This is a genomic window from Clostridium sp. UBA5712, assembly GCF_002419845.1.
Lineage (GTDB): Bacteria > Bacillota > Clostridia > Clostridiales > Clostridiaceae > Clostridium_J > Clostridium_J sulfidigenes.
The window spans coordinates 173,015-230,685 of the sequence record NZ_DIGW01000012.1; the positions used below are offsets into that span (position 1 = coordinate 173,015).

Here is a 57,671-nt window from a genome sequence, read left to right on the forward strand (position 1 = left end):
CCCAAATATAATTTTTATAATGAGAAAAAATTATCTGCTGGTACTATAGAATTAAGTATTGATGTTGAAAAGGGTATAATGAAGCACATAAGAATTTTTGGAGATTTCTTTGGAGAAGGAAATATTGAAGATATTGAAAAAGCTCTTATAGGTAAAAAGCATAATACTGAAGAAATTCACAGAGTAATAGATAATATTAATATAAAGAGTTATTTTGGAAATGTAAGTAAACAAGAGCTTTTAAGCTTGTTTTTTGTATAAGATTATTTAAATTAGGCGATAGATTTTAATTACAGTATATAAAAAGGAAATATAGGGAGACAAAAACACATTTAAGGTAAGATAAACTATATAAAAATATTTACTAATATTTGTTATTTAGGGTATAATTAAATTAATTTTATAAAGGGAGTGATGGTAATGGGATTATTTAGTAGTGTAATAGGAAATGCGTCAGAGGTGGATATCAATAAAATCAAGGAAGACTATATGAAATTATTAGGTTCTAATGAACAAATAGAAAAAGCATACAAGCTAGTAAGAGATATGATTATATTTACAAACAAAAGATTAATTATTATTGATAAGCAAGGGGTTACTGGTAAAAAGGTAGAGTATCATTCAGTACCATATAGAGCAATTACTAATTTCAAAGTGGAAACATCAGGACATTTTGATTTAGATGCAGAACTTAAAATATTTGTTTCAGGAATGAGCATGCCTATAGAAAAGACCTTTAGTAGCAGTTGTAACATTTATGAAGTACAATCAATATTAGCAGAATATTGTAGTAGATAGTATAAACTAAAGAGTGCATGATAATGAGTATTAGAAGCTAAGATTAAAATTAAAGAAAAAATAATTTGCATATGTAAAAGTGGATTCTTGGTGAATCCACTTTTGCATCCATTGTTAAGATAAATATATAAACTTTATATTGTTAGCTGTGAAATAATATTACCTATTTTTAAACTATATTCTTAAGTTCCATAAGATTAGTAATCTCATATGTAGGTTTTATAGAACCTTTGTTTATAATCTTATTTGAATTAAACCAGCAGGTATCTATACCAAAACGTATTCCACCTTGTATATCTGAAGTTAAGCTATCTCCTACCATTAATACTTTAGTTTTATCAGTATGATTTATATTTTTTAAAGCGTGCTGGAATATTTTCGGATCAGGCTTAGATACTTCAATCTCATCAGATATTACTACATCCTCAAAGTATTTTCCTATAACAGATTTTCTTATTCTATTATCTTGGACATCTTTAAGACCATTAGTAATTATAATAAGTCTATAATATTTATGTAGACTTTCTATAAGAGCCATACTATCATCATATAAAAATGATGCACAGGATAAATGTTTTACATATGATTTTGCAAATTTAACTTCATCAAATTTAGCATTTAATTTATATAATAGTCTTCTAAATCTTTCAATATTCAAATCACTCTGAATGATAAGTCCATCTTCAAACTCTTTCCATATAATTGTATTTATATCCTTATATACTTTTAAATGATAATTTTCATCATAATCTATGCCAAACTCAATCATAGTATTTTTAAGAGCGTATCTCTCAGATTTTTTAAAATCAAATAAAGTTTCATCTGCATCAAAAATTATAACTTCGTAATTCATAATAAACCTCCATCTATACTTTACATCCTCTATTGCATAAGTTACCATATTGATGTATATATCTATAGGATATATGTCATGATAAGGAGAATTTATGAAAAAAATATTGAATCAGCAACTCTTAAACAAGTATTTTACTAAGTATAATATAGAAAATCTATTTGATGAGGATATAGTAAACTATGCTCAACTCCATTTTTATGAAAAAGATGAAGTTATATTAGAAGCGGAGGATGAACTTGAATATTACTATTTGCTTGTAGATGGGAAAGTTAAAATATCATATCTTTTTGAAAATGGTAAATCAATGCTATTAAAGTTTTATAAAGACTTTAATACTATAGGAGATTTAGAGTTTTTAAAAAATAAGTCCATACAATGTAATGTTGAAGCTATAGAAAATACTTTTTTAATTGCCATACCATCAACTATACTTAGAGCAAATTATATTGATAATGTGAACTTTTTACATCATTTAGTAGGTTCTTTAAGTGAAAAACTTCATGAAACCATTAATAATAGTTCATATAACTTTGTATATCCTCTTGTAAATAGGCTAGCTAGCTACCTAGTTGAGCATTTAGAAGATGATAGAAATTATATTCTTTTAAACTCATCATTTAAAGAGATTGCTGAATTTTTAGGAACAACTTATAGGCATTTAGTGAGAACATTTAAAGAGTTTGAATCAAAATCAATTATAAAATGTGATAATAAAAAAATATATATATTAGATGAGGATAGACTTAATGAGTTATCTAAAAATGTGTATATGAAATCCCTTTAGATATAGAAGCAATACGTCTAAATGTAGAAGAAGCATTCATAAGATAAAATTATTTATAATATATATAACATAGATAAATAATTAAGGGGGCTATTATGAGTTATACTACTGAAAGACAACCACAAGGTATTGCCAAAAGTGCAGAAGGATTTTTAAGAGAAGGGCTTGTTGCAGAAGTTGTAGCAATAAATGATTATAGTCATTTTATAACAATTACAGAAAATAAAGAACTTAAGGAACTATTTCATCATATTATGGAAGATGAAAAGAGACATTATGCAATGTTTTTAAATGCTCTAAGATGTATTGATCCAGAGCAAGCTGCTTTAGAAGAAGAAGCTAGGGAACATGTAAATATATCATCTAAGGAAAAGTATAAAGACTACACTAATAAATATGATAAGGATGTTAATCTACTTGTAACTATTAGAGAGGGAATAAAGGGAGAGTTAGAGGCTATTTTGCTTTATGAACAATTTGTTAGAAACTTAGATAACAGTACTTTAGTTAAAATAATAAATGAAATAACTAGAGATGAAAAGGAACATGTGGAAGAATTAACTAGAGCTTTAGTTATTTTAGATAAATATAATTATGGAACATTATAAGAAAGTATAAAATAATCTGTGTAAACCCAATAAGAAGAATATGATTATTCTTATATAATTTGGGGAGCACAGATTATATTTTTAATGTAATAGAGACTTTAAGTGTACTGAGTTAATTCCTCAAAAATATCAATACCTCTGTCGTCATATAAGAAAAACACAGTTCCTGTTTCAAGGTCTATGATGTAAACAGAACAATCAAGCTCTGTGTTATCCCCTAAATCAGAGGTAATTATTTTACGAAAAAGTGTTTCAATATCAATTTTATTGGTTTTCCATATATATCTTATACCATGAAAGGTTTCTTCTTCGTCAGTCCAATGAAAGGGAATGGTTTGGTTTTCGGCCGCTGCAAGGCATGACTCAACAAATTCTTTTTCGTTCTTTACCGCACGATTGTATTTATCTTCATAAATAACGGCTAAATTATTAGTAAAATGTTTCTGTATATAGAGCTTTATGGCAAGCTGAGAGCAAGTATCAATATATTCCGTTCTTGCATTTAGAGCATCATCATAGGGATTATCACACTCTAATGGAAACTCTTTACAGAAGTGGGTAGTTAATAATGATTGGTTTAACAATTGGTTTCTAAACATTCCAATTGCTTCATACGTATGATGTGACCATTCGCTCCAAAAGGCAAAATATCCATCTCTTTCATAAGGTTCGTCTGGTAAAATTTTAGGTGACACTGGTTATAAAACTTCTCAACAGCCCTAGAAAATCGTAAAACCTCATTTCGATATTTTAGCAATGAAACCGTGTAGGTGGTTCCTTCTTCCGTTTGGATAACAACCACATCTGTCTTGTGCGTAACAGAATAATCAATACCATTATCGCATCCAATTATTGTTACTTCACTCAAAGTGTCAGATGCAAATAAACTGTTACCACAACAAGGAAGCATCTGTTCATAAGGAGTAATCGCATGATCATGTGTTAAGGTTCTAAGCATCTGTAGTGCAGAAGCACTTGTACAGCATGAGTAATTTAACCGTGTATCTCCGATTGTGACTGTAACATCTCCGTGTAGGCATAAATCTTTTGGAGCGTCTTCAGAATCATCAATCCAGCAGAGATTTGACCAAGAAATTACAAATGGTGTGTCTTTCATTATCATAAGCCATCCTCCTAAAAAAGAGTTTCTAATGTAGTGTCATGGAATATATGCATAAACTGTTGATTGCAGAACACAGCATTTTCAATTAGGGATTCTATGCTATCAAATGCCTGCTCATCCTCGGATATCCACAAAGAAACCGTCTTGGCAGAGCCGTTTTTTGAAATAAAGCATTTTATCTCCTTGTATGAAAACTCAAGCTCACGCCCTGCATTTATCAAATATAACAATGCAGCTAAGGAATGATACTGAAACAACTCATTTGCTAGGTTATCATACAAGTTTTCGGACATATCCTCAAGTACATATTTTCCTTTTGTGCCATCAGCATTAATATAAAATCCATCAATGATTTCATTGATACCTCCACCAAATGACCAGTTGTTGGATTCAATAAAACCAATAAATTTATTGAAAAATTCATCTTCAGATAGATTCATTGGCACTTCTACGCAGCCTTGTATCTCAAACTCTTTGCTCAAAATAATCACCACCTATCATATAAATTCAATTTATAAGCGTAAATCTCATCAACTACCTTTTAGTAAATATTTGCATGGTTGTATTTTTTATCATTTTACCATGACCAGACAAATACATCAACGGCTTAAATATGAGCAGCAAAGAAGAAGAAATTGTAAAGAAACAAGAATAATGCTATGCTTATATAAAACCTTAAAAATTGATAAATATAAGAATGAATAATTAACATGAAAGAACATAATTGGGAGCGATATTATGAATATAAAAATAGAAAAAAACTGTGATAATGTAGATTGGAGCTTGATTCCAGAAATATTAAAGCTGGGAGGTATGGGGTATTTTGATGAAGCAACCCATAAGAAAGCCTTTGAAAACAGCTATATTGCTATATTTGTATATGATAATGATAATCTTATTGGATTTGGAAGAGCATTATCAGATGGAGTTTATCAAGGTGCAATTTATGATGTAGCCATATTGCCACAGTATCAAGGTAAAGGAATAGGAAAGTTAATTGTAAGCACTATACTTGAGTCATTGCCAGGATGCAATGTGATTTTATATGCTGCTATGGGAAAAGAAGGATTCTATAATAGCTTTAATTTTAGAAAGATGAAAACTGGTATGGCTTTATTTAATAATGCTGAAGATATGAAAGAAAAGGGATTTATTGAATAGAAAACTTTATAAAAAATATTATTATAAACCCTTTAATAATTTATAGATGAATATTATAATATTTAGAGAGACTAAATTATATGACTATTATAATTATTTAGATATTTTAAAAATTAATTACTTTTATATCTAAGATTAAAGAATAATAGGAATATAAAATTTATATTATCGGGAGGGCGAAAAATGATAACAGTAAACAAAGAAAAGGTTCTAAATACAGCAAAAGAAATATTGCTTATTGATAGCCCAAGTGGATTTTGTTATGACGTTATGGACAAAATCCAATCAATGACAGAAGAACTAGGTTATGCTTTTGAAAAGACTGTTAAAGGCTGTGGAGTTATAACTGTTCCAGGAAAAAGTAGTGATAAAGTAATAGGGTTATCTGCACATGTAGATACATTAGGAGCTATGGTAAGATCTATTTCTAGCGAAGGTACTTTAAAGTTTACTTTAATTGGAGGACCAATAGTTCCTACTTTAGATGCTGAATATTGTAAGGTTAGAACTAGAGAAGGAAAAATATATAATGGAACATTCCTAAGTACAAGTCCAGCAGCTCACGTATTTGAAGATGCAAAATCTAAAGCTCGTGATCCAAAGAATATGGAAGTAAGACTTGATGAAGTTGTAAAATCTAAAGAAGATGTAGAAAAACTAGGAATATGCCCTGGAGATTTTATATTTATAGATCCTAAAACTACTATAACAGAAAGTGGATTTTTGAAATCTAGATTTATAGATGATAAAGGTAGCGTTGCATGTTTAATGAATCTTCTTCATATATTAAGTAGCGAAAAGATAGTTCCTACCTATACTACTAAAGTATTTATATCTGTTTATGAAGAAGTTGGACATGGTTCAGCTTATATACCATCAGATATAACAGAAATGATAGCTGTAGATATGGGATGTATTGGAGAAGATTTATCTTGTACAGAATATGATGTTTCTATCTGTGCTAAGGATTCTAATGGGCCATATGATTTTAATATGACTACAGACCTAGTAAATCTTGCTAAAAGCAACGAAATAAAATATGCTGTAGACATTTATCCAATGTATGGTTCAGATGTTGGAGCAGCACTTAGTGGTGGAAATAATATTAAAGGTGCACTAATAGGACCTGGAGTTCATGCTTCCCATGGAATGGAAAGAACTCACTACACAGCTTTAGAAGGAACAATAAAATTATTATATGCTTACTTAACAAGATAGTTATTAAGACTCAATTTATCATTAGATATGGTAAGTTGAGTCTTATTTCTACAAGAAATTTTCCCCATGATTAAAGATATTGAAAAATCTATAACAACATATAAGCAAAGTATAATTAGGTTTACATATAATTCAATATTAAGTATAATTTAGATATATTATGGATATGAATTTTACGATAAAAAGGGGGAGACATATTGAATTATAAAATAAAAAAAGAAATTATTATTACCCTTGCCTTTGTGATAGGATTTATCCTTTTAATAGGAGGAATGTACATATCATTGCCAGCTAATGAGAAAAGCTATATAGGCAAAAATTCTTCTAATATAGATTTCACTAATTATGAGGATTATTCTGCATTAGAAATTTTTGATGATAGTGTAAAGGATAAAAAGATAGTTTTGACTAATGAAGAAATTGGAATAAAGGAGAATGCGCAAATTCAATATAAATTTATATCTTACTTAATGGATACATGGAAGTTAAAATATTTTTTAGTTGATGTAGGGTATGCAGAAGCTGCAATTATAAATGAATACTTACAGACTGGAGATGAATCCTTATTAGAATCATATAATAATAGTTCTATGGGATATGCATTTATTGGAGATTCAAAGCAGGAAATGCTAAAAAAATTATACCTAAAAAATAGCCAACTTCCCGATAATAAAAAATTAAATATAATGGGAATAGGAATAAATGAGTCCGTTCAATCTGTTGACTTATATTTTAAAAGGATAATTAGTAGAAATCCTGATTTAACAGATAAGCAGATAGAAAATATAAATAATATTTTGGAAAACTTAAAAAGTGAAGAGATTATAACAAATATAAGTAATGATGAGGAATTAGAAAAAAGAAATGAAATAATTTTAAAGCATATTGATAATTTTTATAGTGATATTAATGCCAATGAAGAAGAATATAAAGAAGCTTTAAATGATGATTTAAATAACATAAAAATTGTTTTAGATAATATAAGAAATTTGCAAGAAATTATGAAAACATATCATCAAGATGATTCAAATAATACAAATGGAAATGAAAAGTATTCTCAATATTTATATGATAATTTGAATAGTTTCTATAAAGATATGAATATGAAAAGATGTTATATCCATGTATACCAGATATATAGCTATCAACATAAAATTTTAGATGTAGATTTTTTAGGAGCAAAAATTGCAAAGGATAAGAAATTTAAGGATAAGGTTTTAGGGATTAATGTTATATACCAAAAAGGTAAATTTAATTTTGATAATACACATATGCAAATAAATGCAGCAAGAGAAGATTTAAATACGCTCATCGAAGAAATAAAGTTAGATAAAGAGGATATGGTAATAGATTTAAACAACTCAAGAAGTCCATATAAAAGAAAATTTACTCCTATATATTTTCCATTTCCAGATGATATCTTATATTCACAAGAAGATGTAGCTGGGGAAGAAGTTGGAGGAATTATAGGGAAAAAACCAGGGGTAACTACTGATTATTTTCAAGGAGTAATTATTATAAAGAATCCTTCTATAGACGAAACTTATTATAATAGATTATATAATAATCAATAAATAATTGGTTTATTCAAGTCACTGCAATAAATGGCTTGAATTTATTATAATAAAGTATTATTCTAAAGATGGAATACTAAATTTAAATTTTCATAAAAATAAATGTAAAGGTTTAAAAATCTAACGGAAAAGATAAAACAATCTAATCTGAAAGAAAACTATAAAACCAGAACCATAGTTATTGTTATATATTATGGGTCTAGCTTTCTTTCTATATTAAGATGGCTAGACTTTTATTTTAGGTTAAGTATATTATAAAATTATATTGTAAAGGGGAAAATTATGATAAGAGATTTAATAGATAAGTTAGCTTTAACTAATAATTTATCTTCAGAGGAGTTATTGTACATATTAGATAATTTGAATGAAGAAAGTAAAAAATATTTAATAGAAAAAGCTCATGAAACTAGGATGAAAGTATATGGAGATAAAGTATATATAAGAGGTCTCATTGAATTCACTAATTACTGTAGCATGAATTGTGTTTATTGTGGAATTAGAGCAGAAAATAAAAATGCTGATAGATATAGACTTACTCTAGAAGAGATATTAGAATGTGCAGACCTAGGAGATGAACTAGGATATAAAACTTTTGTATTACAAGGAGGGGAAGATCCATATTATACAGATGAAAGATTAGTACAGGTTATTAAAGCTATAAAACAAAGATATCCTGAAAATGCTATAACAATTTCTTTAGGAGAGAGAAGTTATGAATCCTATAAGAAACTTTATGATGCAGGTGCAGATAGATACTTATTAAGACACGAAACTGCTACAAAAGAACTTTATGATAGATTTCATCCAGGTGCTACCTTTGAGAATAGAAGACAATGCCTATACAACCTAAAGGAAATAGGATATCAAATAGGGGCAGGATTTATGGTGGGGTTACCTGGACAAGAAAATAAGGATTTAGTTAATGACTTAAGATTTATAAAAGAACTATCTCCTCATATGTGTGGATTGGGTCCTTTTATACCCCATAAGGACACAGTATTAAAGGATTGTAAATCAGGAACTTTAGAAAAAACTATTACTATGCTAGCTTTAGTAAGACTTTTAGTCCCAAATATTTTATTACCTGCTACTACAGCACTAGGTAGTATTAATCCTTTGGGAAGGGAGATGGGAATTAAAGCTGGAGCAAATGTTGTTATGCCTAACCTATCACCAAGAAGTGTGAGAGAGAAATATTCTCTTTATGATGGAAAGATATGCACTGGAGATGAAGCAGCAGAATGTAGATATTGTATTGAAAATAGAATAAAAAGTGCAGGATTCCAGTTAGATATTACTAGAGGAGATAATTTAGACTGGATACGTAAGCAATAGATTAGAAGGAGAGAGAGAATGAATACTACACCTAATTCTAATAGAACGCATATAGCTATATATGGTAAAACTAATGTAGGAAAATCATCATTATTAAATAAAATTCTTAAACAAGAAATTTCTATAGTTTCAGATGTAAGAGGAACTACTACAGACCCAGTTTCAAAGGCAATGGAGTTAATTCCAATTGGTCCAGTTCTATTTATTGATACAGCAGGACTTTGGGATGATACCAAGCTTGGAGCTGTAAGGAGTGAGAAAACTCTTGAAATAGTTAAGAGGACAGATTTAGCTCTATATGTTATGGATTCTGATGATATAGACATAAAAGCTTACGAAGAAGTAAAGTTAAATTTTAAAAAGTATAATGTGCCACATATCCTTGTCATTAATAAGATAGATGTTTTAAATAATAATAAAATAATAGATTTGAAAAATGAGTTTTCTGAAGGTGTATTTGTATCTTCCATAACTGGTGAAGGAATTGAAACTTTAAAGGGAAAAATTATAGCTATGGTACAAGAGAATCAAGAGGAACTTCCCATAATAGGTGATTTATTACCTTATAATAGTAAGGTTGTTCTTGTAGTACCTATAGATTCAGAAGCACCGAAAGGAAGGTTAATATTACCTCAGGTTCAATGCATAAGAGATTGTTTAGATTATGGAATAAAAAGTTATGTAGTAAGAGATACAGAATTGGAATCTGCTCTGGTAGATATTAAGGATATAGACTTAGTAATAACAGATTCCCAAGCTTTTAAGAAGGTAGATAAAATAGTTCCATCTAATATTAAATTAACTAGTTTCTCTATGCTCTTTGCAAGACATAAAGGAGACCTATCTGTATTTGTAGAGGGGGCTAATAAAATCAAAGACCTTAATGAAAATTCACGAATACTTATATCAGAAAGCTGCTCTCATAATGTGTCTCATGAAGATATAGGAAAAGTTAAGATTCCAAAGCTTTTAAATAAGCATGTAGGATTTGATCTTAATTATGAATATAGAGTTGGTCATGATTTCCCAGAGGACATTGAAAAATATGATTTGATAATTCATTGTGGAGCATGTATGATAAATAGAAAAACTGTTATTAACAGAATAAATCAGTGCAAAGATAAGAAGGTTTCTATAACTAACTATGGAGTTATACTTGCATATTTAACAGGTATTTTAGATCGAACCTTATCAATTTATAAAATGTAAATTATTCCATATAGAATATAAATTTGACAATTCAAATAGCAAGGTATAAAATATCTATGGGTGTAAAGCTTATTTTGCACCCATAAATAATAGCATAAGCATTAGGCTTCAGAGGACGATAATCTTCCCCTGAGGCTATGTTCGTTGCCACGATACTCTACTTTAGTACTTAGTGGTAGAAATAAGTATTAAAATAGAATATTGTTGAGTGACTAAAGCTAAAGTAAAGGATGGAGAAAAGATGTCACCAAAGATTTTTACTCTTATTAAAGAGAAAAAGATTACTAAAGAGCAAGTAATGAAGGATGTTATGGCTGGAATTATAGTAGCTATAATAGCATTACCACTTTCAATTGCACTAGGTATATCTTCTGGAGTATCTCCGGAAAAAGGCCTCATCACTGCTATAGTTGCTGGATTTATAATTTCTTTTTTAGGTGGAAGTAGAGTGCAAATAGGAGGTCCCACCGGAGCTTTTGTAGTTATAGTTTATACTATAGTACAAATGTATGGTATTAATGGTCTTATAATAGCAACCCTTATGGCTGGAATTATGCTTGTTATAATGGGAGTATTAAAATTAGGAGATCTTATAAAGTATGTTCCACATACTATAACTGTAGGTTTTACTAGTGGGATAGCCATAACTTTATTATCTACACAAGTTAAAGATTTTTTAGGACTTAATATTAAAAATGTACCAGCAGAGTTTATACCTAAGTGGCAAAGCTACTTTTCTAATATGGGCACTTTAAATATTACTGCACTTTTAGTTGGAATTGGATGTATACTGATAATGGTGTTTTGGCCAAAGGTAAATAAAACTATTCCGGGTTCCGTTATAGCACTTATTGTATCTACTCTAGCAGTTCAGTTATTTAATTTACCAGTAGAAACAATAGGTAGTAGATATGCACAAATATCATCTAGTATACCAGTGCCTTCAATTCCCATGTTTGAAATAGAAACAATAAAAGTTTTATTTAAGCCAGCTATGACTATTGCAATATTAGCAGCTATAGAATCATTACTATCAGCAGTTGTAGCTGATGGAATGATAGATGATAGTCATGATTCAAATATGGAGCTCATTGCTCAAGGTATTGGAAATATAGGTTCAGCTTTATTTGGAGGAATTCCAGCTACAGGAGCCATTGCAAGAACAGCAGCTAATGTTAAAAATGGTGGTAGAAGTCCAATTTCAGGAATGGTACATGCTATAACCTTATTATTAATAATGCTATTATTTATGCCTTTAGCTAAAATGATACCTATGACAACTTTGGCAGCAGTATTAATTGTAGTTTCTTATAATATGGGTGAGTGGTCAACCTTTAAATCCCTTCTTAAAGCACCAAAAAGTGATATTATAATTTTACTTTTAACTTTTATATTTACTATAGTATTTGATTTAGTAGTAGCTATAGAGATAGGAATGATTCTAGCTATGTTCTTATGGATAAGAAGATTAGCTGAAACTACAGATATTAAAAAAGTTCAAGGAATAAAAAGCAAAAGAAATAAAGATGGAGAAGTAATACAGATTGATAATAATAAAATTTTAATATATGAAGTAAACGGACCTTTCTTCTTTGGAGTAGTTCAAGATTTTATTAAGATGATAAGTAAAATTGAGACTGCAGCAGAAGTATTATTATTAGACATGAGGCATACTCAAGCATTAGATGCCAGTGCAATTTCAGCGCTAGAAAGGTTACACAATCATTGTAATAAGCACAATATAAAACTGATAATATCCAATCTACAACTACAACCTAAAAAAGCACTTACTAAAATGGAGTTTGTAAAATCCTTAGGTGAAGAAGCGGTGTTTAATACGAGAGAAGAAGGATTAAAGGCTGCACATGAGTATATAAATATAGAAGGAAAGCTTTTGGGATAAAATTAAAGGTTCTGTATAAATAGTTTACTATTTGCATACAGAACCTATTTTTCTTATATAAGAGGACTTATATAAGAGGTTCTTTTACCTTTATTTATAAGCATTGATAGGCAGTCAGCAATTATACTCATGCCAACTTGAATTTCTTCTAAATTAGTGGCAGCATAACTAAGTCTTAAAGTGTTATCTATATTTTTATCTTTATTTACATAGAATACATTGCAAGGAACAATTAATACATCTTTTTTTGAACATTGAACATATAGCTCACTAGCAGAAACGCCCTTAGGAAGTTTTACCCAAAAGTTAAGACCACCTTTAGGATCTATAAAATCTATGCCATATATTTTAAGCTTTTTTAGTTCTGATTTCATGGCATCATATTTTATTTTATACATCTCTATCATATATTTTAGATGTTTTTCCCAGTAACCATTTTTAAAATAAAGTTGCAGTGCTCTTTGAATTAATCCAGAAGAAGAAATGTCAGTAGTATGTTTTGCTGCTAAAAGTTCATCTTTTATAGCTTTAGGAGAAATTATAAATCCTATTCTAAGTCCAGGCATTAAAAGCTTTGAGAAGCTTTTGATATAGATAACCCTATTTTTACTATCCATAGATTTAAGGGTTTTGCTCTTAAAAGAACTATCATAGGAAAGTCCAGATAAAGAATCATCCTCCACCAAATATAAATCGTATTTATCAGCTAAAGCTAATAGCTGATTAAGTTTTTCTTCAGAATAAGAGGCTGTAGTAGGATTTTGAAATTGAGTCATTACATATATTAATTTAGGTTTATATATTTTAATATTTGCTTCTAATAACTTTAAGTTTATGCCATCAGCTTCCATGGGTACACCGATGATATTAGCTCCTCTAGATTTAAATACAGCAACAGCTCCTGTATAAGTAGGATTTTCTGTAATAACATAATCACCAGGACTTAGTAGAGCTTTACCAATTATATCGATACCCTGTTGAGCACCAGAAACTATTTGAATGCTATCTGAAGTAGCATTTATTCCATACTCTTGAAGAAAATAATCACATAAAGAAGACCTAAGAGGTTCATAACCATTGCTTTCTTGGTATCCAAATGCGTAACCTTTATCTCTATCTAGGACTTCATTTAAAGCAGATTTAAAGGCTTCAAAAGGGAAGATACCTGGATCAGGAGTAGCACTAGCAAAGTTAATAGTAGTTGAAGACATAGCAATTTGACCATTAGACATAAGCTTAAAGTCTTCCTGGTAGTTAGGAGAAGCTACATAGGTATTATGTGAATCTAGATTTTCAGAATTTATACCTCTACTATTGGATGGGGAGGATGAAATATCATAACTCATATAGATATTATCTTGCTCTGCTACATAATATCCACTTCCCTTTATAGCGTTAACGTATCCGTTTATCTCAAGTTGTTTATATGCATTAACTATAGTTACATTATTAACTTCTAATTCATTAGCTAATTTACGAATAGGGGGAAGCTTATCACCAATTTTTAAAGTGTTAGATTTTATTAATGCTTCAACTTTATTAGCTACTTGAAGGTACATAGGTATTGTAGATGATTTATCTAATTCTATTGAAATAGAGTTCATTATTAATACTCCTTTCATTATTCTAAATATAATTATTGTAACGATACAATAATTATATATTTAAGTAATGACATTGTAAAGAAAAGATTGAAGATAATTATAAGAAAAGAGCATTAATACTGCTTACAAATGTATTAATACTCCTTTTCTTGCTTATTATATTTTAGGAAGAATGCATTTTGAAAATATTTTAAGAGCATCTTTAAAGTAATATATTTTATAATCTACTGGAATAGTTGAAATTCATAGCCTTGTGCTTTGGCTTCTTTTAGTATAGAATCAAGGATTTCTGTGTTGGTCTTAGAAACTGCATGAACAAGAAGAATTGCGCCATTGTGTAAGCCGTTCATTATAGTATCTTTTGCTCTAACTGGATCAGGTTGTTTGTTTATATCCCAATCATGATATGCAAAACTCCAAAATAATGTTTTATAACCTAGATTTTTTGTCATAGCTAAAGATTTCTCGGAGTATTCACCCATTGGTGGTCTGAAATAAAGTGGCATATTTTCACCAGTAATTTCTTTAAACTTTGATTCTACATCTGAAAATTCATTATTAAATTTCTCCTCTGATCTAGTAACATCTGGCATAGAAGGATGATGATTTGTGTGATTACCAACAATATGACCTTCTTCTACCATTCTTTTTATAATATCTGGATTATCTTTTACATAAGGTGAAGTTACAAAGAATATAGCCTTAACATCATTTTCTTTTAGTATATCTAAAATTTTAGGGGTATATCCATTTTCATAACCTTCATCAAAGGTTAAATAAAGTACCTTTTTACTAGTATCTCCTACGTAATGAGCATCATATCTATTTAAATCAAACTTTAAATTTAAATTTACTTCTGGTGTCACATGTTGTTTATTTGGTTTAAACCACCATGCTATTTTTTGATTGCTAAGATTAGTAGTATCTATTTTTGAAGCTATTGGAGCAGGATCTTCATTAGATGGGTTATTAGAGCTATCATTGGATATATTTTCATCTACCTCTGACGGCTTAACTGCTAAATCATCTTTTGAGGATGAAGGATTTCTCTGATCATTTTGAGAAGCTCCCTTAATTATTTCATCATCAATTTCTTTCACAGTATTAAATACACTTTTATTTTCATCCTTGTCTGTAGTTGAGTTTGAGGTAGACCCTGTGTTAGAAGTACATCCAACAAACATAAAAGAACTTATAATTACAAGGACTAAACTTAAATTACATATAAATTTTTTACTCATTTTAATCCTCCTTTTTAGAATATCATTAGTGACTTTAGTAATTAATATACGAATAGCATGTGTTTATAGTTAATAAAAAATACAAAAAGTTTTTCTACTATAGTAATAAAAATATGTTTAACCTTTAGTAAGATTATCTTATAATGAAATGTAGAATATCGTACTATTTCCATAGTTCACTATTTAGATAGGTAAATAGCCAAATAGCTAAATAGCTATATAGGAAACTATTTAACTATTTGTTCTATTCATGCGGGTTTCAAGGTTTTTTCATTTAAATAGTAAGATTGGAAATATATTTAATATGAATATTAATAATTGCTTTGTTAATGAAAAATAAAGATTTAAGGGGCAGTGGGAATGATAAAGGTATTAACAGATACAACAATATATATTAAAGATGGAAAAATTGCAGACCATGGAGAGTCTTTAGTTATAGAAAAAGGATGTTATGCAGTACCTGGCTTTATAGATGAGCATACCCATGGTGGATACGGAATAGATGTCATGGACACTGATTATGAAGGTTTAAGAAATCTAACTAATAAATTGCCAGGAGAAGGAGTTACAGCTTTTCTTCCAACCACCATGACTGCAAGTTTGAAAAAAATAAGAGAAGCTATTGATAATACTTTAAAGGTTAAAAACCATAATGATAATAATGAAGTAGATGGAGCAGAAATAATTGGACTTCATTTGGAAGGTCCCTTTATAAATAAAAAGTATAAGGGAGCTCAGGTTGAGAATTATATTTTAACCCCAGATAGTGAGATAATGAAGGAGCTTATAAAACATTCTCACAATAACATTAAAAAGGTTACTTATGCTCCTGAATTAGACAATAAGTTCGAATTTATAAAATGTCTTACAAATAATAACATTATTCCATCAGTAGGGCATAGTGATGGAACTTTTTCTCAAATAGAAATAGCAGTAGAAAAGGGTCTTTCCAGTGTTACACATTTTCACAATGGACAAAGCTCTCATCATCATAGAGAACCTGGAGTAGTTACTGCTGGTTTTACTTTTGATGAATTAGGTGTAGAAATAATATGTGATGGAATACATCTTCACAAAGACACTATAAAAGCTGTTTATAAAATAAAGGGAAGGGAAAAAATAATATTAATAACAGATTCTATGGAAGCTAAAGGGTTAAAAGATGGTGAGTACAAACTTGGTGGACAAAAGGTTATTAAAGTTGGAAATGAAGCTAGACTTAAAGATACAACCTTAGCTGGAAGTTGTTTAACTATGATAGATGCTGTAAAGAATATAATAAAATTCACTGGATGTACCTTAGAAGACGCTGTCACTATGGCAAGTACAAATCCAGCTAGAAATTTAAATATACTTCATAGGAAGGGTAGTTTAGATAAAGGCAAGGACTGTGATATAGTAATATTAGATAATAAGTATAATATTGTAAAGACTCTATGTAAAGGAAAAGTTGTGTTTGAAAATAGATAAAAATTTTAGGATTAAGAAGGGAGAAATTATATTATGGCAAAGAAAAATAGTAAAAATAATGACTTTTTAAATACTCATAGAAATAGCTCATCCCCTAAGATATATTCTCTTTTATTGGATTTAGTAAATGATGATAGAGAAGACTTAGCCAAAATTTTATTAAAAGTAGATTATTTGCTTCAATATACCAGTAATGCTATAAAACAAAGGGATTATGCAGAAGCAAAAGAGGCTATAGAAAAGGCTAGAGAAAGAATTGATAGTTTAAAGGCTGAAAATGTGGATGTAGAGCATTTAGAATACCTCTACCAAGGGATAATTAAAAATTGCAAGACAGTTAAATAATATAACTACATAATTTTATAGCTTTATTTTATAGCTTTATTTTAGTAAAGAGTATATACTTAATTGGAATGAGCTAAGAGTTAGAACTCTGTTTATTCTATAGAGAATTTAACTAGTAGAGATAATAAAGGAGATTTTATGAGAAATTTAAAAATGGTAATAGAATATGATGGAACTAGATATAAAGGATGGCAAAAGCAAAAGGATAATGTTGCTACTATACAAGATAAAATTGAAAATGTATTAAGTAAGATGACTAATGAAGATATTCAAGTTATAGGTTGTGGTAGAACAGACACAGGAGTACATGCTAAAAACTATATAGCTAATTTTCATACTAAATCTACCCTTACCAATGAAGATATTTTGAACTATCTTTATGAATTTTTACCAGAGGATATAGTTGTAAAATCAGTAACTGATGTTCACGAAAGATTTCACTCTAGATATAATGCAAAGGCAAAAACCTATGAGTATACTATAAACAATGGAAAATATAGAAATGTATTTAATAGAAAATTTACATACCACATTGAAGAAGAAATAAATTTAAATGCTATGATGGCAGCTGCAGATATTTTGGTTGGTACCCATGATTTTAAGAGTTTCACAAGCTTAAAATCAGATAATAAATCCACTGTTAGAACTATAAATTATATTGATATAACAAAGGATGATGAGATTATTAAAATAGAAGTCAATGGAGATGGATTCCTTTTAAATATGGTTAGAATAATAGTTGGAACTCTTTTAGAAGTTGGGAAAAATCAGTTAAAGCCAAGTGATGTTGCTAAAATTTTAGAGGCAAAAGAGAGAGCACAAGCTGGACCAATGGCTCAGGCTAAAGGATTATGCTTAAAAGAAGTTGAATATAATTAATTTTAAGAGAGCAATAATGCTCTCTTTTTGTATAAGTATTGAAATTTTGTTTACCCTAAATAGAGAATGATTATTTAAGGTGGACATAAAATGGGTAAATTAAAGACGTTACAAATAATAAAGACATTTCCTAGAAATATACATATAATGGTAGCGAGTGAAGCTCTATGTGCTCTGGGCATGGGAATGTTTTTCTTTTTGCAAATTTTATATTATGATTTTATAGGTTTATCAGCTGAAGCTATAGGAACAATATTTTCTCTAGGCTCTCTATTTACTTTGACAGGCTTTTTTGTAGGACCATTTATTAAAATACTTGGAAGAAAGAGAATTTTATGTATAGGATTATTAATTTGTGCCATAGGAGTTGGGTTTCATATGGGGTTTAGAGCAATGATAATTCTTATGTTTGGTCAAATTCTTATAAATATAGGTACGTGTCTTATAAATGTTACAGAGTTACAATTGTTGTATTCATATACTATAGGTAAAAAGGAATGTTGTGCCTATAGCTATAAGTATTCCGTAAATTTAATAGCCGGAGCTGTAGGAGCACTAATAGCTGGAAATATAACAGGAATAGAATATTTTGCGAGAATAGGGTATAAAAAGTTATTTCTACTAGCAGCTATAATTCTAATAGTGACTTCAACTATTAGATGCTTATTGCTACCTAAGGATATAACTAATGTAGCAGAGAATGAAGAAATAAAGAAAAGTATGAGGAAAACAATAGAATGCTTAAAGTCTGATAAGCAAATTAGACTTTTTTCTATGCTTTTATTTATTAACGCCATAGGATTTAGTGGTGTAGCACCTTATAATAACTTAATATTAAAGAATTATTTTGGTTTAGGAAATAATATAATATCTTATATAACTTTTTCATTAACTATTTTAAGTATGTTTGGGCTTATTTTAATGCCAGGGATTATAGAACGGATGGGGGTAAAGAAATTTAACCTGACTGTATTTATAATTGCAATTATCAGTTGTTTTATGTTAGCAGTGGTTTCTAGCAGTGAATTGTTTATACTTTTCTTAGTTGTTAGAGGTATATCTGTTGGTCTTATAATTTACTCTTTAGATAGTCTGATGATGAGTAATATAGCCATAGAGCATCGAGATATATTTGCATCATTAAAGATGCTAGCTAATGGATTCTCATTAGCTATAGGGAATTTTCTTGGTGGAACTATTTTGAATAACTTGGGATATAGATATAATTATTTATACGGTTTTATTATACTTATTTGTGCTACTATATTTTTCTATCTTAAGGTTAGAAGATATATGACAAGTACTACAATAAATAGATCTTGTTCCTGTAATTTTAAGGCTAGACATATTGAATATAAGAAATAGTAGAAGTTGATAAAATAATTAACATAGACCATGTGCTTACTTGATAAATGTGGGGGAGCATATGGTCTATTGTAGTTTAATAGAGTATCATATATAATATATTTATAGCTTAATAAATGACATAAAGTAGGAGGAATCTGTATGGGGGTTACAATAAAGGACATTGCGAAGATTGCCCAAGTGTCGGCAACTACGGTTTCTAATGTTATTAATGGAAAGACAGCAAAAACTACAGAGGAGACAAAACAGAGAATACTAAATTTAATTAAGGAGCTTGACTATAAACCGAATGCCATGGCTAGGAGTTTGGTTAATGGAGAAACTAAGCTTATTGGGGTTATTTTGCCGGATATTTCTAGTTTTTATTTTTCACGAATAATTAAGGGTATTGAGGAAACGGCAGAGGAGCATGGATACAGCATATTAGTTTGCAGTACATATAATGATGCAGAAAATGAACATAAGTATATTAACCTAATGAGAGAGCACTGTGTAGATGGCATTATAATTGCGCCTAGTTTAATAAAGGAGAGTTGGCAATTTGAAGATTTATTAAGAATTAAGTATCCTATGGTGGCTATTCATCGTAGCATTAGTAGTAGTGAAGACGTTTGCAATGTATATCTAGATAGTTATAGGGATGGTTATGAAGCAACTAAATATCTTATTGAATTAGGACATAAAAATATAGGGTGTATTAATGGAACACCTTGGTTAGCAAATTGTGGAGATGGCATGGAAGGGTATAGACAAGCTATGAAAGATCATAGCTTAGAAATAGATGATGAATGGACACACTCTTCTATGCATGATGTAGAAACTGGTATTAAGGGAGCGGAAAAACTTTTAAATTGTAAAAGTAAGGTTACAGCTATAGTAGCTTGTTCTGATGTTATTGCTTATGGAGTTTATAAAGTTGCTAATAAGGTTAAGATATCTATACCATATGATTTATCTGTTATAGGTATTGATGATTTGGTTTTTTCTGAAATTATAACGCCAGCACTTACAACGTTTAAACAACCTATAAAAGAAATGGCTAGAAAAGCCACTGAAGAGTTAATATCTATAATTTTACGACAACCAAGAGAACAATCAGAGTATAGGTATACATCTGAATTAGTTATAAGAGAAAGTGTAGAAAGAATATAGTTTTAATCCCTATCTAATATAGATGGGGATTTTTTATTTGAGACAGTTACTTCATATATTTGCCATATATAATATGAAGCTGTATATTATAATTAGTGGATAATTTTTAATTTGGGAGAGAGATATGGGTATAAAGATTTTAATAGTAGAAGATGAAATATCTATAAGTGATATATTATATACTGCATTAAAAAGTGAAGGATATAATGTAAGATGTGGATTTACGGCTAAAGAAGGCAGAGAATTAGTAAAAAATTATAAACCTGATTTAGCTTTGTTAGATTTAAATTTACCAGATGAAAGTGGCTTCGAGTTATGTAAAGAAATTAATAGTAAGTATTTAATTCCAATTGTAATATTAACTGCAAGAAATGATATAGTAGATAAAATTTTAGGATTAGAGCTAGGAGCTGATGATTATATAACTAAGCCATTTCATATAAAGGAAGTCCTTGCAAGGGTTAAAACTGCTCTTAGATGTGTAGAAAAGTACAAAGTGAAGAGCCAAAGTGAATTTTTAGAAGTTTCAAATCATATAAAAATAAATATAGATAGTAGAATTGTATTAAAGGATGAAGAAGAAGTCAGATTGAAACCACAGGAATATGATTTGTTTGAATTCTTAGTGAAGAATAGGAATAGAGTATTTTCAAGAGAAGAACTTCTTAATAAAGTTTGGGGATATGATTATGATGGAGATATTAGAACTGTAGATGTTCATGTAAGAAGAATTCGAAGTAAATTAGATAATGAAAATGAGAGATATCTTATAGATACAGTATTTGGGGTAGGATATGTGATGAGGTAATAATATGAAAATAAGAGTAAAATTTATATTTTCTATACTATCTATAATTATAACTTTTGGAGTAATATTGAATTTATCCATAAGGAATATATTAATTATTAGAATGGAGACATCCATAGGTAATTCACTAAATGAAATTATGTATAGTACTAGAGAAGCTATAAAATATAGACTGCTAGCTACAGAGTTAGAGTATGAAAAAGATAGCTTAGTTAAAGAAAGCAATTACTTAAATAGATATATATCATCTAATTTCCAATGCACTGTAGAAATAAGTGATACAGATGGCAAGATATTAAGTGAGAACGTAGATGAATCTTTTAGGGAAATATTAAATAGTGGAAATAAAAATGCTGGATCTGGAACTGCTATTGTTAATCTTAAATATGAAGATAAAAAACTCTATGGAATTCTGTCCTATCCTATTTTTGTGAATGAAGATAATCTAGGGGTTCTTAGTATTATAAAAGATTATAGTGAGGTTTATGGTGAAAATAATAGGATGCTTTTATTTATAACTGTTGTAGAAGGTATTATATTATTCTTTATATTTAGCTTATGCTTTTTTATAATAACTAAAGTTACTAAGCCTATAATAACATTGACAGAAGGCGTAAAAAAAGTTGGACGAGGAGACTATAGTTTTTATATAGATGCTCATGGAAATGATGAAATAGCTATATTGTCAAGAGAATTTAATAGTATGAAAGAAAAAATAAAAGAACAAATAAATACAATAAAAGAAGAAAAACAAAAGGTAGAGAAATTAGAGAAAAGTAGAAAAGCTTTTTTTGATAATGTGACTCATGAAATGAAGACACCGTTAACTGCTATTTCTGGATATGCAGAGATGATAAATGATGGGATGGTAAAGGATGAGGCTTTTAAGAAAAGAGCTATAGAAAGAATATATCTAGAGAGTGAAAGATTACATCACTTAATTATAGAGTTAATAGAAATATCCAAGGGATTATCTTATACTACAGAAGAATTTAAGGATATTAGAATAGATAAACTTATAGATGAGATAAGTGATGACATGAGTATAAAAGCTAAAAAATACTCTATGAAAATTATAAGAAATTTAGAAAGTGGTATAGTATCAGCACAGTGTAACAGGATTAGGGAACTTATTATAAATTTAATTGATAATGGTATAAAATATTCTAAATCACAAGAGTATCTTTATATAAATGGGAAAATAGAAGGGAAGAAATATATTATAGAAGTAGAGAGTATGTCAGGAGTTATTCCTAAGGAAATATATGATCATATTTTTGAAGCTTTTATAAAATCTAATAAGTATTCAGAATCTGAAAGTAGAGGACTCGGATTATACCTATGCAGTGAAATTATAAAAGATCATGGAGGTTCTATAGATATTATAAATGGAGAAAAGGTTACTGTAAGAGTAGATATGCCATTAAGTATAAAATAACCTTGTTAATAACTTGGAAATAACTTTACTATAGTTGTTAAAATTTTCATCATATACTTATATTAAAGTTATTAAGTAAGGGGTGCTTGAAAATGAAAATAAATAAATTTCTATTGTGTTCTGTAGCTTTTGTTATGGTCACTGGTACAGTTATAATGGGAGGATGCAAAAATAAAGATAAAGAGATTGTTTTATCTGAAAATGTAGCCAAAGATATTCAAGTTGAGGAAAATGAAATAGAAAAGTATATAAAGGAGGGCAATAAGTTTCTAGAAGAAAAAAAATATGCAGAGGCTAGAAAGTCCTATGAAGCTGCAATAACAAAAGGAAAGAATGATAAGCAGATATATACAGATATAAAGGATGAGTATATAAAGAAAAAGAGGTACGATGATGCTTACTATATTATAAAATTAGCTATTGATAATAAGGTTGATACAGAAAATATGGAAAAGATTCTTACTAGTATAAGGGTAAAAATGGAAGGAGTTGAGTTATCTTATGATATATATGAAGATGACCTTTCATTTGTTTTACCAGAAGAGGTAGAAGTAATTGTAGATAACAATAAGATAAAGGATTATGTTCTTTGGGAAAAATCAAAGATAGATATATTAAATCAACCTGGACAATATTCATACAATGGGGTGACAAAGGAATATGGAAGAAATGTTCATGCTACCTTAAATATAAAAGAGAATATGTATGATAGTAGAATTGGATATGTAAAAGATATTTACACAGATAATAATGTTATTTATATATCCTTCGATGAAGTAGAATTTTATACTGGAGAAGATGCCTTAGTAGAAGCTAAAAAGGATAATAAAGCTATAAAAGAAGAGGATGGAACTTATATAGTTTATGATGACTATTATATTAGAAATTCTGTAGTTGAAACAAAGGTTTATGAAGTATCTAAGGATGTAGCTATGAACTTATTAGCCTATGAAGTAAACCCAGATAATAATAAGATTGATTTTCAAACAGTTAATTATGATACTTTTAAAAAGCATATAGATAAGTATAAGAAGGACATCTCTGCAGAAAGAGCTTTACTATGTAAAGTGGATATGAAAAATAGTATAGTTGCATCAATTAGTAGACAATTTACTCCATAGTAGTGTAAATAAATATATACTATATGTTACAATAATTAGTAAGGTAATAGAATCACATTAAACTTATAGTGATAAGCTATAGCTAATAATAAAATAAGTTTTAAGTTATAAGTTATTATAACTTAAAATTTATTTTGGAAATGAGGTAGTATATATGAAGTTGATTTCGTGGAATGTTAATGGCATTAGAGCTTGCGTTCAAAAAGGATTTTTAGATTTCTTTAAAGAAGTAGATGCAGATATGTTTTGTATTCAAGAAAGTAAAGTTCAAGGTGGGCAGATAGAACTTGCTTTAGAAGGATATCATCAATACTGGAATTATGCTGAAAAAAAAGGATATTCAGGAACTGCTATATTTACAAAGATAGAACCTATGAATGTATCCTATGGTATTGGAATAGAAGAACATGATAAAGAAGGTAGAGTAATTACTTTAGAGTTTGAAAAGTTTTATCTTGTAACAGTATATACTCCAAACTCTAAGTCGGAGTTAGAAAGACTTGATTATAGAATGGTTTGGGAAGATGAATTTAGAAAACATCTTAAAAATTTAGATGAAAATAAACCAGTGATAGTCTGTGGAGATTTAAATGTAGCTCATAAGGAGATAGATCTTAAAAATCCTAAAAATAATAGAAGAAATGCAGGATTTACTGATGAAGAAAGAAATAAATTCACTGAATTATTAGATTCTGGATTTATAGATACCTTTAGAAATTTCTATCCTGATTTAGAAGGAACATATTCTTGGTGGTCTTATAGATTTAAAGCTAGAGAGAAAAATGCAGGATGGAGAATTGATTATTTCTGTACCTCAGAAAGATTAAAGGAAAATTTAATTTCAGCTAAGATACATACAGAGATATTAGGTTCAGACCATTGTCCAGTAGAAGTTGAAATTAATATTTAACATTTAAAGTAATATTATTCCATAAACTTAAATATAATATATAAAATTATACTTAAGTAAATATGGAGGGGTTACTATGATAATAGATGCTAGTTTAAGAGATTTAAAAATTAAGGGAAGAAAATTTAGAAATGAAGGAAGAACTGTGGGAATGATAATTAGAAGTAATGGAGATACTTTGCCAATTAGTATTAAACGTTCAGATATGGATAAATTTCTAAAAAGATATGGAGACCATAGTGATGTAACTTTAAGGGTTCATGGAGAAAATATTAATACATCCATAATAGAAGTACAAAGAGATCTACTACTTCATTATGCACATAATGTGCAGTTTAAAGAAATTTAAATTATAGTTTGAAAAATCCCCAGTTAAATTGATAATTCTCAATTTAACTGGGGATTTTTCTTATTTTAGTATCATTTATAGACTAAAGTGGTATTCTTGCAAGAACCATATGTTTATTTTTCATATTATATAACTGTTCCTTAGTGATTTCTTGAATAGTTGTAATCTTAGTTACATTGTGGATCATACCAACTCTAATTTTTGCATCTTCTAAGTCTCTTGCTAATAATGTTCCACAGTATCTAGCATCTTCAGTATCCACATTAAATAAGAATACATTTAATTTCTCTATTGGTACAACATCTTTCTTTAAAAATTCATCATCAAATTCAACTTCACTATCAAGAGAGATTAAACCTTCTCTAACTATAAGTTTATCCCACCCTTTATATTCACAAAGTCTACCCCATAGTCCTAAATTCATAATGCTTCTTACAGTAAGTTTTACCATCATAAAAATTCACTCCCTCTCAATTTTAACTCTCATATATTTTAATTATTATTGTACCATTATTTTGAAGATTATTCAATTAATTTACTGAATATTTAAATTATTTATAGTTTGTATACAATATTTATTGATTATACATTAATAAATATATTAAATTTATCAATAATTATGATTACCAATTTAAAAAGATTTATGTTATTAGATCTTTGTATATTTATTCTAAGGTTTGTAATGAATATTTTATAATAAGATTTTTATATATTATCAATAAACGAGTATAATTAATTATATTAATATTAAAATTAATTATATTAATATAATACTTATTCAAAATTAATTTTTTGAATAATAATATTAATTATTTTCAATGTATATATTTACAATTAAAAGAATATGCCGTATAATTTTATTTAGGAGGTGGCAAGAATGTATAAGGCATTAACAAGATGTCCTGTTTGTTCAGGAAAATTGAATATAAAAAGGCTACAGTGTGATGAATGTAATACTGTAATTGAAAATAATTTTACTTTTTCAAAGTTTGAGAAGTTAAATCATGATCAATTAAGGTTTGTAGAAACCTTTTTACAATATAGAGGAAATATAAAAGATGTAGAGAAGGCATTAGGAATTTCTTATCCAACAGTAAGGGGTAAGTTAGATGAAATAAATGAAGTATTAGGGCTATCTAGTAAAAAACAGCATGAAATTGATAGAAAACATGTAATTACAAAGTTAGAAAATGGTGAGATAACTTCAGATGAAGCTATCGAACTTTTAAATAAAATATAAATTAGGGGGAGTAATCATGGAAGATAAGTTAAGAATTTTAAAAATGGTAGAGGAAGGAAAGCTTACAGGGGAGCAAGCAAGTAAACTTCTAGAAACCTTAGAAAAGAACGATGGAGATAAAGTAAAAGGCGAAGATGATGATGAATTCTTTAAAATACCAAAATCAACTAACGGGACTAGAATGCTTTATATAAGGATTAAATCTCACGATGGAGAAAATGTTAAAGTTACAATACCACTAGAGGTTATAAAAATAATGGCTTCTGCTGGTAGTAATGTAATTGAAAGTATGGACAAATATGATATCAAAATTGATATGATATTAGAAGCTATTGATAAAGGTGTTGTAGGACCAATTGTACAAGTAGATACAGATGAGGGAGATAAAATATTGATAGAAATAGCTTAAAATAATATATTAAGGGGATTTGAGTAAATGATTATCAATATAAAAGAACCAGGGGAAAATAAGAGTAAAAATATATGTATACCAAGGGTTTGTATTTCGCTAGGAATATTTGTACTACCTTTAGCATTAAAATCTATGTATAGGAAAAAAAATAATAGTAAAACCAAGGTAGCAATTAACAATAAAGAAATGAAGAACTTAAAAAAAGTAATTAAGTATCTTAATAAAAAATATAAAGGCTTAGTTCTTGTAGATATAAAAACCAATGAAGGAGAAAGTGTAAAAATAGTTATATAGATAATATATGTATGTATTTTAAAGAGATGATCAGTTTGATTAAAGTCATTATGTAAAACTACATAATGACTTTAATACCTTTAGATTCAGCCTGTTTTATGAAATCCTCTAAATTTACAATATAACAATTTTTTAAACTAATAGTTTTCAGGGTAGGTATATCAAAAAGTTTAGAATAATCTGATATGTAAGCGTAGGATAGATTCAAGGTTTTTAGATTATTTATAACTTCTATTCCATCTACAATTAAAGGACCTTCTAAACATAGAGAGAATTCCTCTACATTAGGAAAATTTTTCAAAGTTGAAAGCTGAAAATCACTGCTAAAGCTAATGGTTAAGTTTTTTACCTTTGGGAATAATGGCAGACTATTTATAGAATCAGTTTTAGGATATATAAGTTTAAAAGTATCTATTTTATCAAATAAGGCTACTTCACTTAAGACATTTAAGTTGCATCTGTGTATACTTAAAGTCTTTAAATTATACAACTTAGTAATAGGTAAATAATCTAAAATTAATCCATCATCATTAATATCCAAGGTGTTTAAATTTTCAATGTATTCTAAGCCTTTTAGATTAGATACATTTTTTATTTTAAGTATATTTACATTTGAAAGTTCAGTTTTATTCAAAGAATTTAAAGAATATGAATTCATACCTATGGCTTTTTTTACAGTAGTATTAAGGTTAGAATCTTTTATAATTCTCTTAGAATATATGTAATAATTAATTGAAAAGAAAGTACATATAGATAAAATCACCATAATAATTTTTAGATATTTTTTACTATGGAATTCTTTTGTAACTCTGTAGATTATAGATATACCTAAAGATAATATAAGAATTATATGACTAGGTATGTATATGTATAATTTAAACAATAAATAATTTAAAATCATTGGAATGGTTATAATATAACTGATAATAATAAAATTAGAAGAGTGAAATTCATTAAAATTAGTGATGGTTATAATTACAGTTATACATAATAATACAATCCATGGCAAAGGAAATTTACCATCTAGGACTAATAGATTTGAAAAGAATATATTAAATATCATAAAAACAATGAGAAAACTTATAGAAATAATATACCAAACATTACATTTAGATTCTTTAGGATATAAAGTAATAATATTATTTTTTACATTAGTTTTATAAAAAAAGTTTTTCATTCCGTCCTCCTAGTATTAAGGGTTATAATGTTATACAAATATTATATTTTAAAAATAGTCATATGTAAACGTATAATAGACTCGAGAAAATGTAATATTTAACGGCAAATTTAGAGGATTTTATCATAAAAAATATTTAAAACAGAAAAATTTTTTAATATTTATTAATATAAATAAAAATACTGTAGAAAATAGTAGTTTAAGAGATAAATATTATAGTATAAATATAATATTCAATTAATTAATAAGTTTACATTTTAATTAATTGAATATTTATTGACTTTTATTTTTTAAAATAGTATATTGAAAATATGTACAATGAAGTACTTAAAGAGCAGTGAAGCTCCATAGGATTATTCCTATGGAGCTTTTTGTGGTTGTTTTTAGGGTAAATTTAATAATGAATTTTCTTTTAATAAACTTACTGCATAAATAGTTAATTAATTTTAAAGACTATATTGTAAATAAGATAGTCTTGAAAGGAGTTTAAGATGAACAATTTTAAAATTAAAACTCAGATTTATTTTGGTCAAGGAGCTTTAGAACGGTTAGAGGAAGTAGGAAATAAAAAAGTTTTTGTAGTTACAGATCCTTTCATGGTGAAATCAGGAATGATTAATAACATAACAGAAAAATTAAAAAGTGCTAACATAACTATATTTAGTGATATAGTTCCAGATCCACCTATAGAGCTTATAGTTCAAGGTATAGAAGAGCTTCAGAAAGTTAAGCCAGAAGTGTTGATTGCTCTAGGAGGAGGTTCTTCAATAGATGCAGCTAAAGCAATAATGGATTTTGCGAAGAAAATTACATCTGTCACAGATATGGAATTTATAGCTATCCCAACTACAAGCGGTACAGGTTCAGAGGTTACATCTTTCTCAGTAATAACAGATAAAACTAAGGGAACAAAGTATCCATTAGTTTCAGATGATCTATTACCAGATGTGGCTATATTAGATCCAGAACTAGTGAAAAGTGTACCTGGATCAATTACTGCAGATACAGGTATGGATGTAATAACCCATGCTCTTGAAGCTTATGTATCTACAAATGCTTCTGATTTTTCAGATGCTTTAGCTGAAAAAGCACTTATACTATCATTTAAATATCTTTTAAGAGCATATAGTAATGGTGAAGATATAGAAGCTAGAGAAAAAATGCATAATGCATCATGTCTTGCTGGAATTGCATTTAATTCAGCTTCTCTTGGATTAAATCATGGGATAGCCCATGTTCTAGGCGGCAAATTCCATGTACCTCATGGAAGAACTAATGCTTTATTATTACCTTATATAGTTGATTTTAATGCTGACATAGTAGGATATGAGAATAATGAGTTTTCTAGAGCTGCTATTAAATATGCTAACATAGCAAAATTATTAGGATTACCTTGTAGTAATGCTAGAGCAGGAGTTAGAAGTATTGTAAATGAAATTAAAAAATTACAAAAGGAAATGAATATGCCTACCACTTTAAAAGCTTGTGGTGTATCTATGGAAGAATTAGAAAAGCTTAAAGAAGAAATTGCAAACAGTGCATTATTAGATGCATGTACTGCAACTAACCCTAAAATACCTACTCCTCTTAATGTTATTGAAATTATCGGAAAAATTAAAGAATAACATCAAAAAATGGGTTGACAGTATAAAATTTTGAATATATAATCGAAATATACACAAAGTAGTGTAATGGTTTTAAGCAAAGGGGCTTCTTGAAAATATTATGTTTTCGAGGAGCCTTTATTATTTTTATAAAATTATAGATTTATTTAAGAATAGTTGTTAAAACACAGGTAATACTAAGACTAATAATTTATATGAAAATATTATTTTAGTGTTGTCTCTAAATGCAAAGGTAAGGTGAGTATATGAGTGACGATAAGCAAAGGATCATACAGGAGTTTGTTCCAGGAAAACAAGTAACCCTTGCACATATAATAGCAAATCCTACAGAAGAGCTTTATAAAAAGCTAGGTCTTGTAGCAAGCACTAGAGATGCTATTGGTATTTTAACTATAACTCCAAGTGAAGGTTCTATAATTGCTGCTGATGTAGCTACAAAAGCTGCTGGAGTTAATCTTGGGTTTGTAGACAGATTTAGTGGTTCACTTGTTATAACAGGAGATATTAGTTCTGTAGAATCAGCATTAAAGGAAGTTACTTCTGTACTTGAAGGATTATTACAATTTACCTCTACAAAAATTACTAGAACCTAGGAGGTAACATGAAAAAAGTAATATTTATAGGAAAGACTGGAAGTGGAAAGACTACTTTGTGTCAAAAGATTCACGATTTAGATTTAGAATATAAGAAGACTCAATCGGTAGAAATTTATGATGAGTCTATAGATACTCCAGGAGAATATCTAGAAAATAGATCTTACTACAAAGCTTTGATAGTAACATCAGCAGATGCAGATGTAATTGCACTAGTATATGATTGTACTTCAGAAGAATCGTACATAGCACCAGGTTTTTGTAGTATGTTTGCTAAAGAATGTATTGGGATAGTGACAAAGATAGACATTGCTCAAAACAAAGATAGAATAAAATATGCTAAGGAAATCTTAAATGAGGCTGGAGTATCTAGAATATTTGAAGTAAATACTTTAGATGGAACTGGCATAGAGGAATTAATTAAATATTTAAGTTCATAATATAGAGGAGAATAATTAAATATGAGTAAAAAAATCATAATAGTCGACGATGAGCCTATTATTAGAATGGATATCAGAGATATCTTAGAAGCGGAGGGTTACAATGTAGTAGCAGAGGCTTCAGATGGGTTTAGTGCTGTAGAACTTTGTAAAGAGCATAAACCTGATTTAGTAATTATGGATATACAGATGCCTATACTTGATGGCATAGGAGCCAGTAAAAGAATTAGACTTGAGCATCTTGCAGGTGGAATACTTTTATTGACAGCCTTTAATGATACTGAATTTATAGAAAAGGCTAAAAGTGTAGGAGCATATGGATATCTGGTGAAACCTTTAGATGAAAAATCATTTATTCCAACAGTGGAAATGTGCTTAGCTAAAGTAGAAGAGTTTGAAGAGTTAGAAAATAACCTGGAGAAAGTTACATCAAAGTTAAACGAAAGAAAATTAATAGAAAAAGCAAAAGGTATACTTATGAAAGAATTAAATTCCGATGAAGAAGAAGCTTACAGATACATTAGAAAATTAAGTATGGATAGAAGATGCTCTATGATAGATATTGCAAAAACTTTAATAGTGGCTTATGAATAAGATAAAAGAATTATGTAATATTTATACTAATCTTACTGATGAAGATGTTAATAAAATCATAGAGGTTTCTAGCTCTATTGAGTTAATAGCTAATTTAGAGGAATGTGATGCTTTTATAGATGTGCCATCAAAAAATCCAGAAGAAGCTATAGTGGTTTCAGAAGGAAGAAAAAAAGAATCTATTTATACTAATTCTGTAGTAGGAAAAAAAGCTTTAAGAATTAATGAGCCTGGTGTAATAAGAACTCTAAAAACCGGTGAGGTTTTTAAAGGAGTAAGAGCTTTAACACAAGAAAATAGATTTGTAAGGCAAAAGGTATACCCGATTTATAATAAGGAAAAAATAATAGGAGTAATTATTGTTGAGGATGATATAAGTAATGAAATAAAAGAAGATTTTACTATTCCTAATGATGGCTCCAAAAGCAAAAGACAAAAGACACATCAGCTTATGAACTTGATAAATTCCAATAGATTGATAAATGATAACTTAGAATCTGCCATTTTAGTTTATGATGAAAATGGAATATTAAGAATTAAAAATAGAAAAGCTGATATGATTTACATAGGTAGGGGATATAATGAGCTTGAAGGAATGCATTATGATGACTTGTCCTTAGATAATACCCTATTTACTAATATTAATAAAATCTTAGAGATTACAGAAGATAATAAAGTAATAACAAAGGAAATAAAAGTTGGTAATTTTTATTATGGAATAAAAAGAATACTGATTAAGGAAGAAGACTTGAGAGTTATTGAAATAGTTCAAGATATAACAGATATAAAGAATAAGGAAGCTGAAATAATCTCTAAATCTGTTGCTATAAGAGAAATTCATCATAGAGTAAAGAATAACTTACAAACTGTAGCTTCACTTTTACGTATTCAAGGGAGAAGATGTGATAGTGAGGAAGCAAAGGTAAGTCTTCAAGAAAGTGTGAATAGGATTCTAGCTATTGCAGCAACTCATGAACTTCTATCTAAGGATATAAGTGATGAGGTAAAGATTATGAAGGTTATAAATGCTATAGTAGATAATGCTAAAAGATGTTTTTTAAACATTCAAAAGGAAATTAACATAGAAGTATCAGGTGATGATTTTTATATTGATACAGATAGAATTACTGCAATATCTCTTATAATTAATGAATTAATACAAAATTGTTATGATCATGCTTTTAATCATAGGGAATGTGGCACTATAAAAATTATTGTTACTGAGCAGGAAGAGTTTAGAGAAATATCAGTAGCTGACGATGGAGTTGGTTTTGATACTTCCATAGATAAATCTTCTAGCTTAGGAATGTCTATAGTAAAAAACTACGTATCTGATAAATTAAAAGGTGATATAGATATATTTTCTAATGATGAGGGAACTAGAATTAAATTTAGATTTCCTATAAAACTTGAATAAAATAGAACTACATTGAAGTAGTTTGATTTAAGCAAAGAGGCTTAAAGTTAAAAAAATTAATTTTCATAGTTATTTGAAAGATTAATTTGATAGCTTTAAGCCTTTTTATATTTGTATTTGGAGGTGATTTAATGAGAGAAGAACTTTTAAGTGTTGGAATTGATATTGGAACTAGTACAACTCAACTTGTATTTTCGAAACTAATCATAGAAAACACTGCTTCAAGTTTTTCAGTACCTAGAATATCAATAGTTGATAAAGAAGTAGTTTATAGAAGTGATGTTTATTTTACGCCACTTAAATCTATGACAGAAATTGATGCCGAGAAAGTTAAGGATATAGTATCTTTAGAATATAAAAAATCTGGTATCAATAAGGATGAAATACAAACAGGAGCTGTAATTATAACAGGTGAAACTGCTAGAAAAGAAAATGCCAACGAAGTACTGCATACTTTAAGTGGATTTGCAGGAGACTTTGTAGTTGCTACAGCAGGTCCAGATCTTGAAAGTATTATAGCAGCTAAAGGTGCAGGAGCTCACATTTACTCCAGTGAACATTCTACAAGTGTAGTTAATCTAGATATTGGTGGAGGAACTACAAATTTAGCTGTGTTTACTAGAGGAGATTTGAAGGAAACTGGATGTCTAGATATAGGTGGAAGACTTATAAAACTTGATAAAGACACAAATAATATAGTATATATAGCACCTAAAATACAAAATATTATAAATCAAAATAATTTTGATATAAAAGTTGGCTATAAAGCAACTAAAGAAATGTTGATTCCAGTTATTGATGAAATGGTAAAGCTTTTAGAGGAAAGCGTAGGAATTAGGACTCAAACATCTATCTTTGAAATGATAGTTACTAATAAGTCTATTGCCTTAAATGAGGAGATTAAGTGTATATCTTTTTCAGGCGGAGTAGCTGACTATGTATATAATGAATCTCCTATAGAAGATTATTTTAAGTATGGAGATATAGGAATACTTCTTGGAGAAGCTATTAAAAACTCAGACTTATGTAAAAAATTAAAATTGGCGAGAGCAATAGAAACTATAAGAGCAACAGTAGTGGGAGCTGGCTCTCACACTATGGATATTAGTGGAAGTACAATTACATATACCCATGACAACTTCCCTATAAAAAATTTACCAATTTTAAAGCTCAGTTTAGAAGATGAGAATAGAGGTTCTGAAGTTTTAGAAAAAGCTATATCAGAAAAAATTAACTGGTTTAAATATGAAAATGAACTTCAGAGTATTGCCATAGCCCTACATGGAAAGAAGAATCCTTCTTTTGCAGAAATACAAGATATGGCAAAGGGACTAGTAGGTGGGATGAAAGAACTGATTGATAGAAAGCTTCCACTTATTATAATTGTTGAAAATGATATGGCAAAGGTATTAGGTCAGGCTATTTACTCCCTTTTACATCTTGATAAGGACATAGTTTGTATAGATGGTATCAAGGTGGAAAATGGAGATTATATAGATATAGGAAAACCCGTAGCGGAAGGTAAAGTATTACCTGTAGTTATAAAAACATTAGTATTTAATTAACCGAGAGGAGGATTATCATGATTTTAAAAACTAAATTATTCGGAAAAGTATACCAGTTTAATTCAGTAATGGAAGTTATGGCAAAAGCAAACGAAGAAAAATCAGGAGATAACTTAGCAGGAATAGCTGCACAGTCAGCAGAGGAAAGGGTTGCAGCAAAAGTTGTACTTTCTAACCTTACATTGTCTGATTTAAGAAATAATCCTGCAGTACCTTATGAATTAGATGAGGTTACTAGAATAATACAAGATGACGTAAATGAAAAAATATATGCAGAAGTTAAAAATTGGACTGTAGCAGAATTTAGAGAGTGGCTACTAGATGATAATACTACAGGAGCAGATATAAGAAGAGTTTCAAGAGGAATAACATCAGAAATAGTGGCTGCTGTTGCAAAAATAATGTCTAATATGGATTTAGTATACGCAGCTAAGAAAATAAAAGTTACAGCACATTGTAATACAACTATAGGAGAACCCGGTACATTATCTGTTAGATTACAACCAAATCATCCAACAGATGATCCAGATGGAATACTTGCATCTTTAATGGAAGGATTAAGCTATGGTATTGGAGACGCAGTGCTTGGATTAAACCCAGTTGATGACTCTGTAGAGAGCGTAACAAAAGTCTTAAAGAGATTTAATGAATTTAAAGAAAAATGGCAAATACCAACTCAAACTTGTGTACTTGCGCACGTAACTACACAAATGGAAGCAATTAGAAAAGGTGCGCCAGCGGATCTTATATTCCAATCAATTGCTGGTTCTGAAAAAGGAAATGAAGCATTTGGATTTACTGCTGCAACAATAGAAGAAGCAAGACAACTTGCACTTAAAGAAGGAACTGCTACAGGTCCAAACGTAATGTATTTTGAAACTGGTCAAGGTTCAGAACTTTCTTCAGATGCACACCATGGTGCTGACCAAGTAACAATGGAAGCTAGATGCTATGGATTTGCTAAGAGATTCCAACCATTCTTAGTAAATACAGTTGTTGGATTCATAGGACCTGAGTACCTATATGATGCAAAACAAGTTATAAGAGCTGGTCTTGAAGACCACTTTATGGGTAAACTTTCAGGACTCCCAATGGGATGTGACGCTTGTTACACAAACCATATGAAAGCTGATCAAAATGATATAGAAAACTTAGCGGTATTACTTGCTACAGCAGGATGTACATACTTCATGGGAATTCCTCATGGTGATGATGTAATGCTTAACTATCAAACAACTGGATATCAAGAGACAGCTACATTAAGAGAGTTATTAGGAGTAAAACCTATTAAACCTTTTGAAGAGTGGATGGAAAAAATGGGAATTATAGAAAATGGCAAGTTAACCAGAAGAGCTGGCGACGCTTCAATATTTTTAGGATAAGGGGGGACTACTGATGAACGAACAAGAATTAAAATTAATGGTTGAAAAGTTATTAGGAGAAATGGTAGAAAAATCAGGTAGTACTGACATAGTAAATCAAGTAGCAAATAAAATGAGTGCTGTAATAGGTTCAGTAGATGAAAATGGATGTATTCCAGATATCACAGAAATTGACCTTAAAAAACAACTTTTAGTTGAAAACCCTCATGATAGAGAAGGATATCTAAAAATGAAGGAAAGAACTCCAGCAAGAATAGGTATTGGAAGATCAGGTCCAAGATACAAAACTATAACTCAATTAAGAGTTAGAGCTGACCATGCTGCTGCACAAGACTCTGTATTCTCTTATGTATCTGAAGACTTTATAAAAGAGAATAATTTAATACCAGTAAATACAATGTGTGTTGATAAAGATCAATATATAACTCGTCCTGACCTAGGAAGAAGATTTGACGAAGAAACTACTAAGTTTATAAAAGATAAGTTCTCAGGTCAAAAAGTGTTAGTAGTAGTTGGAGATGGACTTTCTTCTGCAGCTATTGAAGCTAACCTAAAAGATTCAGTTCCTTCAATTAAGCAAGGTTTAAAAATGTATGGAATTGAAATTGGAGATATATTATTCATTAAACATTGTAGAGTTGGAGCTATGGATGCCATTGGTGATGCAACAGGAGCAGAGGTTGTTTGTATGCTAGTAGGTGAAAGACCAGGTCTTGTTACTGCTGAATCAATGAGTGCTTATATAGCTTATAGACCAACAGCTAATATGCCAGAGGCTAACAGAACAGTTATATCAAACATCCATAAAGGTGGTACTACAGCAGTTGAAGCTGGAGCACATATAGCTGAACTTATAAAGACAATGCTTGATAAAAAAGCATCAGGAATAAATTTAAAAATATAATTTAGGGGGAATTTATTGTGATTAATGAAGCATTACGTCCAACCGTATTAAGCGTTAAAATAATTTCAAATGTAAGCCCAGAACTAGTTAAAAAATTAGAATTACAACCTCATCATAAAAGTTTAGGTATCATTACTGCTGATAGTGATGACGTAACTTACACTGCCCTTGATGAAGCTACAAAAGCTGCTGAAGTTGATGTAGTATATGCAAGATCAATGTATGCAGGTGCTGCTAATGCATCTACAAAACTTGCTGGTGAAGTTATTGGAATAATAGCTGGACCAAGTCCAGCAGAAGTAAGAAGTGGTTTAAATGCTACTATAGACTTCATGGAAAATGGATCACACTTTGTAAGTGCTAATGATGATAACTCTATAGCTTACTATGCACACTGTGTTTCAAGAACTGGAACTTATCTTTCAAAAGTAGCAGGAGTTAAAGAAGGAGAAGCAATAGCTTATCTAGTAGCTCCACCACTTGAAGCTATCTATGGATTAGATGCAGCTCTTAAGGCAGCAGATGTTGAAATGAAAGAATTCTTTGGACCTCCAACTGAAACAAACTATGGTGGTGGATTACTTACAGGTAGTCAATCAGCATGTAAGGCAGCATGTGACGCTTTTGCAGAAGCTGTCAAATCAGTTGCTCAACAACCAGTAAACTTTTAGGCGAAGGTTTAGTAAGTGAGTAAAGCATTAGGTCTAGTAGAAGTAAGAGGATACGTTGCAGCAGTAGAAGCTGCAGATTCTGCTCTAAAGGCTGCAAATGTTACTTTGATTGGACTAGAGAAAATAAAAGGTGGAATAACTACTATTAAAATTATTGGAGATGTAGGAGCGGTAAAGGCTGCAGTTGATGCAGCCAAGGCTTCTGTAGAAAGTTTAGGTACTTTTAGAACTGCTCATGTGATACCAAGAGTAGATTCACAAGTTGAAGGTTTATTCTTTGAAGGACATAAAAAACCACAAGAGGTACCTATAGAATCATCCAGTGAAAAAAGTGATACAAAAGATAAGGAAAAAACAGAAACTCCAGTTAATAAAAAAGAAGAGGCTTTAGTCAAGGAAAAAGTGGAAACTTCTGAAGCGGAAATTGTAGAAAAAGTTACAGAAGAAAAATTAGAAGCTAAAAAAGAAACCAAAGAAAAAAGTAAGGAAATAGAGCCTCAAATAAACAAAATAGAAGAAATTATAAAAAATGATTTCAAAGATCATATAGATTATAACTCTATGAAAGTAGAAGAGTTAAGAAGATTAGTTAGAACTTTAAAAATTCCGAATATGACAAATAAACAAATTAAATTTGCCAAAAAGGATGTGCTTATTAAAACTATACTAGAATATAACAAAGCAGGTGAAAAATAATGGAACTTACAGATAAAGATTTAGCGTCTATACAAGAGGTTAGAAATCTAATTAAAACAGCTAAAGCTGCTCAAGCAAAATTGGCTAAAAAATCTCAGGATGAGATTGATAGAATAGTTAAGGCTATGGCTGAGGCTGCTGCAGCAAATGCAGAGAAGCTAGCTAAAATGGCAGTTGAAGAAACTGGATTTGGAATATGGCAGGACAAAGTAATTAAAAATATTTTTGGGTCTACATATATCTATGATTATATCAAGGATCTAAAAACTATTGGTATAGTTGCAGAAGATGAAGAGAAAAAAGTTATGGATGTTGCAGTACCTATGGGAGTAATTGCAGGATTAATTCCTTCAACTAATCCAACATCAACAACTATGTATAAAGCTCTTATATCATTAAAATGTGGAAACGCAATAGTATTTTCACCACATCCAAATGCTAAAAAAAGTATATTAGAAACAGTTAGAATTATTAATGAAGCAGCTGTAAAGGCTGGATGCCCAGAAGGAGTTATTGGATGCATTACAATTCCAACCCTTCAAGCTACAGATGAATTAATGAAAAATAAAGATACAGCTATGATACTTGCAACTGGTGGTTCAGCAATGGTTAGAGCAGCGTACTCTTCAGGTACACCGGCCCTTGGAGTTGGTCCAGGAAATGGTCCAGCATTTATTGATAAGAGTGCTGATATTAAAGTTGCAGTTAAGAGAATAATGGATTCTAAAACTTTTGATAATGGAACAATCTGTGCTTCTGAGCAATCAGTGATTATAGAAGAAGCTATTAAAGATAGAGTGGTGACTGAATTCAAAAATCAAGGAGCATATTTCTTAAGCCCAGAAGAAGCAAAACAACTTGGTAAATTTATAATGAGAGCTAATGGAAGTATGAATCCACAAATAGTTGGTAAGAGTGTAGAAACTATTGCAAAACTTGCTAATTTAACTAACGTACCGTCTTCAGCAAGAGTACTTATTGCTAAAGAAACAGAAGTAGGACACAATGTTCCATATTCAAGAGAAAAACTAGCTCCAATTCTAGGATTCTATGTTGAAAAGAGTGTAGATGATATAGAAGCTAAGTGTAGAGAAATACTTATTAATGAAGGCGCTGGTCACACATTCTCAATGCACTGTGAAGACAAGGAACTAGTAAAAAGATTTGCTCTTAGTATGCCGGTATCAAGAATACCAGTAAACACTCCAAGTACTTTAGGAGGAATAGGTGCTTCTCTAAATATAGTACCTGCTTTAACTTTAGGTTGTGGAGCTATTGGTGGAAGTGCAACATCTGATAATGTAGGACCACTTCACCTTGTAAATATCAAAAAAGTAGCTTATGGAGTTAGAGAAATTGAACATTTTAGAGGTGGAAGTAGCAATTCAGTTAATGGAAATAATAGTTCACTTTCATCTGCAGACACAGAAGAGCTTGTTAATTTACTTGTTAAGAAAATAATAAGTGAATTAAGATAATAAAATAAAATTTCAAAGTATATTGGTTAAATTTAAGGAGGAATTTATAATGGCAAACGCAAATGCATTAGGAATGATTGAAACTAAAGGATTAGTAGCAGCAATAGAAGCTGCAGACGCAATGGTTAAAGCTGCTAACGTACAACTAGTAGGAAAAGAACAAGTTGGTGGCGGTCTTGTAACTGTACTTGTAAGAGGAGATGTTGGAGCTGTTAAAGCTGCTACAGATGCTGGAGCAGCTGCTGCTGAAAGAGTTGGAGAATTAATATCAGTTCACGTAATCCCAAGACCACACTTTGAAGTAGATGCTGTTTTACCAAAAACACAGGAAACAGTTTAATTTAGGTTTGTGTAGAGATGTATTGCTAAAATAAGCAATACGTCTCTTACATCTAATGAGGGATGTGAAGATATGTCAGTATTAACTGAAAGTGAAGTTAGAAGACAGTTAAAGGGAACAGACTTTAAGGAATATACCGAATTTAGAGTTCTAAAAGGGCAAATAGTAACCCCATCTGCAAAATCATTTTTGTCAGAAAATAATATTAAATTGAAGTATGTAGATTCTTTAGAGGAAGTAGTGCATGAAGTAAAAAAGGTAAAAGAAGAAGTACCTGTAAAGTTACAAACGAGAGAAGAAAAAAGTAAATATATAACTGTATTTGGTGCTGAATTAATGGAAAAACCTGAGCATATGACACATTTAAATGGAAACTTATTAGTGTTTAAAGATCATAAGATAATAGCGCTGAGAGGAAAGTTAGATTCTCTTGAGTCTAAGATATTGGAAACTCAAGTTATTACTCATAAATTAGGAGCTTCAAAGCTAACAGAAGACCTTGAAGAGATATTAAAGTTTGTAAGAGGTCTCCTTAGATGTGAAGTAGTTAATGAACCAGTAGGAGAATTTAAACTTCTTGGTATGACTCCAGAAGAGTTGAGAGAAAAATCTCATTATCCAAAGAAATATTATGGGATTGGTCATGAGCCAGTAGCGTTTTCTATGGGTGAGGCTGTTGTGGCATTAAATTCTTGTAGAACAACTATAAGAGAAACTGAACTTTTAGCTTATACCGCATTTAAAGGGGAGTATGGTGATGTTCAAAGGCCGGATATAATAAAGGCATTAAATAGATTATCATCCTTGTTTTGGATAATGATATTTAAATATAGAACTGGAGAATACAGTTAAAGCAGGAGGATGAAATATGAATAATCTTTTAGTAGAAGATATCATAGATGAAGTAATAAAGAGAGTAAAAAAAGAAGCTTTTATAGAAGTTGAAGCCTCAGGAAAACACGTTCACCTATGTGAAGAACATATAAACATATTATTTGGACGTGATTATCAGTTAAATAAGGTTAAAGACTTATCACAACCAGGTCAATATGCATGTAAAGAAAGAGTTACTATAACAGGACCTAAGGGTTCACTAAAGAATGTTGTTGTTCTTGGACCTGCAAGGAAATCTACACAAGTAGAAATTTCATTAACTGATGCAACAGTTCTTGGAATTAAGGCTCCTGTTAAAGAGAGTGGTAAAATAGAAGGTACTCCTGGAATTACAATTTCTACAGAACGAGCTACTCTTACAATAGATAAAGGAGTAATTGTTGCTAAAAGGCACATACACATAACTCCAGAAGATGCAGAGAAGTTTGGTGTGAAAGATAAAGAAATCATTCAAGCAAAGGTTTATGGTAATAGACCCCTAATATTTGATGATGTTGTCATAAGAGTAAGCCCAGACTTTAGAACATATATGCATATAGACTATGATGAGGCTAATGCTTGTGGATTTACGAAGGGAACTCTTTGTAGAATAGTTAAGTAGGCCTCAAAAAGGAGGTATATAAATGAACTATGATAAACTTGTGGACTTAATAGTAAAAGAAGTTTATAAAAAGTTAGAAGAAACAAATAAAAATATTGTAAAACATAAGATAGCTGTAATAATTGGAGATGTAGAGTTGGATCCTATTACTAAATCTAATTTAGATGAAGAATATACTGTGACTTCATATAATGAAGAACAACTAGAAGCTGACATAGCCATAGTTTCTACACTATCTATAAAGTCCATGGCAAATATAGCTACGCTAACTGGTATTAATGAAGAAGAAAACTTTATCATTAATATGCTATTAGCAGGTAAGAAGGTATATGTCCTTGAAAATGGTCTAGAGTATAGAAAGTATAAAAATACTGCTCCAAGAGCACTATATAATAAGTATTTAAGCTTTGAAAGAGAGCTTAAAGTGTACGGAATTGATATAGTTGAGTTTATTGAAAAAGTTGAAGATAAAACCACAAGAAAAGAAGAGTATAAAAAAATTGAAGATATTAGTATATTAGAAACTTCAAATTTTATATCAGAAGAGATGAGCTTCGAAATTAGAAATAAGAAACTTATTAGTGAGATGGATCTTAGGAAGCCATTTATGAATGGAATGAAATCTGTGGTAATAGATAAAAAAAGCATAATCACTCCATTGGCTAACGACTTTATAAGAATTCATAATCTGAAAGTTAAAAGAGTTTAGCGGAGGATAATATGGTTATAGGTAGAGTTGTTGGTAGATTATGGGCAACTAGGAAAGATGAAAAGCTAAATGGTCAGAAGTTTTTAATAGTGAGGCTACTTAAAGATATAGATGTAGAAGAAACCGGTTTTTTTGTAGCAGCAGATAGTGTAGGTGCTGGTACTGGTGATAATGTGCTTATAACTAGAGGTGGCTCAGCTAGAGTTTCACTAGGAGAAAGAGATGTACCTGTGGATGCAACTATAATAGGAATAATTGATTCAATAGAGGTGGAAAATGAGTAAAAGTATTGGAGCAATTGATTTTAAAAGTATAGCTAAAGGCATTGAAGTTGCAGATGAAATGGTGAAAAAAGCTGATGTTGATGTACTATATCTTAAAACTATATGTCCTGGAAGGTTTTTGGTTATATTAACAGGAGATGAAGGTGCTATAAGAACAACCCTTGACCACGGGATTTTCTCTGGTCAGGGGCATATAATAGATAGTTGTATTATAAATAGTGTCCATAATAATATTATACAAGCTTTGAAAAGTAGGTTTGTAACTAAGGCTAATGGGGCCATAGGAGTAATGGAGACCAATAGCGTAAGTAGTGGTCTTAAAGCTTTAGATATTGCTCTTAAGGGAGCCAATTTAAATTTAGTAAAACTACAAGTAGCATCTGGAATAAGTGGTAAACTTGTTTATATTATTTCTGGTGGGCTTAGTGATGTAGAGCATGGAATAAATATAGCTAAAGAAGCTATAGAAGAAAAACGAATTGTTCATGCATCAGTAATACCTTCACCAGATGAACTTATCATTAAGTATTTAACATAAAAGCTTAAACTTTAGTTTACACAGTTAACAGTATAAATAAATTGAATAAATAAAGAATTAACTTATTAAGGAGATGAAACAATGGGAATTAACGAGATAATCGTATATATCATGGTTGTATTTATGGCCCTTGGAGCCATAGATAAGTGTTTAGGAAATAAGTTTGGGCTGGGAGAAAAGTTCGAAGAAGGTTTCATGGCTATGGGTTCTCTTGCAATTGCAATGATAGGAGTTATCTGTCTTGCACCAGTACTTGCAAATATATTAGAACCAGTAATAGTACCAGTATTTAATTTCTTAGGAGCAGACCCAGGTATGTTTGGAGGTACATTACTTGCAAACGATATGGGAGGAGCTTCGCTTTCTAAAGCTCTTGCAGTAGATTCTCAAGCAGGAATGTTTGGCGGATTAATAGTTGGTTCAATGATGGGTGTTACTATAGTATTTACAATTCCAGTTGCCCTTGGAATAATAGAAAAAGAAGATCATAAATTCTTAGCTATGGGAGTATTAGCAGGGGTTATTACAATTCCATTAGGAGCTTTTGTTGGTGGTCTTGTAGCTGGATTCCCAATAATTATGGTGCTAAAAAACTTAATTCCAATAGTAATAATTGCAGCACTTATAGCTTTAGGACTTTGGAAATTTGAAAATGCAATAATTAAAGGGTTTACAGTTTTCGGGAAGTTTGTAGTAATAGTTATAACTTTAGGATTAGCAGCGGCTGTAATTGAAGCATTAACAGGAATTGTTGTAATTCCAGGAATGGCACCAATTTCTGATGGTATTGAAACTGTTGGAGCAATAGCAATAGTTCTTGCTGGAGCATTCCCACTAGTATACGTAATTACGAAAGTATTCCAAAAACCATTAATGGGATTAGGTAAAGTTTTAAAAATGAATGATATAGCAGCAGCTGGTATGGTTGCAACGCTTGCTAATAGTATTCCAATGTTTGGAATGATGAAGGATATGGATAACAGAGGTAAAATAATTAACGTTGCTTTTGCAGTATCTGCAGCCTTTGTATTTGGAGATCACTTAGGATTTACAGCAGGATTTAATTCAGAAATGATATTACCAATGATAGTTGGTAAATTAGTTGCAGGAATTACAGCAGTATTTGTAGCTATATTTATTGCAAACAATGCAGCTAAAAAGGAGGAGGCTAAATAATGATGGAAAATATCGATAAAAGCTTATTAGAAAAATTAGTTAGACAAATAATAGAAGAAAAACTTACAGGAGCTTCTAATGATTCTGTAGATTTTGTAAGAAATAAAGATGCAAGCGGAATTATCTCTGTTAAACTACCAACAGTTAGAGTAGACGAGTCAAATAGGCTTGATACTGGAAATAGCAGTGATATAGTATATACAAAAGATTTATTCACTCTTGAGGAAAGTAAAAGATTAGGTTGTGGAATAATGGAGATGAAAGAAACAACCTTCGATTGGACTTTAAACTATGATGAAATAGATTATGTTATAGAAGGACATCTAGACATAGTAATAGATGGAAGACTTGTATCAGCGGATGCTGGAGAATTAATTTTAATACCAAAAGGAAGCACAATTAAATTCTCAGTTCCAAACTATGCTAGATTCATATATGTAACATATCCAGCAGATTGGGCAACTCAAAACTAATAAATTAATTAACATACCAATACAGACTATATCCAAATTTTATTTAGATATAGTCTGTATTTTTAGTTTAAATATAAACTAATAGAATATTAAATATTCTATTACTGTAATTTCTATCAGAATTTATTACTAATATAGATGACTATGTTGAATTTTATGTCTACCATTAACTTTAATATGAATAATTATTGTTATTATGCTACTCAATAATAGAAAGGCATAAAAACTAATTACACGGCTTAATAGCATTGCAGAGAGCAATAATTCTTTTGAAAAGAATATTTTAAATAATATCATAAAGCTACTTTCACTGGCACCTACTGCACCAGGCAAAGGCAAAGAAGAGACTGCTATAGTTAATAAGGCTTGTATAGAAAGTACATCTATAATGCCATAAGTACTTAATCCAAAAGATTTATATATGAAATATGGAACTAAATACATGGCTGTGATTTGTAAAACTGTAACTATTAAAACCTTAACAATTAGTAAAGGATTATTTTTGATATAATTAGCACCATTAGTATATTCATCAAGGTGAACATCAATTTTAGATAGAGTATACTCTGTATTTTTTATAACTTTAAATTTTGATAAGAGTTCAACAATAAATTTAATAAATTTACCAACTAAATTTTTAGAAAATATAGCTGCAAATATAAAACCTATTATAAATACATTTATCATAACTCCATAAATTAACAACCATTTAATGCCATGTATATTATTTATTATAAAAGTATATTTAAAAAGATACATAAGTAGTCCATATAAAAGCATTACTGATTGATAGACTATGGCAACTATTAACAAAGTTAAAGAAGAATAGGATATATTTATATTATCCTTTTTCATATAGTATACTTGTGCTGGCTGACCACCAGATGATGAAGGAGTAATAGCACTAAAGTAAAATCCAATAAAGGAATAACCAATACATTTTTTAAAAGGTACTTTTATATTTAAATTTTTAAGTATAATATAAATAACATAAGCTTCAAAAATTATAAATAGACACATCATAGAAAATGCTATGAATAAGTAAATAGGATTAATTGTGTTTATTACAGGGATTAGTGAAGTTATCGAAGTATCTTTAAAAAGTAAGTAAAAAGTAATAGCAATGAGTAAGAACATAAAAATTAAACTTCCATAGTAGTTTTTAAACTTGTCTTTTTTTATAGATTTTTGCACAATTAATGTCCTAACCTTTCTGGTGTTATAAATTTATAACCTACTAATTTTAACTTAGGTAAAACTGTAGATAATGCTTCAATGGTTTTAAGAGGAGCATTGGAGGCACCCCCTGAATTCTCTCCTGCATCATGTAGACATATAATAGAATTTCTATCAGTGCGTAGTATTAACTTTGAAGATATAGAATCTACTGTAGCATATTTACTCCAATCTTCTGCCATAACATCCCATAAAATCATTTTTAAATTATACTGTTTAACAAAAAAGTTTGTAAAGATATTACTATGTCCCCAAGGAGGTCTATAATAGTTGATTTGATAATTGAAGTTTTTCATGATTTCTATACTATTTTTAAAATCTTTTTTCGTATATTTATAGCTATAAAAGAGAGCATTTTTATGGGCTAAAGAATGTAGTGCTATAGTGTGCCCTTCTTTATGCATACGATAGATTATTTCAGGATTATTCTTAGCATTCTCTGCAACAACAAAGAAAGTAGCTTTAATTTTATTTTCTTTAAGCACATCTAAAAGATTATTAGTATATCTTTCATCAGGGCCATCATCAAAAGTTAGCATTATTTCATTATCTTTATTAGTGAGTTTAATAATATTTGAATTTATATATTTGTTGTATAAAGTTGGTATAATTGAGTGAATTAGAAAAATAATTATAATAATAGCTGTTAAAGTAGTAAAGTACATTAAGCACACGCTCCATCCATATTAGCTTCTAAAGTAAGTAATACTTTTTCAATTGATGTACAATCAAATTGTTTTTTAAAAATTTTTATATTATTAGAAAGATTATCTAGTATTGCATCATCAAAAATAATTTTTTTTATTTTATCAAAACATTTATCAGGACTTGTCTCAAGAACCTTTCCAATACCATTATTTAATATAAAGTTAGTATTATTAATTTCTTGTTGAAGAAAAGGCTTAAAGGCAATTAAAGGTGTTTCTGAGAAAATACTTTCAAATAAAGTTATTCCACCAGGTTTAGAAAGTATTAAATCTGCTTTTTGCATATATTTATAAACCTCATCAGTATATCCAAGTACATTAATATTTTCATATTTTCCATAAAGCATATTATAGATTTCAGTATTTTTTCCTGTAATAACTGTAGTCTTTACATTTTCTAAAGAATTAAGCTGGTTATAAAATTCCATAGACTTGGGTAATAGCCCTAATCCACCGCCCATAATAAGGAGCTGTTTTTCATTAGAAGAACTATTAGTTATAGATTTTTTAAATTCCTCTTTTACTGGTATTCCATTAATAAATATTTTGTTTTCAGGAACACCTTTTAAAATTAAATCCTTTTTTAAAGAGTTACTTCCAACTAAATAACAATTAGTATTATCATTAAGCCACTCTGAATGACTACTAATATCCGTTATGCAAGTTATAAGCGGAAGAGATGGATTATATTTCATCTTATATCTTGATATTAGTTGAGAGCAAAAGGGTAGAGTAGAAATAATAATATTAGGTTCTACATCTTTAATTAGGTTATCAAGCTTAGGAAGAAAGTATTTTAAAAACATAGGATTCATATTATATTTTCTATTTTCCGTAATTTTATAAACTTGATTATAAAACACACTACCTTTGTTCACCATAACATTAAAAGCCTTATAAATTGCATTGGAATAATTTGGTAACGAATATTCAAAAACATCCTTTATAACTACTGATGCATTAGGATGATTAGACTGAATTTGTTCACATAAAGATTTAGATACTGAATAATGGCCCATACCAAATTTTCCTGTAAGAATTAATATTTTCATATTTTAAACCCCCCATTAATTCTACATAATTTTTACTATGGTTTTATTTTACATGGTAAATCTTAAGAAATACCTTTAATAAATCTTAAGATTTATTAAAGATTTGGAGGAAATTATTAAGCTAAACATAAATTAATAATAAATTACTATATTAAATAGAGAAATAAAGACCTTAGATATATAATAAAAAGGATTGTCTCAAAAGAATTAACTTTGAGACAACACTTTTTATTATATTATTTAAGGTTATCTAGTTTTTTATTGTACATAAACATGTAAAGTGAAGCAGAAAATATAACTATGTATCCTAAAATACTTATGATATCAGGGGATTGGTTAAATATTAACATGCTTATAATAGCTGAAAAGATTATATTAGAGTAATCAAAAATTGATATTTCTTTTGCAGGTGCATACTTATAGGCTAGAGTAATTCCAAATTGTCCTATAGTTGCAAAGATACCGGCTAATATTAAGTAGGTAAATTGAATCAAAGTCATAGGTGTATAAGAAAATATCATAAATGGGAAAATTGTTATTACAGAAAAGCAAGAAAAATAAAACACCACAGTATAATGCTTTTCACGGTTTCCAATGGCTCGAACGCAGGTATAGGCAGAGCCAGCAAATATGGCAGATGAAAGCCCTATGAGGTAAGGAATTACATCTACACTAAAAGCAGGCTTTATAATAAGTAGTGATCCAAGGAAACCAATAGCAATGATAGTAATATGCCTTAGCTGCAATCTTTCTTTTAAAAAGATAGCAGAGAAAAGTATTACAAAGAAAGGACTTAGCTTATTAAGCATATTAGCATCTGAAAGAATAAGATGGTCTATAGCATAAAAGTTTAATATTACTCCTAATGTGCCTAAAGTGGATCTCATAATAAGAAGCTTTTGGTTTTCTTTTTTGCCAAAGAAACTTTCTTTGTGATATATAATCATACCAAGGGCTATGACAAAAGAAACTATGTTTCTAAAAAAAGCCTTTTGCATAGAGGGTAAATCTCCAGATAGCTTTACAAAGGCAGACATCATTGCAAAGCCAAATGCAGATAAAATAATTAATATTATTCCTTTAATTCTATTACTCATAGTACGTCTCCAATCTTAAGTTAATTTTTATAAACTATTTTAAAATACAGTTTATGTATCACAGTAAAGTTATAAATGCAATTCAAATGATATTACTTATCAATTATAATTATCCACTATTTCATAAATTTTTCAAGGGAATAGGGATATTTACGAATGTTATGTAAATTTAATTTATATTTATAGTTAATGACCTAAAGTTATATATGTATTATTTAATATGGAGTCCATAAAGATTGTTGAATAAGTTATACTAGTAGTATATAATTTAAGTTAAATGAATAATAGTTTAAGGTACATTAAGTTTAATAGGGAAAGTGGTTAAAAGCCACTGCAGCCCCCGCTACTGTGTACGGATACAAGTCATGATACCACTGGTAATTCACTGGGAAGGGAATGATGAGGATAAGCCGTGAGCCAGGAGACCTGCCTAAAACTTTGTTAGTTGAGACCTTCGGAGGGAAGAGTATATCAAACTATTTTTTAGTTTAATAAATTTAGTTATGTGTATTAACACCCTTATCTTAGAGGATAAGGGTGTTTTTAGTTATAATAAAACTATTTAAAGAATAAATTTTACAGAATAAATTTAGATGGAGTGATGAGAGTGGATGAATTAAAAAAGTTATTAAGTGGTATTGAAGAGGTAAATAGAGAAGTAATGAATAATTCTAAGAATTACATAGATCATTTAAGCAAACCTATAGGAAGTTTAGGAGTCTTAGAAGAGATTGTTGTAAAACTTAGTGGTATTAAGGGTGAGCATATAAAAAAAATAAAAAAGAAAAATATAGTTATAATGTGTGCTGATAATGGAATTCAAGAATCAGGGGTTTCTTCATGCCCAAGAGAGGTAACAGCTACAGTTACAGAAAATTTTGTAAAGGGTACTACTGGAGTGTGTATATTAAGTAGATACTACAATAATGATACTACTGTGGTTGATATAGGAGTGGATAAGGAATTTACTGATCCTAGAATAATTAACAGAAAGATTAGATATGGTACAAGTAATATGACTAAAGGTCCTGCAATGACTAGGGAAGAAGCTATCAAAGCTATAAAGATAGGAATTGATATTGTTAAGGAGTTAAAAAATCAAGGATATGATTTAATAGGAACTGGTGAGATGGGAGTAGGTAATACAGCTACTTCTGCAGCTATAATAAGTGTATTCTCTGGAATTGATAGTGATTTAATAGTTGGTAAAGGATCAGGTCTAACAGATGATGGATTGTCCCATAAAAAGGCTATGGTAAAAAAATCTATTGAAATAAATAAGCCTAACAAAAATGATGTAATAGACGTGCTTAGTAAGGTAGGTGGATTTGATATAGCTGGCCTTTGTGGAGTATTTTTAGGAGGTGCTATATATAAAGTGCCAGTGGTAATTGATGGGCTTATATCATCAGCTGCAGCTATTTGTGCAAAGGAATTAAGCTCAAAGGCTTCAGGGTATATGTTTGCATCTCACCTATCAGCAGAACCAGGAGCACAATATGCAATGAAAACTTTAGGACTTGAACCTATGTTTAGTTTAGGAATGAGATTAGGTGAAGGTAGTGGATGTCCAATAGCCTTTGGAATAATAGAGAGTGCTGTTTTTACTATGAATAATATGGATTCCTTTAATGAAGCCGGCATAGATAAAAAGGATTATATAGATATAAGAAAACAATAGAATATGAACCGGTGTAGATAGGTTATTGATGTACGGCTTTTTATAAAGGAGTGTAGTAATTGAAAATATATATAGTTAGACACGGGGAAACAGAAGAAAATATAAAAAAGACTTACTATGGAGATATAGACTGTGAACTAACAGAAAAGGGAATTAAGCAAGCAGAATTGGTAGGAGAAAAATTGAAGCATATAAACTTTGATAAAGTGTTTTGTAGTGAAAAAAAAAGAGCAAAGGAAACCCTTAAAAAAATATATGAAGGAGAAGGAGTTAAAGTAGATTCTAGATTGAATGAAAGAAACTTTGGAATCTTTGAAGGAAAAAACTATAAGCAGTTACAAGATTCATTTAAGTTAGAATATGATACTTGGACAAATGATTGGAAGGAGTATTCCATAGAGAATGGAGAGAGCTTTATAGAGGTTTATAATAGAGTGAAAAGCTTTATGGAAGAACTAAAAAAAGAATCAGTTGAAAATATACTTATTTGTACCCATGGAGGAATTATAAGAACAATATATACTTATATATTGGAAGGTAGTTTAGATAATTATTGGAGGTTTAATTCTAAAAATGCAGATTTGTCCATAATTAAATTAGAATACGGGTACTTTTATATTGATAGTATAATTCCAGTAGAATTTTAATATTAATTAATTTGTTTATGAGGATAAAAGAAGAGGAGAAAGAAAATGAGTAAATTAACTTTAGTTACTGGTGGATGTAGAAGTGGGAAAAGTAAATATGGAGAAAATCTATTTAAATATACTGATGATGTATTATATATAGCAACAGCTATAGTAACAGACGATGAAATGAAGCACAGAATAGAAAAGCATAAGGAAAGCAGAAATAAAAAGTGGCAAACCTTAGAAAGCTATAAAGACTTACATAAAAAAATAGAGAGATTTACTGAAAGATATATTTTTTTAGATTGCGTTACTATAATGACTACCAATTTAATGTTTGAAATCACTACAAATTACGATAATATAAGTGATGATAAAATAGATAAAATATGTGATAGCATAAAGAATGAATTTACATTATTCTTAGAAAAGTGTAAAGAGTTAGATAAAGAAGTTGTATTAATTACCAACGAAGTTGGATGGGGATTAGTGCCTGAAAACAAATTATCTAGAATTTTTAGAGATATTCAAGGTTTTATAAATCAACATGTAGCAAATATTTGTGATGAGGTATATTTAGTTTGTTGTGGACAAGGACTAAAAATAAAGGGATAGACGAGGAGCAGTGTTATGATTAAAAATTTGATAATTTTAGCTATAATAGCTATTATGGTATTAGGAGCCATAGGAAAAGAAAAGATTTTCTTTAATAATTTTCTTTTACTATTCCAATTTATAACTAGAATACCGGTAAATATATCTTTGGCTTGTGAGAAAGAAAACTTTAAAAAAGCTACTTTATATTTTCCCGTAGTAGGAGCCATTCTTGGGGCTATTGAATATTTAATTTTTTATATTACATCTATATGGTTGCCATTACCTATGGTTGCTATAATTACAGTTATAGTTGGAATATTTATTACAGGTGGACTTCACATGGACGGACTAGGAGATACCTGTGATGGATTCTTTTCTTTTAGAAGTAGAGAGCGAATAATTGAGATAATGAAGGATAGTAGAGTAGGTTCTTTTGGAGTATTAGCCATGATTATAGATATAGCAGTTAAGGCTTTAGGAATATATTATATAGGAACAAAATCTATAGGTTATATGATAATAGTAGTACCAATGATAAGTAGATTATTTACTGTATTTATTGCTTTAATAGGAAAGTCAGCTAAGAAAGAAGGTACTGGGAATTTTTACATTGGAAATACTAATGGTGTATATTTTACAGGAGCATTAACTCTTACTTTACTTATTGGAAGTTTATTCTTTAATATTAAATATATTATTATACTTTTACTTGGTGGACTTATAGTTACTATAATATTTAATTTGTTTTGTAATAGCAAAATAGGAGGGCATTCTGGAGATACCCTGGGTGCCAATAATGAAATTGTTGAGCTAGCTTTATTTATACTAATTAGTAGTATGATTTTTTAAGAAAATAATGGTTATCTATATATTTTTAAATCTGGTATTGATATAATTATAATATTGTTTAGAAAGTTGTATATAATTAATATTGTAGTTTGCATCTTGAATTTTAAATTTGAGATGCAAACTTAATTTAAATATTATATTACTTAAATGTTAGCTCCGTAGAGAGTTTTATATTTTTGAAAATTAGAATATTATATTAGAATTAAATATAATATAAAAATAAATATTAATTATGATTATAATTAATAATAAGCATATAATTATTGTTATTTGGAGGCAAGATTTATGAGTATAAAAATAATAACAGATAGTACTAGTTATATACCAAAGGAGCTCATAGAAAAATATGATATTACTGTAGTTTCTTTAGGTGTTGTTATAAATAATATAGCGAATAAAGAAATAGAAATTGAAAATGATAAGTTTTATAAAACCTTGGAGAAGCTAGATAGTATACCTACTTCATCTCAACCAAGTATAGATGATTTATTTAATAGCTTTGACCAGGTTATAGGTGAAGGACATGAAGCATTAGGAGTTTTTATATCCTCAGAAATGAGTGGTACATATGCTACTTGTAATCAACTAATAAAAACAATGATAATGGACAAATATCCTAAGGCTAGGATGGAAGTTATAGATTCAGCATCTAACTGTATGCAAATGGGATATGCAGTTTTGGAAGCAGCAAAACTGGCTGAGGAAGGTAAATCTATGGAGGAAGTTATAGCTGGAGTAGAGGCTATAAAGAGTAAGAGTAGGTTTTTATTTGTACCAGATACTTTAGAATATTTGAAAAAGGGTGGTCGTATAGGAGGAGCAGCCGCTTTATTTGGAGCACTTCTTCAAATTAGACCTATACTTACTGTAGAAGCTGGAAAGACTTCAGTTTTTGATAAAGTTAGAACAAAACAGAAGGCAATACTTAAAATTATAGAAAAATTGCAAAAGGATATAAAAAATAGAGGACTTGGACAGGTAATAGTTCATCACATAAACTGTGAAGAAGAAGGAAGGGTTCTAGCTAATAAAATCAAAGAAATATTAGGTATAGATGTAGATATACAATGCATTGGGCCTGTGATAGGCTGTCATGTAGGACCTAAAACTGTAGGAGTTGTTTATTATACTGAAAAATAAGATTGATATTTAAACATTAATAAAATTTATTTTATAAGGAGATGTTAAAGTGGATATTAAATCAAGAATTGAAAGTTTAAGAAGTTTAATGAAAGAAAGAAGTATAGACGCTTTTATTATTCCAAGTTCAGATAATCATGGAAGTGAGTATGTAAGTGACTATTTTAGAGTGAGACAATGGATTTCAGGATTTACTGGATCTGCTGGAACTGTTGTTATAACGGAGAAAGAAGCTCATTTATGGGTAGATGGAAGATATTTTCTTCAAGGAGAACAACAAATTCAAGGTACAGAATACATACTAGAACGTATGGGTGAACCAGGTGTTAAAACCTATACACAATGGATCTGTGATAATGTGAAATCAGGAGATACTGTCAGCTTTAATGGAAAGGTGTTTACAGTTTCTCAGCTTCATGATTTAGAAGAAGCTTTTGAAGAAAAGGGGATTAAAACAAAACCTGAAGAAGATATTTTTGATATTATCTGGAAAGATAGGCCAACTATGCCTAATAATAAAATATTTATTCATGAAGATTCTTATGCAGGAAAAACTGTAGAAGAAAAGTTAACTTTAGTAAAAGAAGAAATGAAAAATATTAATGTAAATAACTTATTATTAGCATCTTTAGATGATATAGCATGGCTTCTAAATTTAAGAGGCGGAGATGTGGAATGTAATCCTGTATTCTTAAGTTATTTCTTAATTAGTGATGACAAGTATATTCTATATGTAGATAAGGAAAAATTAAATGAAAAAATTATAAATCTATTAAGTAGTAAATCAATATCTATAAAAGATTATAATGACATAGTATCAGATCTTAAGTTAATTAAAGGAAATATAACCTTTGATCCAAGCAAAACTAATGTATGGCTTAAGGAATCTATAAATAAAGAAGTTAACACAATAGAAAAAAGGAATATAACTACGGATTTAAAAGCTAGAAAAAATTCTGTAGAGCTTAAAAATATAGAAAATGCCCATATAAAAGATGGAATAGCTATGGTAAAATTCATAAAGTGGGTAAAAGAAAATGTAAATAGTGGAGAGATAACAGAAATATCAGCGGCTGAAAAACTAAAAAAACTTAGAGCAGAAGGTGAGGATTTTATAGACATAAGCTTTGATACCATTGCGGGATATGGTCCTCATGGAGCTATAATTCACTACAAAGCATCTGAAGAGTCTAGTCTGAAACTACAACCAAAAGGATTGTTCCTAGTAGATTCTGGAGCTCAATATTTAGATGGAACTACGGATATTACAAGAACTATAGCCCTAGGTGAACTTACAGAAGAAGAAAAGGAAGATTATACTTTAGTTTTAAAAGGACATCTAAATCTATCTACAGCAATATTCTTGGAAGGAACTCCGGGATGTAGTCTTGATGTTTTAGCAAGAAGAGCTCTTTGGAGCAAAGGATTAGACTTTAAACATGGAACAGGACATGGAGTTGGCTATTTACTTAATGTACATGAGGGTCCACAGGGGATAAGAAGAGAATTAAATCCAATTGCTTTAGAAGAAGGCATGATAGTATCTAATGAACCTGGAGTTTATAAAGCTGATAAACATGGGGTAAGAATTGAAAACTTAATAGCTGTTCAAGAAAAAGAAAAAAATGATTTTGGAAAATTTATGTGCTTTAAAGATTTAACTTTATGTCCTTATGAACTAGATGCAATAAATATATCTTTGCTTAATGAAGATGAAAAATCTTGGTTAAATGATTATCATAAAAAAGTATTAGAAAAGTTAAGTCCCTATTTATTAGAGGATGAGGTTTTATGGTTAAGAAATGCAACCAAAGAGATTTAAAAAAAGTAAGAAACCACAATGGATATTTGTGGTTTCTTATTTTTCTTACATATTTATTTTATTATGGTGAAAAATAAAATAAGATTACTTATTTAATAAGTAATTAGATAAAATTAAGTTTTTAAACTTAATTTAGCTACAAAGGAGGAAAAATAATGTCATCAAAGAAAGGTAGTACAGAAAAGTTATCTATCACAGCACTGATATTAATGATTTTTACATCTGTATATGGCTTTAATAATATGCCCAGGTCATACTATTTAATGGGGTATGGTTCAATACCCTTCTTCATTATAGCTGCAATATTATTCTTTATTCCATTTGCATTTATGATGGCTGAATATGGAGCCGCATTTAAAAATGAAACCGGAGGAATATATTCATGGATGGAGAAGTCGGTAAATGCTAAGTATGCATTTATAGGGACATTTATGTGGTATACGTCAACGGTAATATGGATGGTTAATGTATCTTCTGGAATATGGGTAACTTTATCTAATGCAATTTATGGTACAGATACAACTAGTACATGGAGTATATTTGGTTTTGGAGGGCGTCAAACTCTTGCCATACTTGCTGTTCTTTGGATTATATTTGTTACCTTCGTGTCAACTAAGGGCATAGAAAAAATTAAAAAGATTACTTCAGTAGGAGGTACAGCTGTAGCAGCACTTAATATATTGTTAATACTAGGTTCCATAGTTATATTAATAGGAAATGGTGGAGAATTAGCACAACCTATAGTTAATTCTACAACTTTTATATCATCGCCTAACCCAGCTTATCAAAGTTCAATATCAATATTATCATTTATGGTATTTGCTTTATTTGCCTTTGGTGGTATTGAGGTAGTTGGAGGATTGGTTGATCAAACAGATGAACCAGAAAAAAACTTTCCTAAAGGTCTTGCTATATCTGCTATAATCATAGCTGTTGGATATGCAGTAGGATTATTCTGTGTTGGAATATTTACAAATTGGGATGCTATACTTGGAACAAATGGTAAGTATGGAGATATAGTTCACATGGGAAATGTAGGTTATCTTATAATGAATAATTTAGGTTATCAATTTGGAGTAACCTTTGGAGCAACTGAAGCTATTTCAGTACAAATTGGTAACTGGATAGCTAGATTTGTTGGATTATCAATGCTACTTGCTCTTACAGGAGCGTTCTTTACTTTAACATATGCACCACTTAAGCAATTAATAGCAGGAACTCCTAAGGGGTTATTCCCCGATTCAGTTGCAAAAATGAAAAAAGGTATGCCTGTAAATGCAATGCTTATTCAGGCTATAGTAGTAATAATTATGATTTTATTAGTAGGATTTGGTGGAGAAGCTATGGAAGAATTCTTTAGTATTCTTGTAGCCATGACTAATGTAGCTATGACAATTCCATATATGTTCTTGTCTGGAGCATTTATATCATTTAAAAGAAGAGCAGGAATACAGAAACCTTTCCAAGTTTTCAAAGGTAAAGGATTTATAATACTCGTAACTATTGTAGTAACAGCTACAGTTGGATTTGCTAACTTTTTCTCAATAATTGAGCCAGCTATGAATGGAGATATGGCTAAAACTATATGGAGTATTGCAGGACCAATATTCTTTTCAATAGTTGCCTTAGTACTTTTTGCTAGATATGAAAAGAACTTAAAGAAAAATAATTAAGAAAAATTTGCATTGAAGAATATGTTCTAAAGATTATAAAGTTCAGATAAATAATATCTGGACTTTATTTTGTAAAAACATTTAAATATAAAATTTATTATTATAGAAGTTTTAATATGTCTTTTATTTTGGTGAAAATTTTATAAACATTTATTTATATTTATCAAATTTATTTATAAATTATAAACTTAGCTAGACAATACTTAGGTATTGAGTAATAATATTAATATCAAGTGAAACTTAGCTTAGAGGGAGTTTTATCTCCATTGAAGTTTAGTTGAACATATACTCAAATAGTCAGTAGCTCTAGTTGATGACATTATTATTCCTTACATAGTAGCTAACCACAGTGTTAAAGCAGCTAGGCTCTATATAAAAAGTTAAATTAAACAAAGAGGTGGAACGGTTGAATAAAATCATAGGAAGCAAAATTA

Annotated in this window: 62 protein-coding genes and 1 riboswitch (2 of these 63 running past the window's edge); of the genes, 50 read left to right on the forward strand and 12 right to left on the reverse strand. The window is 29.5% G+C overall.

The genetic code is table 11. From position 1 onward, the window contains the following. A protein-coding gene (locus B3B03_RS10570; RefSeq protein ID WP_346877269.1) for a lipoate--protein ligase crosses the window boundary here: on the forward strand, positions 1 to 261 show its 3' end. 723 nt of this gene lie to the left of the window's left edge; only the last 261 of its 984 coding nucleotides appear in the window; its start codon lies beyond the left edge, outside the window; its stop codon occupies positions 259 to 261. A gap of 159 nt (positions 262 to 420) precedes the next feature. Continuing rightward, positions 421 to 798 carry a PH domain-containing protein gene (locus B3B03_RS10575; RefSeq protein WP_346877270.1) on the forward strand — a complete coding sequence of 126 codons (378 nt, stop codon included), beginning with the start codon at positions 421 to 423 and terminating at the stop codon, positions 796 to 798. Between the two features lie 169 nt (positions 799 to 967). On the opposite strand, the gene B3B03_RS10580 is transcribed toward B3B03_RS10575, so the two are convergent. Then, positions 968 to 1,651, reverse strand: coding sequence for a YjjG family noncanonical pyrimidine nucleotidase (locus tag B3B03_RS10580; protein WP_346877271.1), 684 nt, complete (start codon positions 1,649 to 1,651; stop codon positions 968 to 970). Positions 1,652 to 1,745: 94 nt separating this feature from the next. Here B3B03_RS10580 and B3B03_RS10585 point away from each other — a divergent pair, with 94 nt between their 5' ends. Together B3B03_RS10585 and B3B03_RS10590 are read left to right on the forward strand one after the other, a co-directional pair. Continuing rightward, a complete protein-coding gene (locus B3B03_RS10585; protein WP_346877272.1) occupies positions 1,746 to 2,438 on the forward strand; it encodes a Crp/Fnr family transcriptional regulator in 693 nt (230 codons plus the stop codon). A 95-nt stretch (positions 2,439 to 2,533) separates the two neighbouring features. After that, entirely contained in the window at positions 2,534 to 3,046 is a 513-nt protein-coding gene (locus B3B03_RS10590) for a ferritin-like domain-containing protein (protein WP_346877273.1), read from the forward strand. Between the two features lie 98 nt (positions 3,047 to 3,144). Here the strand turns inward: B3B03_RS10590 and B3B03_RS10595 are convergent, their stop codons facing one another. The 3 genes from B3B03_RS10595 to B3B03_RS10605 are packed head-to-tail and all read right to left on the reverse strand — an operon-like array spanning position 3,145 to position 4,651. Further along, positions 3,145 to 3,645, reverse strand: a complete 501-nt coding sequence (locus B3B03_RS10595) for a DUF3885 domain-containing protein (protein ID WP_346877274.1) — start codon at positions 3,643 to 3,645, stop codon at positions 3,145 to 3,147. After that, on the reverse strand, positions 3,624 to 4,169 hold the full coding sequence (locus B3B03_RS10600; RefSeq protein ID WP_346877275.1) for a hypothetical protein: 546 nt from the start codon (positions 4,167 to 4,169) through the stop codon (positions 3,624 to 3,626). Before B3B03_RS10600 ends, B3B03_RS10595 begins: the two co-directional genes overlap by 22 nt. A gap of 11 nt (positions 4,170 to 4,180) precedes the next feature. After that, positions 4,181 to 4,651 (reverse strand): hypothetical protein, encoded by a 471-nt coding sequence (locus tag B3B03_RS10605; protein WP_346877276.1) that lies wholly within the window; start codon positions 4,649 to 4,651, stop codon positions 4,181 to 4,183. Positions 4,652 to 4,907: 256 nt separating this feature from the next. Here B3B03_RS10605 and B3B03_RS10610 point away from each other — a divergent pair, with 256 nt between their 5' ends. From B3B03_RS10610 to B3B03_RS10635, 6 genes are all read left to right on the forward strand, one after another. Beyond that, the gene (locus tag B3B03_RS10610) at positions 4,908 to 5,330 is read left to right on the forward strand and encodes a GNAT family N-acetyltransferase (RefSeq protein WP_346877277.1); all 423 of its coding nucleotides are present in this window, start codon (positions 4,908 to 4,910) and stop codon (positions 5,328 to 5,330) included. Between the two features lie 183 nt (positions 5,331 to 5,513). Further along, positions 5,514 to 6,548, forward strand: coding sequence for a M42 family metallopeptidase (locus tag B3B03_RS10615; protein WP_346847380.1), 1,035 nt, complete (start codon positions 5,514 to 5,516; stop codon positions 6,546 to 6,548). 197 nt (positions 6,549 to 6,745) lie between these two features. After that, a complete protein-coding gene (locus B3B03_RS10620) occupies positions 6,746 to 8,122 on the forward strand; it encodes a hypothetical protein (protein WP_346877278.1) in 1,377 nt (458 codons plus the stop codon). Between the two features lie 282 nt (positions 8,123 to 8,404). Beyond that, a complete protein-coding gene (gene hydE, locus B3B03_RS10625) occupies positions 8,405 to 9,457 on the forward strand; it encodes a [FeFe] hydrogenase H-cluster radical SAM maturase HydE (RefSeq protein WP_346877279.1) in 1,053 nt (350 codons plus the stop codon). Between the two features lie 18 nt (positions 9,458 to 9,475). Then, the gene (gene hydF / locus B3B03_RS10630; protein ID WP_346877280.1) at positions 9,476 to 10,666 is read left to right on the forward strand and encodes a [FeFe] hydrogenase H-cluster maturation GTPase HydF; all 1,191 of its coding nucleotides are present in this window, start codon (positions 9,476 to 9,478) and stop codon (positions 10,664 to 10,666) included. Between the two features lie 241 nt (positions 10,667 to 10,907). Continuing rightward, complete coding sequence (locus B3B03_RS10635; protein ID WP_346847433.1) at positions 10,908 to 12,569, forward strand: SulP family inorganic anion transporter; 1,662 nt, start codon at positions 10,908 to 10,910, stop codon at positions 12,567 to 12,569. 53 nt (positions 12,570 to 12,622) lie between these two features. Here B3B03_RS10635 and B3B03_RS10640 read toward each other — a convergent pair whose 3' ends face one another. Both B3B03_RS10640 and pdaA read right to left on the reverse strand, forming a co-directional pair. Next, on the reverse strand, positions 12,623 to 14,173 hold the full coding sequence (locus B3B03_RS10640) for a PLP-dependent aminotransferase family protein (protein ID WP_346877281.1): 1,551 nt from the start codon (positions 14,171 to 14,173) through the stop codon (positions 12,623 to 12,625). A 224-nt stretch (positions 14,174 to 14,397) separates the two neighbouring features. Beyond that, entirely contained in the window at positions 14,398 to 15,414 is a 1,017-nt protein-coding gene (gene pdaA, locus B3B03_RS10645) for a delta-lactam-biosynthetic de-N-acetylase (RefSeq protein WP_346877282.1), read from the reverse strand. 360 nt (positions 15,415 to 15,774) lie between these two features. Here pdaA and nagA point away from each other — a divergent pair, with 360 nt between their 5' ends. From nagA to B3B03_RS10695, 10 genes are all read left to right on the forward strand, one after another. Continuing rightward, entirely contained in the window at positions 15,775 to 16,884 is a 1,110-nt protein-coding gene (gene nagA / locus B3B03_RS10650; RefSeq protein ID WP_346847386.1) for an N-acetylglucosamine-6-phosphate deacetylase, read from the forward strand. A 33-nt stretch (positions 16,885 to 16,917) separates the two neighbouring features. Then, the gene (locus B3B03_RS10655; protein WP_346877283.1) at positions 16,918 to 17,229 is read left to right on the forward strand and encodes a hypothetical protein; all 312 of its coding nucleotides are present in this window, start codon (positions 16,918 to 16,920) and stop codon (positions 17,227 to 17,229) included. 138 nt (positions 17,230 to 17,367) lie between these two features. Further along, positions 17,368 to 18,108, forward strand: a complete 741-nt coding sequence (gene truA, locus B3B03_RS10660; protein ID WP_346847387.1) for a tRNA pseudouridine(38-40) synthase TruA — start codon at positions 17,368 to 17,370, stop codon at positions 18,106 to 18,108. A gap of 90 nt (positions 18,109 to 18,198) precedes the next feature. After that, the gene (locus B3B03_RS10665) at positions 18,199 to 19,473 is read left to right on the forward strand and encodes an MFS transporter (RefSeq protein ID WP_346877284.1); all 1,275 of its coding nucleotides are present in this window, start codon (positions 18,199 to 18,201) and stop codon (positions 19,471 to 19,473) included. A gap of 141 nt (positions 19,474 to 19,614) precedes the next feature. Continuing rightward, positions 19,615 to 20,625 carry a substrate-binding domain-containing protein gene (locus tag B3B03_RS10670; RefSeq protein WP_346847389.1) on the forward strand — a complete coding sequence of 337 codons (1,011 nt, stop codon included), beginning with the start codon at positions 19,615 to 19,617 and terminating at the stop codon, positions 20,623 to 20,625. A 124-nt stretch (positions 20,626 to 20,749) separates the two neighbouring features. Continuing rightward, positions 20,750 to 21,433 carry a response regulator transcription factor gene (locus B3B03_RS10675; protein WP_346847390.1) on the forward strand — a complete coding sequence of 228 codons (684 nt, stop codon included), beginning with the start codon at positions 20,750 to 20,752 and terminating at the stop codon, positions 21,431 to 21,433. A gap of 4 nt (positions 21,434 to 21,437) precedes the next feature. After that, entirely contained in the window at positions 21,438 to 22,871 is a 1,434-nt protein-coding gene (locus tag B3B03_RS10680) for a HAMP domain-containing sensor histidine kinase (protein ID WP_346877285.1), read from the forward strand. Positions 22,872 to 22,963: 92 nt separating this feature from the next. Then, entirely contained in the window at positions 22,964 to 23,992 is a 1,029-nt protein-coding gene (locus tag B3B03_RS10685) for a hypothetical protein (protein ID WP_346847392.1), read from the forward strand. A gap of 154 nt (positions 23,993 to 24,146) precedes the next feature. Beyond that, positions 24,147 to 24,902: an exodeoxyribonuclease III gene (locus B3B03_RS10690; RefSeq protein ID WP_346847393.1), complete on the forward strand. Its 756-nt coding sequence runs from the start codon at positions 24,147 to 24,149 to the stop codon at positions 24,900 to 24,902. 76 nt (positions 24,903 to 24,978) lie between these two features. After that, a complete protein-coding gene (locus B3B03_RS10695) occupies positions 24,979 to 25,251 on the forward strand; it encodes a hypothetical protein (RefSeq protein ID WP_346877286.1) in 273 nt (90 codons plus the stop codon). 82 nt (positions 25,252 to 25,333) lie between these two features. Here B3B03_RS10695 and B3B03_RS10700 read toward each other — a convergent pair whose 3' ends face one another. After that, the gene (locus tag B3B03_RS10700; RefSeq protein ID WP_035130245.1) at positions 25,334 to 25,705 is read right to left on the reverse strand and encodes a hypothetical protein; all 372 of its coding nucleotides are present in this window, start codon (positions 25,703 to 25,705) and stop codon (positions 25,334 to 25,336) included. A 423-nt stretch (positions 25,706 to 26,128) separates the two neighbouring features. On the opposite strand from B3B03_RS10700, the gene B3B03_RS10705 reads away from it, so the two are divergent. The 3 genes from B3B03_RS10705 to B3B03_RS10715 are packed head-to-tail and all read left to right on the forward strand — an operon-like array spanning position 26,129 to position 27,197. Next, positions 26,129 to 26,491: a DUF2089 domain-containing protein gene (locus B3B03_RS10705; RefSeq protein WP_035130549.1), complete on the forward strand. Its 363-nt coding sequence runs from the start codon at positions 26,129 to 26,131 to the stop codon at positions 26,489 to 26,491. A 16-nt stretch (positions 26,492 to 26,507) separates the two neighbouring features. After that, positions 26,508 to 26,900: an SHOCT-like domain-containing protein gene (locus tag B3B03_RS10710; protein WP_035130552.1), complete on the forward strand. Its 393-nt coding sequence runs from the start codon at positions 26,508 to 26,510 to the stop codon at positions 26,898 to 26,900. Positions 26,901 to 26,927: 27 nt separating this feature from the next. Continuing rightward, positions 26,928 to 27,197 carry a hypothetical protein gene (locus B3B03_RS10715; protein WP_346877287.1) on the forward strand — a complete coding sequence of 90 codons (270 nt, stop codon included), beginning with the start codon at positions 26,928 to 26,930 and terminating at the stop codon, positions 27,195 to 27,197. Between the two features lie 58 nt (positions 27,198 to 27,255). Here B3B03_RS10715 and B3B03_RS10720 read toward each other — a convergent pair whose 3' ends face one another. Next, positions 27,256 to 28,374 (reverse strand): hypothetical protein, encoded by a 1,119-nt coding sequence (locus B3B03_RS10720; RefSeq protein WP_035130558.1) that lies wholly within the window; start codon positions 28,372 to 28,374, stop codon positions 27,256 to 27,258. Positions 28,375 to 28,865: 491 nt separating this feature from the next. Here B3B03_RS10720 and B3B03_RS10725 point away from each other — a divergent pair, with 491 nt between their 5' ends. The 19 genes from B3B03_RS10725 (at position 28,866) to B3B03_RS10815 (ending at position 44,754) form a co-directional block, all read left to right on the forward strand. Continuing rightward, positions 28,866 to 29,999: a 1-propanol dehydrogenase PduQ gene (locus B3B03_RS10725; protein WP_346847397.1), complete on the forward strand. Its 1,134-nt coding sequence runs from the start codon at positions 28,866 to 28,868 to the stop codon at positions 29,997 to 29,999. A gap of 245 nt (positions 30,000 to 30,244) precedes the next feature. Further along, positions 30,245 to 30,592: an ethanolamine utilization microcompartment protein EutS gene (gene eutS, locus B3B03_RS10730; protein WP_035130564.1), complete on the forward strand. Its 348-nt coding sequence runs from the start codon at positions 30,245 to 30,247 to the stop codon at positions 30,590 to 30,592. A gap of 8 nt (positions 30,593 to 30,600) precedes the next feature. After that, on the forward strand, positions 30,601 to 31,032 hold the full coding sequence (locus tag B3B03_RS10735) for a EutP/PduV family microcompartment system protein (RefSeq protein ID WP_035130567.1): 432 nt from the start codon (positions 30,601 to 30,603) through the stop codon (positions 31,030 to 31,032). Between the two features lie 21 nt (positions 31,033 to 31,053). Next, the gene (locus B3B03_RS10740; RefSeq protein ID WP_035130570.1) at positions 31,054 to 31,626 is read left to right on the forward strand and encodes an ANTAR domain-containing response regulator; all 573 of its coding nucleotides are present in this window, start codon (positions 31,054 to 31,056) and stop codon (positions 31,624 to 31,626) included. Continuing rightward, positions 31,619 to 33,043, forward strand: coding sequence for a sensor histidine kinase (locus B3B03_RS10745; protein WP_035130573.1), 1,425 nt, complete (start codon positions 31,619 to 31,621; stop codon positions 33,041 to 33,043). The genes B3B03_RS10740 and B3B03_RS10745 overlap by 8 nt, the downstream gene beginning before the upstream one ends. A gap of 131 nt (positions 33,044 to 33,174) precedes the next feature. Then, positions 33,175 to 34,608 carry an ethanolamine ammonia-lyase reactivating factor EutA gene (gene eutA / locus B3B03_RS10750; protein ID WP_346847398.1) on the forward strand — a complete coding sequence of 478 codons (1,434 nt, stop codon included), beginning with the start codon at positions 33,175 to 33,177 and terminating at the stop codon, positions 34,606 to 34,608. Positions 34,609 to 34,625: 17 nt separating this feature from the next. Further along, complete coding sequence (locus tag B3B03_RS10755; RefSeq protein ID WP_346847399.1) at positions 34,626 to 35,990, forward strand: ethanolamine ammonia-lyase subunit EutB; 1,365 nt, start codon at positions 34,626 to 34,628, stop codon at positions 35,988 to 35,990. Between the two features lie 13 nt (positions 35,991 to 36,003). Beyond that, a complete protein-coding gene (gene eutC, locus B3B03_RS10760; protein WP_346877288.1) occupies positions 36,004 to 36,894 on the forward strand; it encodes an ethanolamine ammonia-lyase subunit EutC in 891 nt (296 codons plus the stop codon). 17 nt (positions 36,895 to 36,911) lie between these two features. Then, positions 36,912 to 37,565, forward strand: coding sequence for an ethanolamine utilization microcompartment protein EutL (gene eutL / locus B3B03_RS10765; RefSeq protein WP_035130583.1), 654 nt, complete (start codon positions 36,912 to 36,914; stop codon positions 37,563 to 37,565). A gap of 15 nt (positions 37,566 to 37,580) precedes the next feature. Further along, entirely contained in the window at positions 37,581 to 38,261 is a 681-nt protein-coding gene (locus B3B03_RS10770) for a BMC domain-containing protein (protein ID WP_346847401.1), read from the forward strand. Continuing rightward, a complete protein-coding gene (locus B3B03_RS10775) occupies positions 38,261 to 39,739 on the forward strand; it encodes an acetaldehyde dehydrogenase (acetylating) (protein ID WP_346877289.1) in 1,479 nt (492 codons plus the stop codon). Before B3B03_RS10770 ends, B3B03_RS10775 begins: the two co-directional genes overlap by 1 nt. Before the next feature lie 49 nt (positions 39,740 to 39,788). Beyond that, positions 39,789 to 40,079 (forward strand): ethanolamine utilization microcompartment protein EutM, encoded by a 291-nt coding sequence (gene eutM, locus B3B03_RS10780; RefSeq protein ID WP_035130585.1) that lies wholly within the window; start codon positions 39,789 to 39,791, stop codon positions 40,077 to 40,079. Positions 40,080 to 40,151: 72 nt separating this feature from the next. Continuing rightward, positions 40,152 to 40,931 (forward strand): ethanolamine utilization cobalamin adenosyltransferase, encoded by a 780-nt coding sequence (locus tag B3B03_RS10785; protein WP_035130586.1) that lies wholly within the window; start codon positions 40,152 to 40,154, stop codon positions 40,929 to 40,931. A gap of 16 nt (positions 40,932 to 40,947) precedes the next feature. Beyond that, positions 40,948 to 41,574, forward strand: coding sequence for an ethanolamine utilization phosphate acetyltransferase EutD (eutD, locus tag B3B03_RS10790; protein WP_150846124.1), 627 nt, complete (start codon positions 40,948 to 40,950; stop codon positions 41,572 to 41,574). 22 nt (positions 41,575 to 41,596) lie between these two features. Then, on the forward strand, positions 41,597 to 42,283 hold the full coding sequence (locus B3B03_RS10795; RefSeq protein ID WP_346877290.1) for a TIGR02536 family ethanolamine utilization protein: 687 nt from the start codon (positions 41,597 to 41,599) through the stop codon (positions 42,281 to 42,283). Between the two features lie 11 nt (positions 42,284 to 42,294). Beyond that, positions 42,295 to 42,567: a EutN/CcmL family microcompartment protein gene (locus B3B03_RS10800; RefSeq protein WP_346877291.1), complete on the forward strand. Its 273-nt coding sequence runs from the start codon at positions 42,295 to 42,297 to the stop codon at positions 42,565 to 42,567. Continuing rightward, a complete protein-coding gene (locus B3B03_RS10805) occupies positions 42,560 to 43,105 on the forward strand; it encodes a BMC domain-containing protein (RefSeq protein WP_035130596.1) in 546 nt (181 codons plus the stop codon). The genes B3B03_RS10800 and B3B03_RS10805 overlap by 8 nt, the downstream gene beginning before the upstream one ends. Before the next feature lie 81 nt (positions 43,106 to 43,186). Continuing rightward, a complete protein-coding gene (eutH, locus tag B3B03_RS10810; protein WP_035130598.1) occupies positions 43,187 to 44,281 on the forward strand; it encodes an ethanolamine utilization protein EutH in 1,095 nt (364 codons plus the stop codon). Between the two features lie 2 nt (positions 44,282 to 44,283). Then, the gene (locus B3B03_RS10815) at positions 44,284 to 44,754 is read left to right on the forward strand and encodes a cupin domain-containing protein (RefSeq protein WP_035130623.1); all 471 of its coding nucleotides are present in this window, start codon (positions 44,284 to 44,286) and stop codon (positions 44,752 to 44,754) included. 129 nt (positions 44,755 to 44,883) lie between these two features. Here the strand turns inward: B3B03_RS10815 and B3B03_RS10820 are convergent, their stop codons facing one another. The 4 genes from B3B03_RS10820 to B3B03_RS10835 all read right to left on the reverse strand — a co-directional run bounded on the left by B3B03_RS10820 (position 44,884) and on the right by B3B03_RS10835 (position 48,846). Further along, positions 44,884 to 45,948, reverse strand: coding sequence for a lysylphosphatidylglycerol synthase transmembrane domain-containing protein (locus tag B3B03_RS10820; RefSeq protein ID WP_346847405.1), 1,065 nt, complete (start codon positions 45,946 to 45,948; stop codon positions 44,884 to 44,886). 2 nt (positions 45,949 to 45,950) lie between these two features. After that, positions 45,951 to 46,655, reverse strand: coding sequence for a polysaccharide deacetylase family protein (locus B3B03_RS10825; RefSeq protein WP_346847406.1), 705 nt, complete (start codon positions 46,653 to 46,655; stop codon positions 45,951 to 45,953). Then, the gene (locus tag B3B03_RS10830) at positions 46,655 to 47,749 is read right to left on the reverse strand and encodes an MGDG synthase family glycosyltransferase (protein WP_346877292.1); all 1,095 of its coding nucleotides are present in this window, start codon (positions 47,747 to 47,749) and stop codon (positions 46,655 to 46,657) included. Before B3B03_RS10830 ends, B3B03_RS10825 begins: the two co-directional genes overlap by 1 nt. Positions 47,750 to 47,985: 236 nt before the next feature. Further along, positions 47,986 to 48,846, reverse strand: coding sequence for a DMT family transporter (locus tag B3B03_RS10835; protein ID WP_346877293.1), 861 nt, complete (start codon positions 48,844 to 48,846; stop codon positions 47,986 to 47,988). 275 nt (positions 48,847 to 49,121) lie between these two features. Beyond that, a riboswitch (cobalamin riboswitch) is annotated at positions 49,122 to 49,294 on the forward strand. A 159-nt stretch (positions 49,295 to 49,453) separates the two neighbouring features. Here B3B03_RS10835 and cobT point away from each other — a divergent pair. From cobT to B3B03_RS10875, 8 genes are all read left to right on the forward strand, one after another. Next, complete coding sequence (gene cobT / locus B3B03_RS10840; RefSeq protein WP_414632833.1) at positions 49,454 to 50,527, forward strand: nicotinate-nucleotide--dimethylbenzimidazole phosphoribosyltransferase; 1,074 nt, start codon at positions 49,454 to 49,456, stop codon at positions 50,525 to 50,527. 59 nt (positions 50,528 to 50,586) lie between these two features. Further along, complete coding sequence (gene cobC, locus B3B03_RS10845) at positions 50,587 to 51,174, forward strand: alpha-ribazole phosphatase (protein ID WP_346847410.1); 588 nt, start codon at positions 50,587 to 50,589, stop codon at positions 51,172 to 51,174. A 45-nt stretch (positions 51,175 to 51,219) separates the two neighbouring features. Continuing rightward, entirely contained in the window at positions 51,220 to 51,771 is a 552-nt protein-coding gene (cobU, locus tag B3B03_RS10850) for a bifunctional adenosylcobinamide kinase/adenosylcobinamide-phosphate guanylyltransferase (RefSeq protein ID WP_346877295.1), read from the forward strand. A 15-nt stretch (positions 51,772 to 51,786) separates the two neighbouring features. Next, positions 51,787 to 52,602, forward strand: a complete 816-nt coding sequence (cobS, locus tag B3B03_RS10855; RefSeq protein ID WP_051823907.1) for an adenosylcobinamide-GDP ribazoletransferase — start codon at positions 51,787 to 51,789, stop codon at positions 52,600 to 52,602. Between the two features lie 285 nt (positions 52,603 to 52,887). Beyond that, a complete protein-coding gene (locus B3B03_RS10860) occupies positions 52,888 to 53,742 on the forward strand; it encodes a DegV family protein (protein ID WP_346877296.1) in 855 nt (284 codons plus the stop codon). A gap of 49 nt (positions 53,743 to 53,791) precedes the next feature. Continuing rightward, on the forward strand, positions 53,792 to 55,564 hold the full coding sequence (locus tag B3B03_RS10865; protein ID WP_346877297.1) for an aminopeptidase P family protein: 1,773 nt from the start codon (positions 53,792 to 53,794) through the stop codon (positions 55,562 to 55,564). Between the two features lie 155 nt (positions 55,565 to 55,719). Continuing rightward, positions 55,720 to 57,237: a glutamate/gamma-aminobutyrate family transporter YjeM gene (gene yjeM / locus B3B03_RS10870; RefSeq protein ID WP_346847415.1), complete on the forward strand. Its 1,518-nt coding sequence runs from the start codon at positions 55,720 to 55,722 to the stop codon at positions 57,235 to 57,237. Between the two features lie 406 nt (positions 57,238 to 57,643). Beyond that, on the forward strand, positions 57,644 to 57,671 hold the start of the coding sequence (locus tag B3B03_RS10875; protein ID WP_346847416.1) for an XRE family transcriptional regulator. The gene runs 554 nt beyond the window's last position; the window shows 28 of its 582 coding nt (coding positions 1-28); it begins with the start codon at positions 57,644 to 57,646; its stop codon lies beyond the right edge, outside the window.

Excerpts from the sequence above, each read along its gene's own strand:
- B3B03_RS10575 (WP_346877270.1), top strand. The coding sequence starts at position 421 with ATGGGATTATTTAGTAGTGTAATAGGAAATGCGTCAGAGGTGGATATC.
- B3B03_RS10580 (WP_346877271.1), bottom strand. The coding sequence starts at position 1,651 with ATGAATTACGAAGTTATAATTTTTGATGCAGATGAAACTTTATTTGAT.
- B3B03_RS10585 (WP_346877272.1), top strand. The coding sequence starts at position 1,746 with ATGAAAAAAATATTGAATCAGCAACTCTTAAACAAGTATTTTACTAAG.
- B3B03_RS10590 (WP_346877273.1), top strand. The coding sequence starts at position 2,534 with ATGAGTTATACTACTGAAAGACAACCACAAGGTATTGCCAAAAGTGCA.
- B3B03_RS10595 (WP_346877274.1), bottom strand. The coding sequence starts at position 3,645 with ATGTTTAGAAACCAATTGTTAAACCAATCATTATTAACTACCCACTTC.
- B3B03_RS10600 (WP_346877275.1), bottom strand. The coding sequence starts at position 4,169 with ATGATAATGAAAGACACACCATTTGTAATTTCTTGGTCAAATCTCTGC.
- B3B03_RS10610 (WP_346877277.1), top strand. The coding sequence starts at position 4,908 with ATGAATATAAAAATAGAAAAAAACTGTGATAATGTAGATTGGAGCTTG.
- B3B03_RS10615 (WP_346847380.1), top strand. The coding sequence starts at position 5,514 with ATGATAACAGTAAACAAAGAAAAGGTTCTAAATACAGCAAAAGAAATA.
- hydE (WP_346877279.1), top strand. The coding sequence starts at position 8,405 with ATGATAAGAGATTTAATAGATAAGTTAGCTTTAACTAATAATTTATCT.
- hydF (WP_346877280.1), top strand. The coding sequence starts at position 9,476 with ATGAATACTACACCTAATTCTAATAGAACGCATATAGCTATATATGGT.
- B3B03_RS10635 (WP_346847433.1), top strand. The coding sequence starts at position 10,908 with ATGTCACCAAAGATTTTTACTCTTATTAAAGAGAAAAAGATTACTAAA.
- B3B03_RS10640 (WP_346877281.1), bottom strand. The coding sequence starts at position 14,173 with ATGAACTCTATTTCAATAGAATTAGATAAATCATCTACAATACCTATG.
- pdaA (WP_346877282.1), bottom strand. The coding sequence starts at position 15,414 with ATGAGTAAAAAATTTATATGTAATTTAAGTTTAGTCCTTGTAATTATA.
- nagA (WP_346847386.1), top strand. The coding sequence starts at position 15,775 with ATGATAAAGGTATTAACAGATACAACAATATATATTAAAGATGGAAAA.
- B3B03_RS10655 (WP_346877283.1), top strand. The coding sequence starts at position 16,918 with ATGGCAAAGAAAAATAGTAAAAATAATGACTTTTTAAATACTCATAGA.
- truA (WP_346847387.1), top strand. The coding sequence starts at position 17,368 with ATGAGAAATTTAAAAATGGTAATAGAATATGATGGAACTAGATATAAA.
- B3B03_RS10665 (WP_346877284.1), top strand. The coding sequence starts at position 18,199 with ATGGGTAAATTAAAGACGTTACAAATAATAAAGACATTTCCTAGAAAT.
- B3B03_RS10670 (WP_346847389.1), top strand. The coding sequence starts at position 19,615 with ATGGGGGTTACAATAAAGGACATTGCGAAGATTGCCCAAGTGTCGGCA.
- B3B03_RS10675 (WP_346847390.1), top strand. The coding sequence starts at position 20,750 with ATGGGTATAAAGATTTTAATAGTAGAAGATGAAATATCTATAAGTGAT.
- B3B03_RS10680 (WP_346877285.1), top strand. The coding sequence starts at position 21,438 with ATGAAAATAAGAGTAAAATTTATATTTTCTATACTATCTATAATTATA.
- B3B03_RS10685 (WP_346847392.1), top strand. The coding sequence starts at position 22,964 with ATGAAAATAAATAAATTTCTATTGTGTTCTGTAGCTTTTGTTATGGTC.
- B3B03_RS10690 (WP_346847393.1), top strand. The coding sequence starts at position 24,147 with ATGAAGTTGATTTCGTGGAATGTTAATGGCATTAGAGCTTGCGTTCAA.
- B3B03_RS10695 (WP_346877286.1), top strand. The coding sequence starts at position 24,979 with ATGATAATAGATGCTAGTTTAAGAGATTTAAAAATTAAGGGAAGAAAA.
- B3B03_RS10700 (WP_035130245.1), bottom strand. The coding sequence starts at position 25,705 with ATGATGGTAAAACTTACTGTAAGAAGCATTATGAATTTAGGACTATGG.
- B3B03_RS10705 (WP_035130549.1), top strand. The coding sequence starts at position 26,129 with ATGTATAAGGCATTAACAAGATGTCCTGTTTGTTCAGGAAAATTGAAT.
- B3B03_RS10710 (WP_035130552.1), top strand. The coding sequence starts at position 26,508 with ATGGAAGATAAGTTAAGAATTTTAAAAATGGTAGAGGAAGGAAAGCTT.
- B3B03_RS10715 (WP_346877287.1), top strand. The coding sequence starts at position 26,928 with ATGATTATCAATATAAAAGAACCAGGGGAAAATAAGAGTAAAAATATA.
- B3B03_RS10720 (WP_035130558.1), bottom strand. The coding sequence starts at position 28,374 with ATGAAAAACTTTTTTTATAAAACTAATGTAAAAAATAATATTATTACT.
- B3B03_RS10725 (WP_346847397.1), top strand. The coding sequence starts at position 28,866 with ATGAACAATTTTAAAATTAAAACTCAGATTTATTTTGGTCAAGGAGCT.
- eutS (WP_035130564.1), top strand. The coding sequence starts at position 30,245 with ATGAGTGACGATAAGCAAAGGATCATACAGGAGTTTGTTCCAGGAAAA.
- B3B03_RS10735 (WP_035130567.1), top strand. The coding sequence starts at position 30,601 with ATGAAAAAAGTAATATTTATAGGAAAGACTGGAAGTGGAAAGACTACT.
- B3B03_RS10740 (WP_035130570.1), top strand. The coding sequence starts at position 31,054 with ATGAGTAAAAAAATCATAATAGTCGACGATGAGCCTATTATTAGAATG.
- B3B03_RS10745 (WP_035130573.1), top strand. The coding sequence starts at position 31,619 with ATGAATAAGATAAAAGAATTATGTAATATTTATACTAATCTTACTGAT.
- eutA (WP_346847398.1), top strand. The coding sequence starts at position 33,175 with ATGAGAGAAGAACTTTTAAGTGTTGGAATTGATATTGGAACTAGTACA.
- B3B03_RS10755 (WP_346847399.1), top strand. The coding sequence starts at position 34,626 with ATGATTTTAAAAACTAAATTATTCGGAAAAGTATACCAGTTTAATTCA.
- eutC (WP_346877288.1), top strand. The coding sequence starts at position 36,004 with ATGAACGAACAAGAATTAAAATTAATGGTTGAAAAGTTATTAGGAGAA.
- B3B03_RS10775 (WP_346877289.1), top strand. The coding sequence starts at position 38,261 with ATGGAACTTACAGATAAAGATTTAGCGTCTATACAAGAGGTTAGAAAT.
- eutM (WP_035130585.1), top strand. The coding sequence starts at position 39,789 with ATGGCAAACGCAAATGCATTAGGAATGATTGAAACTAAAGGATTAGTA.
- B3B03_RS10785 (WP_035130586.1), top strand. The coding sequence starts at position 40,152 with ATGTCAGTATTAACTGAAAGTGAAGTTAGAAGACAGTTAAAGGGAACA.
- eutD (WP_150846124.1), top strand. The coding sequence starts at position 40,948 with ATGAATAATCTTTTAGTAGAAGATATCATAGATGAAGTAATAAAGAGA.
- B3B03_RS10795 (WP_346877290.1), top strand. The coding sequence starts at position 41,597 with ATGAACTATGATAAACTTGTGGACTTAATAGTAAAAGAAGTTTATAAA.
- B3B03_RS10800 (WP_346877291.1), top strand. The coding sequence starts at position 42,295 with ATGGTTATAGGTAGAGTTGTTGGTAGATTATGGGCAACTAGGAAAGAT.
- B3B03_RS10805 (WP_035130596.1), top strand. The coding sequence starts at position 42,560 with ATGAGTAAAAGTATTGGAGCAATTGATTTTAAAAGTATAGCTAAAGGC.
- eutH (WP_035130598.1), top strand. The coding sequence starts at position 43,187 with ATGGGAATTAACGAGATAATCGTATATATCATGGTTGTATTTATGGCC.
- B3B03_RS10815 (WP_035130623.1), top strand. The coding sequence starts at position 44,284 with ATGGAAAATATCGATAAAAGCTTATTAGAAAAATTAGTTAGACAAATA.
- B3B03_RS10825 (WP_346847406.1), bottom strand. The coding sequence starts at position 46,655 with ATGTACTTTACTACTTTAACAGCTATTATTATAATTATTTTTCTAATT.
- B3B03_RS10830 (WP_346877292.1), bottom strand. The coding sequence starts at position 47,749 with ATGAAAATATTAATTCTTACAGGAAAATTTGGTATGGGCCATTATTCA.
- B3B03_RS10835 (WP_346877293.1), bottom strand. The coding sequence starts at position 48,846 with ATGAGTAATAGAATTAAAGGAATAATATTAATTATTTTATCTGCATTT.
- cobU (WP_346877295.1), top strand. The coding sequence starts at position 51,220 with ATGAGTAAATTAACTTTAGTTACTGGTGGATGTAGAAGTGGGAAAAGT.
- cobS (WP_051823907.1), top strand. The coding sequence starts at position 51,787 with ATGATTAAAAATTTGATAATTTTAGCTATAATAGCTATTATGGTATTA.
- B3B03_RS10860 (WP_346877296.1), top strand. The coding sequence starts at position 52,888 with ATGAGTATAAAAATAATAACAGATAGTACTAGTTATATACCAAAGGAG.
- yjeM (WP_346847415.1), top strand. The coding sequence starts at position 55,720 with ATGTCATCAAAGAAAGGTAGTACAGAAAAGTTATCTATCACAGCACTG.